Origin of the sequence: Nocardia sp. NPDC049707 (genome assembly GCF_040674855.1) — a bacterium.
Lineage (GTDB): Bacteria > Actinomycetota > Actinomycetes > Mycobacteriales > Mycobacteriaceae > Nocardia.
The window spans coordinates 56,959-100,594 of record NZ_JBFANN010000029.1; the positions used below are offsets into that span (position 1 = coordinate 56,959).

The window sequence follows — 43,636 nt, forward strand, 5'->3', positions numbered from 1 at the left end:
TCTGCGCGAGCGTCGTGCGGTAACCGGACTGACCCGGGCCGCGATGGCCGTGGCCACCGGATTCCCACAGACCGTGATCGAGGACTTCGAATAGGGTGTGGTCGCACCGACTTCGGCAACGCTGGGCCGCTTGTTCGACGCGCTGGGTGTACCCGAATACTTTCGCGACCACATCGTGAGCCTCACCCAGGCGGGCCAGTTTCCGGACGCCTTCGGCCCCGTCCCCAGCGTGCCGCTGCCCACCGATCTGCGCACCTTGCGCAGCATCGCCCAGCCCGCCTGGTTCCAGATCGTGCCCACCTTCGATCTGGTCGCCGCGAACTCCGCCTACCTGCGGCTATTTCCCGGGCTGGAGCCCGGCGGCAATATCCTCGAGTGGACAATGCTGAGTCCGCAGGCCAGGCAGTCCGTGCCCGAGTGGCACCGGGAAGCGCATCTGATGGTCTACGCGCTGCGCATGATGGCGCCGGGCCTGGTGCCGCAGGAGCGGCTGCACAAGATCATCTCCGTCTGCCGATCGGCGCCGGAGTGGGAGCAACTGTGGCTCACCGATGTGGCACCGGCCGATATCGCCCGGCCCTGGATCCACGTGCGTGATCCGGCACGCCGCGAACCACGCCGAATGGCATTGAACGTCTTCATGTTCGAGTTCCCGCGGCGGCCGTGGTGGATGTACACGATGATGCCCATCGACTGAACCGACCCGGCTAGGATCGGATTTATGACGGCCGACGAGTTGTTCCTCGAGCCCAATATCGGTAAGCCCGGCGAAAAGGTCGGCTATTTCGCGAATCGAGCCGGTTTCGACCGCTTCGCTGCGGCATACCGCGACGGTATGGCGCAGTTGCCGGAACCGGCCGAGCGGGTCGCGGTGTCGACTTCGTTCGGGCCGGTGCGCGGCTATCGCTTCGGCGACAAGCCCGGGACACCAGTGGTGCTGCTGTCCGGTAGGCAGGCGTCGACACCGATGTGGCGGGCCAATCTGCCGGGGCTGATGGCCCAACACACCGTGTGGTCGATCGATAGTATCGGCGAGCCCGGCGCGAGCACCCAGCGCAAACCGCTTGTCGATGCCGCGGACCAGGCGACGTGGGTCGCCGAGGCGTTGACCGGGCTCGGTCTGGAGCGGGTGCATCTGCTCGGTGTGAGCATCGGCGGCTGGCTCGCCACCCAGGTGGCCATTCATCGACCCGAATGCCTGGCCTCGGTGACGGCGCTCGATCCGGCGAATACCTTTGCGCCGCTGAGCTGGAAGGCGATCCCGGTATCGCTCGGCAGTGTCATTCCCGGCATGCCGATGAAGGTCCGCTACTGGCTGTTGAGCTGGATTTCCGGCGGCGCCCGTGCCGATGACTCGGTGCCGGAGGGTCGGCTGATCGCTTCGGGCATGCAGGATTTCACCGGAGCCCAGCCGACGCCCACGCGGCCGACCGAAGCGGAACTCACCAGCATCAAGGTGCCGGTGCTGGCAATCCTGGCCGGGCGCAGCATCATTCACGATGCCGAGCGCGCCGCCGCGACCGCGCGCACCATTCCCGGCGCTCAGGTGGAGGTGTGGCCGCTGGCCTCGCACGCCGTCAACGGCGAATTCCCGGATCGGATCGCGGCGCGCTTCGCCGAATTCACCGCAGGGCAGGCAAACGAGACCGACCCTCGCCGTTGAGGATCGGTCCCGTGGCCGTTCGGGCTGGTGACCCGAAGATCAGGCGTGCCCGGCCTGATCGGCGGCATCGGCTGCCTTGCGCATCGGAATGATCAGCGAGAGCACAATGGCGACCACGGCCGCGGCCGTCGCGATCAGGAAGGTGGTGTGGAAGCCGTCACGCGAGGGCAGCACATGCGGGCCGAACTGCATCGTCATATGGGCGAGCACCACGCTCATCACCGCCGCCGAGGTCGAGGTACCGACCGAGCGCATCAGCGAATTGAGGCCGTTGGCCGCGGCGGTCTCGGTGATCGGCACCGCGCCCATGATCAATGCGGGCATCGCGGCATAGGCCAGACCCACACCACCCGCGACGATCATCGCCGCGACCATGAGCTCCCAGACGCTGTTCATCAGCACCACGGCGCACAGATAACCGATCGCGATCACCGCCGAGCCGAGCGCCAGCGTGACCTTCGGGCCGCGCGCCGCCGACAGCCACGCCGAGACCGGGGATAGCAGGATCATCACGAATCCCGTTGGAGCCAGCGCCAATCCGGCATTGACCATGGACAGTCCGAAGCCGTATCCGGTCTGCTCCGGCGCCATCATCAGCTGCGGAAAGGTCAACGACATGCCATAGAGCGCGAACCCGACCGCGATGGACGCGAGGTTGGTGAACAGCACGCGTGGCCGCGCCGAGACCCGCAGATCGACCAGCGGTGAGCGCTGCTTCAGTTCGAAGTAGCCCCAGATGAGGAAGGCCACCACGGAGAACCCGAACAGGCCGAGGATGCTCGGGCTGCCCCAACCCCAGTCCGCACCCTTGGTGATCGGAATCAGCAAGGCCAGCAACGCAATCGACAGTCCGACCGCGCCACCGAAATCGAAACGCGCGGGCGTGCGCACGGGCGACTCCGGTACGAAGACGAAAACCAGTGCGGCACAGACGACACCGAGCCCGGCCGCGGTCCAGAACAGCATGTGCCAGTCCGCATTCTGCGCGATGGCCGCCGACAGCGGCAGGCCGAGTGCACCGCCGACACCGAGCGTGGCACTCATGATCGCCATCGCGGAACCCACCTTCTCGACGGGCAATTCGTCACGCATGATGCTGATGCCGAGCGGAATCGCGCCGACCGCCGCACCCTGCAGCGAGCGTCCGATGATTTCGGGACCCAGCGAGGAGAACACCGCGCACACCACCGAACCGGCGACCAACAACACCAGATTGGCGAACAGCACCCGACGCTTGCCGAACATATCGCCGAGTCGGCCACTGATCGGGGTTGCCACGGCACCGGCCAGCAGAGTCGCGGTGATGACCCAGGACGCATTGGCCGCCGAGGTGTCCAGCAGCGTCGGCAGCGTGGGAATGATCGGAATGACCAGCGTCTGCATCAGTGATACGACGACACCGACCATGCCGAGGGTCGCGATGAGGAGGCCGGATCCGGGACGGCGCCGGGCGTCGTTCTCGGTGACGGTCGAAGACACGTCGGGTGCAACAGTCATGAATATGTACGGTACATATCGTATGTATCGTGCACAATTTGCAATCGCAGTGATTCAGCCGACATAGTATGGGCCATGTCCGAATCAGGTCCCGAAGATGCCGATGCGCTCGCCCGCCTCGCCTTCGAGTTGACCCTGCTCTTCCGGCACCTTCCGGCCACACTGCTGCGGCGGCCGGGACTCCAGCTCGACCGGTCGGCGTATCTGATCCTGACCAGACTGGAGATCGATGCCCCGCTCAGCCTGCGCGAGCTTTCGGAGGCCTTCCAGCTCGATATCTCGACCATCAACCGACAGGTCGCCGCGATGCTGAAGCAGGGGCTGGTCGAGCGTGTTCCCGATCCAGACGGCGGCATTGCTCGCAAGATCCGGGCCAGCGCCAAGGGCCTGGAATTGGTGGCCGCCGATAGGGAGCAGTGTCACGAGGGCACCGGCGCGATCGTGGCCGACTGGGCGGTCGCCGATATCACGCAGTTGGGCGGGCTCATCTCCCGGTTCAATATGTCGATAGAGCATCTCGAGCAGAATCCGTGGCCGCGCCCGCCCGCCGCCCGGTAGGTCGCCGAGTGGCGCGGCACCCGCGACGTCGGGCAATATCGGAGCGGTGAGGCTCGGGTTCGGAGCGGTCGCGGCATCGCTGTTCGTGGCGTCGCCGCTCGCCGTCGGCTGCGGACTCGATACTGACGGCGACGAATGGGACGGCTGGACGGTAACGGTGTACTACACCGCGGTCGAGTCCTATCACTTCGGACCACTCGAAACCGTGCGCGGCTGTAGCGATCTCGAATGCGCCGATGCCGATGTCGAAATCGGCTCGCTACCAAAGGATTTCATCGAAGTGGTACGCGATGAGGGCACCGGCCGGATCACCAGCGGCGGGAACGCGGGGCAATATCTGAACTGGTCCTACGATGTCGGCTTCTGGCTGGACACCGAACCGCGTGACACCGGGGGCGAGGCGTTGCGTCCGTTCGAGAGTGCCGCGGCGTATGACATCGAACCGGGAACTCGATTGCGGCTCACCGGTTGTAGGAGTGCGGGGCGCGAATCCGACAGCGCATGTGACAGATTCAGTGCGGCAACCTGGACGATCGGCGACGATTTCACACCGGGACTCGGCGGCCCACGCCATCTGGACCTCTACATCGGCGAGGAAACCTCCGAAAGTTTCACCGAGGGACCGTATTTCGTGACATTCACCGATGCGACGCTCGAACCTGTCGACTGAACCGCTTCTGAATACACCCTTGGCGTAATGCCATAGCAGCGCTGGAACCAGCGGGTCAGATGGGCTTGATCGGCGAATCCGGCTTCGATCGCCGCCTCGCTGATCGATCGGCCGGCGGCGAACAATCTGCGAGCCGTGCGCAGTCGGAGCAGCCGTTGGTAATCGCTCGGCGCCAGACCGTAATTGGCGCGGAAGGCACGGTACAGCGCGAATCTGCTGCATTCGACGGCCTCGGCCGGATCGTCCATGGAGATGGGGTCGAGATGGCGATCGTGCAGTACCGCGCGGACCCGTCGGGCGATATCGGCAGCCGAACCGGCCTGTATCACCGCGGTTCTCGTCGGCGTTCGGACGCCGCGCTGCACCAGTGCCGCGACCGACGCGGCCAATGCCTCGTCAGCGGCGAGTTCGGTGGCCGGGCCGATCAGACTCGCGCAGAGCCGGCCCGGTGCGGCCGTGAGCACCGGATCCCGGAGCACCGGATCGGCGAACAATGGCAGACCGGTCCGGCGGCCCGCGCGGTCGGAGAGCAGATCGGTGATCAGCTCGGATCCGATATGCCCCGGCCACCGCGACTGCGGCGATGTTCCTCGTGCCCGCCTTCGGTCTCAGCTGCGCGTGGATAGTGCTCGGGGAGTCCATCTCGCTGACGCAGGCGCTCGGCGCCGCGCTGATGTTCGCCGGCGCGTGGCTGAATACCCGAAGCGAAGCCCGACAACCCACACGACAACCCGTTGACGTGAGTTCCTGACACCCGGTGAAGCTCAACGCCCCGAATCAGGCGCCCGATGACCCCCACCGCGGGGACTTTCGCCCCTGCTGGCGTCCGCGCCGCATGGTGTCCCATGGATGACATGGGTTCGCGCGAATCCCACATGACCCAGACGGATCTGTTCACGTGGAGCATGGAACAGGATCCCGCTCTCCGCTCGACGATCATCACGGTCCTGGTCTTGGACCGCGAGCTGGAGTGGAATCGCTTCTGGCATTCGATCGATCGAGGAACTCGGATGGTGCCGAGGTTCCGGCACCGACTGGCCGCCGTCCCCCTCGGTCTCGCGCCGCCGCGGTGGATACCAGATGGCGACTTCGACTTGCCCTGGCATGTGCGGCATGTCATTGCACCGTCACCGGCGGATCTGTCCACGGTCCTCGAGTTCGCACGCACCGAAGCGATGACCGCCTTTGATCCGGCACGACCGCTGTGGCGCATCACCGCGATGGGTGGGCTCGACGGTGACAAGTGCGCCTTGGTCCTCAAGGTGCACCACAGCCTGACCGACGGCATAGGCGGCATCCAGATCGCTGGTGAGATCCTCGATTTCACGCGGGCGGGCACACCGCGCGAACACGAACCCTCCGGCGATACCCGGCCGAACGTCCGGAGTGGGCTGGGCGATATCGCGGCATGGAATTGGTCCGTTGGCGCCGAACTCGTGCGCACCGGACTATCGACGGTTTTGCCCGCCGCCTGGCGAACCGTCACCAATCCCGTTCGCACCGTTCGCGAAGGCGTCGCTGTGGCGAACTCGGTGGTCCGGTTCGCTCGGCCGATCACCAGCACGCTGTCTCCGGTAATGACCGAACGCAGTCTCGGCCGCCAACTATCGGTGCTCGATGTGTCCGCGGAAGCACTACACCACGCCGCGCACGCCGCAGGCTGCACGATGAACGACGCCTTTCTGGCGGCGATGCTGATCGGATTCCGCGGCTATCACGACAAGCACGGCGCACCGGTGCAGCACTTGCGGGTGACCATGCCCATCAGCGTCCGCACCGACCGCGACGCGATCGGCGGCAACCGCATCACCCTGGCCCGGTTCACGTTACCGCTCGATATCGCCGGGACCGCCGACCTCATGCGTACGCTCGACGCACTGGTCGCGGATTGGCGGCGGGAGCCCGCGATACCACTGTCCAACGCCATCGCCGCCGCCTTCAACCGCCTACCCGTCGGTCTGCTCACCCCCATGTTCAAACACGTCGACTTCATCGCCTCCGACGTACCCGGCTCCCCGGTCGCGCTCTACGCCGCCGGTGCGAAAGTCGAACGGATATACGCCTTCGGCCCCACCACCGGAACCGCCCTCAACGCCACCCTGATATCCCATGTCGGCACCTGCTACCTCGGCATCAACGCAGACACCGCCGCCATCCCCGATCTCCCGTTGCTGACAGACTGCCTCCGATCAGGTTTCGATACCGTGCTGACCCTCCCAGACAATTAATTCCGGAAGTGATTCAGCACGCCCGGTGTGGCGAGCGCACCCTGGCATATACGGCACACCGGGTGCTGTCGACGCACCCGGTGGATTCGGTACTCCCGACGCAAGCAGTGCACCCGAAATCACTTGCACCCAATCCAAAATCAGGTGTATTAGCGGAATTCGGTGAGATCAAATGTTCGTACCAGGAATAACACACCGCCCATCGAGCCCAATAGTCCCGATCACCATGCCGTCCGACAATGTGCAAACACTCCCGATGGCAACACACTCTCCATGAGTGTTCACAACCATATTGTCCCCACAGGCCGTACCGGGATCACCCGGACCAGCCCACGAGCTCACTGGAGACACCACCGCACCGATCACAGCGGCAGCAGTGACAACAAAAGTCGAAAAACGAAACATTTATCGGCCCTCCGAACCCATCACGGACTCCGAGTAATTCTCTTTTCACACCATCCGATCGGCGCTGGCCCGCGCCGAGAAAAACTGTTCATGACCAGCACGATCTTACTCGCGAGCACCCCCGTTGCACACTCGCGAACACCCGCGTACAAATTCAACTTTCCAGAAATTCGCCAGTTCTGTCGCCCGCGATCACAAGGACCGCGCTCGCTCGCCGCGGCGCCGCGCAGCCGTGCTCATCAGCAGTGACGGCATCAACGAATCACCCCGTCAGTGGCTGATCGCCGCCGAGGTGCACGATCAGGACCCACAGGAAATCCTCGCGGTGTCAGTGCAGCGGCACTGCACGCGGGCCATGTCGGGCGCATCTATCTCGGCTGGCTGTCGGAGGGATCGACGAGATGGACATCGAGACGGTCGACCGGCTGAACACCGCGCTGCGTACCGCCACGGACCTGCCAGTCGAATGTGGCTGGCCACCAACGGGTGTCATGCGGCATGATCCTTGCGACTGCTCCAGAGAGGACAACGGGTGCGGATCTCCCTGCTCGCCGCTGCGCTCATCGCGCTGCCGGTACTCGCCGCCTGTGGCGACATCAAGGAAACGGCGGCGACGGTAACCCAGGCCGATATCGCCAAATCCCTTCAGGACAAGGGTCTGAAGGATCAAAGGCTGGCCGACTGTGCGGCGAAAGTGTTCGTGGAACAAGGTATTTCGCAGGACGGTCTGCGAACCATGATCGGCGACAACTCCGGCAAGCCGATCGACCCGGAGACTCTCGGACTGGACAAGGCCGACGGCGAGAAGGCCCGCGCCGCCCAGACCAAGATCGCCACGGAGTGCGTGCTGGCGCACTGATCGGTGTCGGTGCGCTGTCGCCTACCGAATGTCGTCGATGGCGTGGGGTTGTGTTGATCGACACCACCCCACGCCATCGCCGCGCCCACGACCCACTGCACGGGCGCGCTGCTGAGGTCACTTCGCTCTGCGGTTGCGCAGTGCTCCCGGACGGTTGGGCGGAATACCTGTCGATCCGGCCGGGTCGGGACGGCGCGGTTGCTGTCGTCAGGTGGCCGGACAGCTGACGAGTGCTGGAATCGTGCCGTCGATGAGGTAGCGGTCGGTCGCGTTGGTGGTGCACGGGGTGCGGTCGTAGATGCCGTGGCCCCAGCCCTCATAGGTCAGCAGGGTTGCTCGATGGGTCTGCGCGGCGACCTGGCGGGCCCATTCGTTCGGCGTCGCCGGGTCGTGCAGGGAGTTGAGGATCAGGATCGATGGTCCCGATTGGTTCGCCGGCGGATGCGGCGGGTTGGCCGGTTCCGACGGCCATCCTGAGCAGATACTGCCTGCACCCCAAGCGAAGTGGGCACGCAGCGTGGGCGCGTTGTCGTTCTGTTCGCGCCACAGGCGCAGCCAGTCACGCTGATCGTGGATGTCGAAGTTCCAATCGGAGCACACGATGAGCTCGGCCATGGGCGTCGGTTCGCCGCGCAATGTCGGCGGTGTCGGCTGGATCGGCGAACCGGTCGGCTGGTCCAGGAGAGCGCGCAGTTCGGTTGCCAACCTTGACCATTCGGGTCGATACAGTCGGTGCGTGACCTTCATGCTCAACTCCAGTGGCCCCAACGGCTTGTCCGGTGCGATCGGATCGCGCAGTTCGCCGCGCGCCGCCCTGTCGTAGAGCTCGGTGTAGGTTCCGCGCACGTCCGCGTCGTGCAGGACGCACTGTTCGTCGCGCGCACACCAGGAGGCGAATTCGGTGAAGGTGTCCTCACCCGCACGAGCTTCGCTCGCCATGAAGGCCGCGCCGTCGAGGCTGTGATCGTCGACGCTGTCCAAGACCGAGGCGCGCAGCCGCTGGGGAAACAACTCCGCATACGCCTGCGCCGCCAGCGTCCCATACGACCTGCTGTACACGCTGATCTGGTCGACGCCCAGCGCGGCGCGTATCGCTTCGATGTCCCGGGCAACGCTCGCACTGTCGAGATGATCGATCAGCGGTCCGGTGTACTGACGGCAGGTGTCGGCGAGCTTTCTTGTGTAGGAACGCACTTCATCGAGTTTCGCCCCGGTATCGGGCACCATGCCGGGCCGTGTCATGGCGAGTCCGGCATCGCACTGTAGCGGATGACTGCGCCGCACACCGCGCGGATCGAAGCCGACGATGTCGAATCGAGCCCGCAGCTCCGCCGAAAACTTGTCGCCACGCAGTATTTCGTCGATGCCCGAGGTGCCCGGTCCGCCCGCGAGTGAGATCAACGTCCCGACCTTGTGCGCCGGTTCGTCGGCCGGATCTCGCACAACGGCCACGTCGATCGACGCTTCCTCCGGCCGCGACCAGTCGATCGGCACACTCACGCTGGCACAGTCATATTCCGCGTTCTCCGAACATGGTTGCCAGTCAATCGATTTCACCGACTGGTCCGAGCATCCGGCGACCGCACCGGACAACAGCGCGGCAGCCAAGACCACCCGGACGATATTGCGACGTAGCAGCATGCACCGATCGTCGCCACCGTCACCACCCCACCGCATCACCCTACCGAGCGACCCTCCTCACCCCGCAGTACTACCGCTGCGCGCAGGCCGCTTACCACGCTAGTGTCTGCTCACATGACAGAGGCGTTTTCCGAAGACCAACTACAACAGTTCGCCCGGGCCACCCGCGACATCCGAGCCCTGAGCGAACACTACGACCCCGCCCGCCCCGAGGCCCCCGCCGAATTCGCCGACCAGTCCAGGGTGATCATCGAAAGCGTCGGCCTCGACCTCGAAACTTACGACGCCATCGGCGTCGAAACCCAACGCAGCGGCGCGCTGTGGGAGCGAGTGCAGAACATGATCGACCAGCCCGCCGGAGCGTAGTGGCATGTCGTCCAGGTGCTCTTTCGCGCCTGGGCATTCATGCGCGGGTTCGACGTAGTGCGCCTGGTCGTGACGCCAATGAACTGGCTGCTGAAATACTAAGATGCTTGCGAAGGTAAGCAGTCGACCACGTGAGGCGGTGAGAACGCATGGTGACACAGCGCGACGAACGCCGATCCCTGTACCTGTCTTATCTCGAGCGTTGTAATGAGCACGATTTCGAGCGAATGGCGTCATTTTATACATCGACCATCAAGGTCAATGACGTCCCTATGGATCCAGCCGCCGTTACGGCGCAATTCTCAGATCTCTTCACCGCATTTCCTGACTGGCATTGGAAGATGCGGAACCTCCTCGTAGACGGCGACTACATAGCGGTGCACTTCACCGTAACCGGCACCCACCGGGGGCCGTTCCGCGGAATTGAGGCAACCGGTCGTCGGATGACAATTTCGGAGTTCACTCTTTATCGCCTCGAAGACGGCAAGTTCGCCGACGTCTGGGACCATGCCGATATGGACGCGTTGATGAGGCAAATCGGCCAGGGCGACCCGTTGACAGCCTCCGCTGACGAAGCTGGTCCAACGGATATCTGATCTCGTTCGAGCGCGTCTGGTTCCGATCACACATGCGATGCGCCACGACGCATAGCCCCGGCGGCACGATCACTCACTATCACGAACCCATCGAACGGGTCGATCCGCTCGGCCCAGGCGCGAGTGTGCTCATGCACGGAAGGGCCGAGCATCGGCGACACCGGCTCGTCCAGATGCGGTAGCGGGTTATCGCGCAGGTCGATCAGCTCGAACTCGGCATCGGCGCGACGCGATGCCATGTCCAGAACCCACTGCGCGATCTGCGGACCATTGCGGTTGGGCCGGGTGCTACCGAGGATGATGCCGATTCTGATCATGGCCGGAAACTCTTGCTCTGCTGAATCTGTCATGACGTTCCGACGACGCAGCCGCCCGAAATGTCAGGCCGTCGCCGCCATCGTGTCGGTCTACGCCTCGATATCGCCGATACGGTGCGCGAGTGCGGCGGCTGCCATCGACCTTCACAGGAACGTGAGGTGACGCGACGACCTCACAATCCGAGCGGCTGTCTCGTCGTTCCGATGAGCGCGGATGCGATAAAGAAAGGTCGGCGAAATCATGACCATCGAACCCGAGCCGACGGACAGCCGACTCGATCCGAGTCTGAACGCGATCATGAGCGAACGCCGTCAGCTGATCAATCTCGCGTATCGGCTCCTCGGTTCCCTGGCCGATGCCGAGGACGTCGTGCAGGAGACCTACGCCCGCTGGTACGCCATGCCCCGCGCGCAGCAGGAGGCCATCGAATCCCCCGGCGGGTGGTTGACGAAGGTCGCCGGCCGCATCTGCCTCGACCTGCTCGGCTCGGCACGCGTCCGACGGGAACGCTATGTGGGCGAGTGGGTCCCCGAACCACTGCCCGACCGCGGCGAGTGGCGCGACGGACGGTCCGACGGTACCGCCGCCGATCCCGCCGACCGGATCACCCTCGACGAGTCGATCAATATGGCCTTTCTCGTCGTACTCGAATCGATGACCCCCGCCGAACGCGTGGCGTTCATCCTGCACGACATCTTCCGATACCCGTTCGCGGAAGTGGCCGAGATCGTCGGCCGTAGCCCGGCGGCATGCCGCCAGCTGGCCACCTCCGCCCGCCGCCGCATCGCCGCCGCGCAGCCTGCTGCGACTCCAACGGCCCAGCAGGCCGATATCGTCAAAGACTTCAAGCATGCCTGGGAGAGCAAGGACATCAATGCCCTCATCCGGCTCCTCGACCCCGGCGTGACGGGAATCGCCGACAGCGGGGGTCTGGCCAGGGCCGCGCTGCACCCGATCGAGGGCGCCGAGCGGATCGCTCGGTACCTCGTCGACTTCATCGACAGAACACCCGGCCTGACGATGCTGGAGCGCACGGTCAACGGCCAGCCCGGCCTGGTAATCCAGATGGACCAGACCATTACCTCGGTAGTGGCGTTCGACATCGCAAGCGACCGGATCAAACGCATCTGGGCCGTCCGCAACCCCGACAAACTTCGCTGGTGGACGACCGGTGGTAGCGACTGATCGAAACGGTATCTGAGCAGGATTCTTTGTTAGACAACAACTTCCGATGCTGAGTGCCGAGTTGCAACGACATCGATCCCAGATGCGAGCACGTCTGGGAAGCGTCCGACCTATCTCAGCCCTGCCGCTGCCCGAACAGCCGCACTACGGTGGATCGGCCACTCTGATCATGACCGCGCGAGTATCCCGAACAGCGGTATGCCGTGCATTCCGGCCGGGCAGGGCCCGGTACACCGGTGACAAGTAGGCGTCAGCGGATCGGCCCGACGGTGAAGACGGCGTTCATGAGGCGGGTGAAGCGCTCGGTGAGGTCATGGGCGGACTCTGCGGGGTGGTCGCGGGCGTAGGTCATGATCGAGTCCACCGCCGAGGTCCAGATCCCGATGAGCGCATCGATGTCACCGTGGTCGGTGTCACCGAGGTTCGCCAGGAAGCGAGTGACGCCGTCGGTGGCAAAGCGGTCGATCTGCGCGCGGTAGCGGTGCACGATCGGGCCGGCGGCTCCGGCGTCGGGCGCAGTGGGGTCGTGCAGGATGCGCCATGCCGTGCGGTCGGGGCCGAGGGTTTCGAAGATGCCGCGCAGTGCGTGGATCGGCATGCTGGAAGGGTTCGCGCCGCTGGTCATTTCGGCTTCCAGACGGGTGAGCAGCGGCTCGCCGACCTCGATCGCGCATGCGGCGTACAGCTGATCCTTCGACGAGAAGTGCTGGAACACCAGCGCTTTGGAGATCCCTGCCCGCGTCGCGACCGAGGCGACCGAGGCCGCGCTGAAGCCACGATCGGCGAACTCGCGCAGCGCGGCCATGAGGATTCTTTGCCGACGATCGTCCGACGGCATGCCCTTGGTTCCCAGACCCGCGGCCGTTGACATGAAACTCGAACTTACCTTACGGTCACTTCCATTCGATATGACCGCTCGGTCATATCACTAATTGGAGGCGATGACGCCGTGACCCTGTGGGATCAGATCAATCAACCGGTGACCTACGCAGTCCCGTTCTTTCTGCTCGCGATCGCGATCGAAGCCTGGTCGCTGCGCACCGATCGGCAGGAACGCGTAGGGTACGACCGCACCGACGCCCGCAACAGCCTGGTTATGGGCTCGGTGTCGGTGCTGATCAACGGCGCGGCGAAATTCGTGGCGATCCTCGGCTACGCCGTGCTGTACGTGCACGCGCCCTGGCACCTGAACCCACACAACCCCCTCTCGTGGGTCGCGGTCATGGTTGCGGTGGATCTCCTCTGGTACGTCTACCACCGCATGTCGCATCGAATCCGGCTGATCTGGGCCGCGCATCAGGTGCATCACAACAGCCGCTATTTCAACTACGCCACCGCTCTGCGGCAGAAATGGAACCCCTGGTTCGAACTGCTCATCTGGACACCGCTACCGGCGCTCGGCGTGCCGCCATGGATGCTGTTCACCGCTTGGTCGGCCAACCTGATCTACCAGTTCTGGGTGCACACCGAAACCATCGCCCGACTACCCGCTTGGTTCGAGTTCGTCTTCAACACGCCGTCCCACCACCGGGTCCACCACGCCAGCGATGCGGAGTACCTGGACAAGAACTACGGCGGCATCTTCATCCTCTGGGACCGCATATTCGGTACCTTTCGCGCCGAAACCTTCCGCCCCACCTACGGTCTGACCAAGGACATCGACAGCACGAACGTCTTCACACTGCAGTACTACGAATTCGGCGCACTCTGGCGAGATCTGCGCTCCACCAAGCGAATCCGCGACTGGCTCGGCTACACTTTCGGCCCACCCGGATGGGAACCCGAATCCTTCCGCGAACCGACCGAAGCGCGATAATCGAAGACTCTGCGCCGGCCGGACAGCAAAGCGTCCGACCGGGCAACAGATACGGGTTGATCGGAACGTCGAGAATCTCGATCGCACCCCGTGATGGTCACAAAGGTGTCGAGTTCGTGGGGGTATATGCCTCCAGTTGATCTGCGAGCTGCCGGGGACGGGCGAGGGCGATCATGTGGCCGCCGTCGATCTCGTCGGGAACCACACCGAGGCGTTCGGCGACGATACGGCGCATGAACGCGGCGGGTAGGAGGCGGTCATGACGGCAGAGCAGGAAGGTCGTCGGTGTCGCTGGCCACGCGGGCAAGGGCCAGGGTTCGGTGAACGGGGTAGTGGATTGCCGGCGGCTGTGTTCCCGGGCCTGGGCAGCCAACTCGGGCGGGACATCGTGGAAGAACAGAGCGTCCTCGTCGTCGGGGTGTCGGCCGTCGCGTTCGTCCTGCTGACGGCGGGCGTGCTCGTAACCGGGGTTGGCCCACCAGTCGGCGGGGGCTTCACCTGGCAGCGGGATCATCGCGGACAGGAGCACCAGCCGCTGGACCGCGACACGCTGGCAGACCAGCGGCGCGGTGAACCCGCCGAAAGAGTGGGCGACCAGCACGGTACGGGTGGGATCGCTGATGGCCGCGGCCACGATGTCGGCGTATTCGGGCAGCCCGGCCGCGTCGTCGTCACAGGGTAGGTCGGGGGTGGCCACATGGTGCCCTCGGGCGCGTAGTTGTCCCGCAAGCGGCTGCAAGTACCAGGAATCGGACCCGGCCCCGGGGATGAATACGTACTCGGTCATCACGCCCGCCCCCGCCGCTCGAACTCCGCTGCCGTGGAGCCACCAGGAAATCGGGTCTGAAAGTCCAGGACCCCCACCCAAGCCGGGCGCACCGCGATCCGAGCCATCCGAATCCCGGGGCCGTTGACGGCCGCGACGATGGCTGTGCCCTGCTCCTCACCGGCGTAGCGGCGCATGGTCAGCGCGTACTCCGGCACGATCCCGTCGACCTCGGTGACCTCGGCACGACCGCGCAGCAGCAGCGCCCGAGGTGGGGTTTCGGCGGCATCGATCGTGATCGCCACTTCGGGTCTGGTTCGCAGTGCCTCGATCTTGCGGGCGGGGACGAATGTGGACAGGACCACCTCGTGCCCGGTCCAGTGGAACAGCATCGGGAATACGCGCGGTGTGCCGTCCGCAGCCACATACGCCATGCGCGCCAGTTCGGTCGAGGTCAGCAGGCCCTGCGCGAGATCGCTGTTCAGCAGGCGGACATCGCCCTGCGGCAGCGCCGCCACTTCTTCACGTGTCAGTGTGTGCACACACAGCTCCTTGGGGTCATCGACCGCGTCGGTCGCGGTCGTTCCCCTGTGAGACCGGCGGAGTACGGCAAAGGAATCGGAGAGCCGATCAGGACAGGGTCGCAGGCAGACCGAACGCGTCGAACACGTCGGGCCCGAACGCGGTGATCTCGGTGATCCGACCGTGCTCGAAACGCACCACGTTGAGCACCTGCGCCTGATAGGAAGGCTCCCCCGGTCGCCGGATGTAGCCGGCCATGGCCGGCTGCCGATTCGCCGCGACCGGCACGCCCCGCCACTGCCTCCGGTGCAGCGCCGACCCCGGCCCCAGTGCCTTCTCGGCGAATGCGGCGACCTCCGCCCGGCCGACGAAGGAGTACGGCAACGGCGGCATGGACAGCCGCACATCCGCGCTCAACAGCTCCGCGAACGCCGCGATATCGGCGCGCTCGTGGGCGGTCATGAAACGCCGCAGCAGCTCCTGCTCTTGCGTGGTCGGGACCATAGCCTGCCCGGAACCGCGTTGCGGCAGATGCGCCCGCAGCACAGGCCGTGCCCGCTGCAACGCGCTCTTCACCGCGGCCACGCTCATCCCCAACAACTCACCGGTCTCCGCCGCTGACCAGCCGAGCACGTCGCGCAGGATCAACACCGCGCGCTGCCGAGCCGGCAAGTGCTGGATCGCCACCAGGAACGCCAGCTCGATGGTCTCCCGGGCGACCACCACGGTCTCCGGCTCCGTCTCCCGGTCGGCCATCGGCTCCAGCAACCGATCCGGAAACGGCTGCAACCATCCCACCTCCGCCGGTCCGCCGGACGCATCCGCCGCCGGCTGCCGTGGGTGCCGGTCGAGGAAGTCCAGACACACGTTCGTCGCGATCCGATACAGCCACGCCCGGAACGTGGAACGGCCCTGGAAACTCCCTCGATAGCGCCACGCCCGCAGCAACGTCTCCTGCACCAAGTCCTCGGCCTCGTCGAACGAACCCAACATCCGATAGCAGTGCACCCGCAACTCCCAGCGGTACCGCTCAGCCAACCCCGCGAACGCCGCCTCGTCCCCGTGCGCAGCCGCGACGCTCTCACTCTCCACAATCCCGACCGTACCCATAGAGAGCTCGACAACCGCCCCCAACCACATGCTCATGCCACTGACCGCGCTGTCCGGAACGCCAAGGCGAGCTTGATGTGCGGAGGAAACGACTGAGCCCCACCCGGATTCGGATGGGGCTCGCTCGCGTGCCACGGTCGCGTCGGTCAGGTCGACTGAGAAGTTTCCGCGTTCTGCAGGTGAGCGACGAGCTCGTCGTTGAACTTCTGCCCGATACGCTGCACTGCGTGCGGACTGCCCTCGAACAGAACGCGTTTCGCCGACAATCCCTCTGCCAAAGCGTCGGCGACATCTTCGAATCCCGGAGTGCCACCACCGGTGACCACTAGCTTGGGGAATGCGGTTCGCGCCAGTGCCTCCAGCGGAACGCCTGTCTCCCAGGGCTTTTCGGTAGTCAGATTGCGGATGGCCTCCGCGAATGGGGCCGGCAGCGGTGACGGTAGTCGCATGTCGATGCTGAGGACCTCGAGGAAGCCGGTCGCGAAGGACTCGAGATCGGTGGGGTCGGTCGCTGCCCAGTAGTCGCGCAACGCCGCCGCGAGCCGGTCCGCGGCCGGCCGGCCGGCGCCGTTGGGCAGCGCGGGCGGCTCGATCACCGTGAGTGACCAGACCTTCTCGGGGGCCAGCGCCGCGGCACGCATCGCGATGACGCCACCCATCGACGTTCCGACGAGATGGGCACCATCGCCGAGCAGTTCGGCGATCTCGGCCGCATCCCGATCCGGATCGATGCGCGGTGTGCTCGGACTCGGGCTGTAGCCGCGCCGGTACGGCGCAGTGATCTGGTAGCGGTCTGCCAGTATCCGCTGCTCACCGAAGGCTGCTGCGGCCGAGCTCAAGCTGCCGTGCACCATGACCACGCGAGGACCCGTAGTTCCCCATCTTTCTGCGGCAATTTCGGTCATCGGACCCGCCCTCACTGCTGTGGAGCCGCGGCAGCCGCGGCCTCGGCCCGCGCGAACACGCCGGGATCGATGTCCAACTGGCGCGACTGGAACTTCCAGCCGTCCTCGGTACGCACCAGCGCATCGGTGTAGATACCCGTGGCGATGATGAAAGGCGGCTCCACAACCTGGAGTTTGGTGACCGTGCACGTCGCCGTCGCCGTATCGCCGTCGCCGTCGACGATGTAGTTCGTCATCAGATGACGCGCACCGTCCTCCTTGCCGGCCGCGATGTGGCCGTTGATGAACTCCCTGATGGCGTCGTGTCCGACGAACGTGCCGTAAGTCGCGACGAACCTTCCGTCGGGAACCCATGCCCCGAGCCAGGAATCGACATCGTGGTTGTCGAGTGACCGCATCTGCAGGTTCGACAGCTCGATGATCGCCAATTTGTCTGAAGCGGACAAAGACATCCGCGTGCTCCTTTGCCAACCGGGGGGCTATGACCCAGCACACACTACGATACTAGTATTCGGTATACAAGTGTGTAGTGCACTGAATCTCGCATACAGCTCTGGTAATCTGGCGGCATGGCGAAGCTGAGTGGCATCACGGCGGTTGAACGGCCCCCGACGCTGGGTCAGCGCGCTTATCTGCAGATTCAGCAGGCGATCAGAGATGGCTCGCTCACCCACGGTGAGCAGTACTCGGAGAACGAACTGGCCGAGTCTCTCGGCATGTCCCGAACGCCTGTCCGTGAAGCCCTTCTCACGCTCAGCCGCGAGGGAATCATCGTCGTCGAATCCCAACGCGGGTTCCGTCTGCGCGAGCTGTCGACAGCGGAGCGGCAGGAGATCTTCGATCTGCGTTCGCTGCTCGAAGGCTTTGTGGCAAGCCGTCTGGCGCTCAATGCCACGGCCGAGGACATCTCACGGCTACGTGCGATTGTTGACGCGCAGGAAAGCCTCAGCAGCGGCCAAGAGTCGGAATTCCTGGCGCTGGACGAGCAGTTCCACCTGCTTCAGTCCGAAATCCTCGGCCTCGAGCGTACCCACGCAACCATGGTCAGCTTGCGTGGGGCGATGTGGCTCATCGGTTTCGAGGCACTCAAACTCCCGCACCGCCTCGAAGCGGTCGTCGCCGAGCACCGCGCCATCATCGACGCCATCGAACAGGGCAACCCCGAGGTCGCAGCCAGCGCAGCACGCAAACACCTCGCGAACACCGACGCCGTCGCACTCTGAGTAGCCCGCTGCGGATTCACCCCTACGTCTCGCCGCTGAAACGCCTGAGCCCCACCTGGATTCGGATGGGGCTCAGCGGAGTCTTCAGCGGCCGACTGCGATGACCGAACCGCAGAATCGAAGGGCTATACGTTGAAACGGAATTCGACCACGGCGCCGTCGAATATCTGCACGTCAAACGCCCTGTTCGAACCCCGGCTCACGTTTCGAAGCCGAATAACCTCTCCTCCCCGCGCACGGATCAACGAGGGTCTGCAGCCTGTGGATGGCGGATCAGTTGGACTCGGGGATCATGATGCTCCTGCGCCCCGTGCACCACCGCGGGCGTTCTCACCGCGTGGAACCCCGCCCGGTCAGCGGATCTGCCAGAACCGGACCGGGCGGGGGCGGGCAATCTCCACAAACGGTCACCAGGACGTTGGCCCGACCTGATAACTGCTGATCATCGTAGGTACACCCACGTGCACTGCTGGGACAACACGCACCACCGCGATCGCCCCAGGGGTGCATTCGTCCAAGCCTGCCCTCAGGTCCCGGCGTGCCGAAACGGTCCCACACCGCAGCGCCCGCCGTCTCATCGCTAAAGATTCGCTAGATTGTGGTTCCTACCCTTCGTCGGGTTCCCTGGTCCCGGCAGTTTGGCGTGAAACGAACTGATGTCCAGTTAATTCCGTGCCCGAGGCGTGTCCGCCATTACCCTGACAAGGAGTTCGCTGAATATGAGCTCGGGCTTGTTTTGCTTGGCTGTGAATCCAACCAGGAGGATGCGGTGGTCAGAAGTTCGAAGTCCCGGCCGGTCCGGGCGGTAGTGGCGGTGGGGATGGTGGCCGCACTCGCGGTCGCCGCGGTGGCGTGTTCTTCGAACTCTTCGGATTCGTCCTCGACGACCAGCTCACCGGCTGCGTCGACGGCCGATGACTTGGCGGCACAGGCGTACGCCTACGCCTATCCGCTGGTGTCGGTGGAGGTGACCCGGCGGCAGCAGACCAACGTGTCGGCGCCGGACCCGTCTCTCGGCGTCGCCCCGATGAATCAGCTTGCCCCGCTGAATTTCCTGCCCGACGCGAAGTTCACCAAGGTCGTGCGCCCGAACGTCGACACGCTCTACACGCAGATGTTCTTCGATGTGTCCAAGGAACCGCTGATCGTCAGCGTGCCCGATATGGGCGGGCGCTATCACCTGTTCCCGATCCTGGACATGTGGACCAATGTCGACGCCGCCCCGGGCTCACGCACCCTCGGTGCTGACGTCCGCGCCTATCAGTTCGCCATCGTCGGCCCGAACTTCCACGGCAGCCTGCCCGAGGGCGTGCACGAATACCGGCTACCCACCGACTCCGGCTGGATGATCGGCCGCATCCAGGTCAACGGGCCCGACGACGTCCCCAACGTCATCGCCATCCAGGACAAGCTGACGGCGGTCCCGCTCAGCGCGGTCGGCGCCGCCTACACAAAGCCGCAGAACACCGATCTGCACCCGGACTGGCCCAAGGATCAAGAAGTCGCCAAATACATTCACGACCTGACACCTCAGCAGTACTGGGACCTGTACTACGCGAGCCTCTCTCACAGCCAGACCCGCCCCGACGACAAGGCCTTCCTCGACCGCCTGTCCTCGATCGGCTGGACTCCGGACAAGAAGCTCGACCTGAACACGCTGCCGGAATCCGAGCGCACCCGCTGGGAACAGGCCTGGCCCAAGGCGCTTTCGAAGATCGAGGTCGTCCAGGGTAAGCAGGAGGTCAACGGCTGGCAGATCACGCGCAGTGGCATCGGCGACTACGGCACCGATTACGCGACCCGCGCGATCATCGCCTACGCCGGCCTGGGTGCGAACCTGCCCCAGGACGCGATCTATCCCGCCACCGCCGTCGACGACAAGAACACCCAGCTCACCTCCGACCGCCCCTACGTCCTGCACTTCCCGGCCGACGGCATCCCGCCGGTGAAGGGCTTCTGGTCGCTGACCATGTACAACGACCGCGGCTTCTTCGTCGACAACCCGATCAACCGCTACGCCGTACGCGGTGAAACACTGACCAAGAACCCCGACGGCTCGGTCGACATCCATATCCAGCGCGAAAACCCCGGCCCGGCAAAGGAAGCCAACTGGCTCCCCGCCCCCGCCTCCGGTCCCTTCAACGTCCTTCTCCGCACCTACTGGCCCGGCCAGTCGGTCATCGACGGCACCTGGAACCCCCCGGCCGTTACCCCCGCCGGCTGACCCGCCGCACAAGTCGTTCGGGCAGAACCTAGCAGATCCCCGCGCGGTGGCTCTCGTAGCGATCTGGACCTACCGCTTCAAATAGGACTGAGCCCCGCCCGGCACACCGGACGGGGCTCAGCAGTGTCTACGAGATGTCCGGCCAGGAGTCGCTGACCAGCAGAGGAAAGGTCAGGAGTTCTGCTTCCCGCCAGAGGTTATTCCGAAGCGGAATTCGACCACATTGACGTCCAATATCTGCACGTCAAACGCCCCGCTCACCCCTCGACTCGCGTTCCGGAGCCGAATAACCTCTGCACCACCACGCTACCGCCGCAACGCGCTGCTACTCGGACAACGACCTTCATGCACCCATGACACTGCTCCCCGGAAATCGGAGGTGAAGCCTTCAGCCCACCTTCCGGGGAGCAGTTCAACGAAGGGACCCTTCGGCTGCCCGGGTTGGGGATCGGTCAGTGCATCCCGACGGCGCCCTCGGTGGGCAGGTCGCCCTTCTTGGCGCGGACCAGGACCATCACGAGCGGGCTGATAGCCAGGATGAGAGCACCCGCCCAGCCGAACGCGTGCGCGTAGCCCGATACCTCGGTGCCGAAGACCCAGTCCATGACCTTGTTGGCGAAGTCCTGTGCGGGCGCTGGCATGGCCGCGATCTGCTCGTGCGTCAGCGGCGTGGCGTTCGACAGGTCCGATGGGATGGCGTTGGCCGGGAAGCCGGGCGGCGGCGTGGGCGCCGGGTTGTCGGCCTGGAACGAGTCCTTGGCCGACGCGTACACCGTGGTGAACAGCGCGGTGCCGAGCGCACCGCCGACCTGCAGCGCCGCGTTCGCCAGGGCGCTGGCGGCGCCGGCGTCGTGGTTGGGGACGCGCAGCAATGCGAGGTTCTGCATCGGCACCATCAGCAGACCCAGGCCGAAGCCGAATGTCGCCAGGCCCGGGAACACGTGCGTCCAGTAGGAGGTGTGTACCCCGATCTGAGTGAGCAGGAACAGACCTGTGGCCGCGAGAATCGGGCCGACGACCATCAACGGTTTCGGTCCGATGCGGGTGGTGAGCTGCGCCGCGATGCCCGACGCCAACACGACGAAGGTTGCCATCGGCAAGATGCCGACACCTGACATCACCGGGCTCAGACCCATCACGATCTGCAGGTAGAACGTGAGATACAGGGAGCCGCCGAGCAGCGCCGCCCCGACCAGTGCCGATCCGATGAACGCGGCACCGCGGTCGCGGTGCCACGGGACACTGAGCGGCAGTAGCGGATTGGCGGTGCGCTTCTCCACGAGGACGAACGCAGCCAGGGCGAGCAGGCCGATGCCGATGAACAGCAGCGTCTGGGTTTCGAGCCAACCGTGCTCGGCCTTGGTGAAGCCGTACACCAGCGACCCGAGGCCGATCGCGACCAGGACCGTGCCGGGCAGGTCGTAGCTGGTGTCGCCGTGTGCCTTGGTCTCCTTGACGATCGGCAGCGTCACCGCGATCGCGAAGAGCGCGATGGGGACGTTGACGAGCAGGCACCAGCGCCAGTCGAGGTACTGGGTCAGCCCGCCGCCGAGGAGCAGGCCGATCGCGGCACCGCCGCCGGAGATCGCGCCGTACACCGCGAATGCCTTGGCGCGCTCCTTCTCTCCTACGAACGTGGTCGTCAGGATCGCGAGCGCGGCCGGCGCGAGCAGGGCCGCGAACACGCCCTGTCCGGCACGCGCGACGAACAGTTGAATCCCGGTCTGCGCGAATCCGCCGACGGCTGACGCCACTGCAAAGCCCGCCATGCCGACCATGAACGAGCGCTTGCGGCCCCAGAAGTCGGCGATACGGCCGCCGAGTAGCAGCAGTGAACCGAAGGCGAGGGCGTAGGCGGTCACCACCCATTGGCGGTCCAGGTTGCTGATGCCCAAGTCCTTCTGGGCATCAGGTAGCGCGATGCTGACGATCGTGCTGTCGAGCACGACGGTGAGCTGTGCCAACGCGACGATGCACAGCACGAGCCAGCGCCGCTCGTGGTTGGGATTGTCGGTGTAGTTGTCGTGGGACCGGGCGCTGAGACTCGCGGTCGCCTGGACATCTGAGGACATGTAGTTCCTAAGGGATAAGGAAACGGACAACTGTCACGACCGAATGCGCAGAAGATATTGACGAATTTGTCCCTGCAGCAATCGATTTCGGGTCTATCGACGTACTCGTCACCCCGTCGGGGGTGGGTCTTGAAGCAAGCCGCGAAGTGTGAGCAATGGCGGTCACTCGTCGGGGATGACGCGCTGGCCGATCGGTCGCGTCACTCGGACAGACGCATCTGTAGTGCTTCGAGGAGCTGAGGGGAAGCGGTGCCGTGGGGCCGTCGTCGGCCACGTCCGGCCGCGCCATGATCTTCGCGCACTCGTCGTGGAGCCGCTCCATCTTCACGTCCAGCAGGCGCGGACTCCGCTCTTCGCGGAGACTTCTCGGCGAAGATGCCCTTTCCGCAGCTCCAATCGTGTGGCGGGCGATAGTGCCTTGCCGCCCGAGGCACGCCTGAACACTGCTCACAGTGGAGGCTTGACAGTCTCACGCGCTGCGCGAAGAGTCACTTACGATCTCTGGCCCGTTGACGCCAGGTCGCGGAAGTAGTCGGAGAGATGGTGAGTGCCGGTTTGCTCGCCAACCGACTCGCGTTGAAGCCCTTCGAGGAAGAATCGAGCCAGCGACGACGGACGCGGCCCCAGGCGATCCGCGGTCCAGATGATAGGCCGGACGAATCGAACAGGGACAGAGACCATTCTGGGCCGCTTGCCTACTGCGTCGAACGCCAAGTCGACGATGTCGCGATAGCTGTAGACGTCCGGGCCACCCACATTCCACTCACCGGACTCGTCCCCGAGACGGTCGACGCAGAAGGCCGCGAGGTCGGCGCCGTGGATCGGGTTCAATCGCGCCGTTCCGGCACCGAGACCGAACGCGACGCCGCGACGCGCCATGTCAACAAATTCAGAGGCGTCTGAGAAGTACCCCGACGGATTGACGATCTGCGAAGCCACCTCGCTCCGCCGCAGTGCTTCCACGAATGCCGCCTTCGACCGCATCACCATCGAGGTGCCCTCGTGGACATGCATGACGTTGACAAACAGGAATGACGACACGGAGTCCTTCTCCGCCAACTGCAGCAGACGGAGGTTTGCTCGAAAATCGATGTCCCAAGGGTCAGCGTGTTGCCGCGTTACACCCAACGCTGAAACCACCTGGTGCACACCGTGATACAGACCTGGAATCGTACTCCGATCGCCGATGTCTCCGATCACCCACTCGTGAACCAGGCCGCGTAGAGATGGAGCTCCGAACGCCCCCGGGCTCTCCGCCCGTTCGCGTGAACGCACCAGGGCCCTCACCCGATAGCCGCGTCGATGGAGCTCACGCACGAGGTACCTACCCATATACCCCGTCGCTCCGGCAACCAGTACGGTCTGCGCTTCCATGCACACCCCTTCCATTCGTGTACTGCCTGGTCCAAGAATACCGTACCGCGATGACGTCGACACATCGGGGAAGTCCTGCCGGCCCACCTGGACAATGGGAACGTCGGGTCGCCTCTGATAGCCCGACGACAATGAGATGGAGGAAACGTGATGGCGCGTACCGCACGACCGTTGGACCCCGTGCGAACTCGTGCGCTACTCGATGCCGCCGGCGTCGCATTCGCAACACACGGTTTCGAGCGAGCCTCGCTCAACTCGATCCTGGCCGAGGCGCAATTCCCGAAGAGCTCCTTCTACCACTACTTCGGGGACAAGACGACACTGTTCGAACGCGTCGTGGAATCCGGAATGGAGGTGCTTCGCGCATCAGTGACACCACCGAACATCGACTCGCTCGACCAGGACAGCTTTTGGCCGCACATACGTGAACTCGGCGACCAACTCCAGATCGCCGCCATCTCGGACCCACGCACCCAGATTGTCGGACGGCTGCTTCACGCCGCGGACGTCCCGACCTCCTCCACGCTCGCCGCTCTTCGCCACTCGACAACGAACTGGCTCACACATGCACTCGAACGGGGACGCGACCTAGGCCAGATAGACCGCGACACCCCACTGGAGCTTCAACTGCACCTGCTAATCGTTGTCCTCACGGAAGTCGACCGATGGGTACTCGCCCACAACGCCGACACAGACTCCACATCCGCGGCACTCCGAGCACTCGAACGCTTGCTCGTCCCGTGATCGATCTTGGGCCCAGGGATCGTCGCAACACTGATCGCACTGTGCGTGCTGGATGGCCGGGTGCAGGATGTGGCGTCGTTGATGCGGTGGTATCTGCAGCGAGACCAGTTCCACTGGTGGGACTGCCCTCGAGGATGCGTCCACGTTCGACGCCGCGATGCGGGAACGGTTCCCCGCGTTCGCCGCCGAGAGATCCAATCAGCCATTGCCGATGGGAACCATTGCTGTACAAAACATCCGCTATTGCCTGTGGTCTCAATAGGTCAGCGCAACACTGAGTTTGTCCTGCTGAGTGGGGATGTGGTGCGCGATGGCCTCGACACGACCGTTGTCGGAGAAGAGAGTGCGGCTGACCGAAGCCGAGGTGGAGGAGGTGTGGCGGCGATGGCGGTCCGGGCAGGCCATCAAGGTGCTCGCCCGGGAGATGCGTCGACACCCCTCGACGGTGCGGGAACTGCTCAAACGCTGCGGTGGTGTCCGTCCGGCCCCGCGTCACCGCAGCGAGTTGCGGTTGAGTTTGACTGAGCGCGAAGAGATTTCGCGTGGTCTGGCCGCCGGCTCCGAATACGTATCCCTGGGCGACTCTTTCATCTCGGTCGGCTCCTACCTGACCACCTCCATGAACTCCGACTGCGCCCAAGCCAGCGACGACGTCGGCCACTTGGTCGCCGCACAACTGCCCGGGATCGGATTCACCGACCTGGCGTGCGGCGGCACCCCGGCGAACCTCGTCGAGAAAAGCGCGGACGGCCTCTCCCCAGCCACCCGCTACGTGTCGCTGTCCACCGGCGGCAACAAAGACGACTTCTACATGGGACTGCTGCAGAACTGCTTCACCAGCGGCATCAACTGCACACCGGAGTTCCGGCAGGAATCCGAAGCCAAACTCGACCGCCTGGGCGCCAGCCTCGACAGCGCCTACGCCGCCGTTCGCGCCAAAGCACCCAACGCGAAAGTCGTTGTCCTGGGCTACCTCCGACTACTGCCCGACCGCTCCGCCGGCTGCGTCATCGACCTGACCATGGGACAGGACATCGTCGACTTCGGCAACCGCATCCAATACCGGCTCAACGACGAAGTCGGCAAAGCCGCCGAACGCGCCGGATTCACCATGGTCAACAAATGGCAGGACGGACACAACTCGGTCTGCGCACCCTACGGACAACGCCACGTCTCGATCACCGGCATCGGCCCCGGCGACGAAGCTCTCGCCTACCACCCCACCATCACCGGACGCCGCCACACCGCCGCACTGATCGTCGACGCCTTCCTCCACGGCTGACCAGACGCACTGACTTGCCGCATACGGCGCTGATCGAGGCGGCCGCGGGGCCGTTGGCGGGACAAACCCCGTTCCAGCCAGCACCACCAACCAACCACTTCAAATACGACTGAGCCTCGCCCGGCACACCGGACGTGGCTCAGTAATGTCTACGAAGTACCCGGCCAGGCGTCGCTGACCAGCGCAGACAAGGTCAGGAGTTCTGCTTCCCGCCAGAGGTTATTCCGAAGCGGAATTCGACTACGTCGCCATCTGCCATGACGTAGTCCTTGCCTTCCATCCGGACCTTGCCCGCGGCTTTGGCGGCGGCCATCGAGCCTGCTGCAACGAGGTCGTTGTAGGCGACTACTTCGGCCTTGATGAAGCCGCGTTCGAAGTCGGTGTGGATTACGCCGGCTGCCTTGGGGGCGGTGTCGCCCTGGTGGATTGTCCAGGCGCGGGCCTCTTTCGGACCGGCGGTGAGGTAGGTCTGCAGGCCAAGGGTGTGGAAGCCGGTGCGGGCCAAGGCATGCAGGCCGGGCTCGGATTGGCCGATGGATTCGAGCAGCTCCAGAGCGGATTCGTCGTCGAGTTCGAGGAGTTCGGCTTCGACCTTGGCGTCGAGGAAGACCGAATCGGCCGGTGCGACAGCGGCTTTCAGTTCGGCGATCTTGGCCTCGTCGGTGAGCACCGACTCGTCGGCATTGAAGACGTAGAGGAACGGCTTGGTGGTGAGCAGCGAAAGTTCCTTCAGCAGTTCGCCATCCAATTGGCCGCGCGCGGAGAAGAGGGTCTTGCCGCTGTCGAGAACTTCCTGGGCGGCCTTGGCCGCGTCGAGCAGCGGCTTGCGGTCCTTTTTGACCTTGGCTTCCTTCTCCAGCCGCGGGATCGCCTTTTCCAGCGTCTGCATATCGGCGATGATCAGCTCGGTTTCGATCACCTCGATATCGGCGAGCGGGTCGACGCGCCCGTCGACGTGCACCACATCATCGTCGGCGAAGACTCGCACCACCTGGCAGATGGCATCGGCTTCGCGGATATTGGCGAGGAATTTATTGCCGAGTCCGGCCCCCTCGGACGCGCCCTTCACAATGCCCGCGATGTCGACGAACGATACGACGGCGGGCAGGATGCGCTGGGAGCCGAAGATCTCGGCCAGCTTGACCAGTCGCGGGTCGGGCAGCGGAACCACCCCGACGTTCGGCTCGATGGTCGCGAACGGATAGTTCGCGGCCAGCACGTCGTTCTTGGTCAGCGCATTGAACAGCGTCGACTTTCCGACATTGGGCAGGCCGACAATTCCGAGGGTGAGACTCACGAGGTAGAGAGTCTAGCGCCGCACCATGCCGTCCTGCCCACAGGCCACCGCCGATCGGCGCGGTATCCGGCCGAACCCGCTGGCCGCGCGGTCGTCAGGGAATCAGGATGACCTTGCCGAGGTTCGACCGGGCTTCGATGACGGCGTGGGCCGCGGCGGCATCTTCCAACGGGAATTCCGCGTGGACGACTGGGCGGAGCAGGCCGGAGGCGAAGTACTGCCAGAGTTCTCGGCGCCAGTGTTCGTACAGGTCCGGAGCGTGGCGGGCGATGCGGGCCATCTGGAAGCCGATGACCGATTTCGCGCCGACGAGCAGGTCATAGGCCTGGATGGTGCCGCCGCCGGAGCTGTAGGCGACGAGTCGGCCGCCGGGGGCCAAGGCCGCGATGGCCGGGGTGAGGAGGTCGCCGCCGACGGCGTCGAGAAGGTAGTCGACGGGCTCGCCCCAGGATTCCTGGTCGTACGCGACGACCTCGTCGGCGCCGAGATCGCGGAGGAAGTCGGCCTTGGCGCTGTCCGAGACGGCCGCCACCACGCGCGCAGCGCCGCGCACCCGCGCCAATTGCAACGCGAGGTGGCCGACACCGCTGGCAGCGGCCGTGATCAGAACGGACTCGTCCGGCTTGGGATTCGCGGCATCGAGGGCACCGAGTGCGACCAAACCGCTGCGGACCAGCGCGACCGCATCAACCGCCGAAGCGCCGTCGGGAATCGGCGAGGCCATCGCGGCGGAGAGCACCGCGTAGTCGGCATAGCCGTGACCGAACACCAGACCGGTGACGCGGTAGCCGGGCATACAGCTGGTGACGCCTTCCCCGACCGCGACCACCTCACCCGCGATCTCGCCACCCAGTGCGATCGGCTCCCTCGGCTCACGCACCTTCCGAACCACCGGCAGGGTCACACCAATCGCCTCGACCCGGACCAACAGTTCCCCGGGGCCCGGCGCCGGCACCTCGGCCGACACCACCTCGAGTACCTCCGGACCACCGCTGCGCTGGTATTGCACCCGCCGCATGACACCTCCAAAATCCTTAGGAGCGGTAACGGTAGCCGACGCCGCGACGACACCCACCCAATTACGGCGCCGAGTGCGAAATCTCACCGCCGCGGCCGTCGGGATCAGATGCGCTCGATCCAAGGCCACGCATGAGCGTCTCGGCCAGGCTGTCGGCGAGTTCGTCCGGGGCGGCAGTCGCCTCCGGACCCCCCTCGTAGTAACGCAGGAATGCCTGGTGGAAGCAGGTGCCGTCGAGCAGTGCGGCTGCGGTGTCCACATCGGCTTCCTGATCGACTCGGCCGAGTTGCCGCTCGGCACGCAGGTAAGCGGCGATTCCAGCGATGGCATGGCCGGGTCCCGCACCGTACCGTCGCATCGAATCGCGGTGTGCCGCCATGCGTTTGGGTTGCGCGAGTAGTCCGCCGAGCAGGGGCAGGGACTGCTGGTAGAAGGTCAGCGCGGCACGAGCGAGGGCGGCCAGATTGGCTTCGACCGTGGCTGAACCCGGGTCGGGTCGAGTCGCGGCGGGGCCGGGCATGCGGTGCTGGAGGACGTTCAGAATCAGCTCCTCTTTATCGCTGAAGTGCTTGTAGAGCGCGGCTTCGGAGTAGCCCGCCGCCTTGGCGATCTCCTTGGTCGTCGCTTCGACCACACCGCGATTGCGCATGATCTCCGCCGCGGCGTCGAGGATCTGGTCGCGCGTGCCCATGCGGCCTCCCGGTTGACAGGTTAGTAAGTATTCACCCATCCTAGGTTAGTAAATACTCACCAACCTGACGGAGCTTCGACATGCGACTCACGATCTTCGGCGCGACCGGCCGTACCGGCGGACACCTGGTGCGCCAGGCACTGACGGCCGGACACGAGGTGACCGCGGTGGTGCGCGGTCAGCACGCCATCGCGGATCATCCGCAACTGCGCGTGATCACGGCCGACGTCATGAACCCCAATGACATCGCGACGGCCATCCGGGACGCCGACGCGGTACTCGACACCATCGGAGCACGGGACAAGGGCCCGACGACGGTCGCCACCGATGCCGTACTCGCCATCACCAAGGCCATGGCATCGGTGGGTGTACGACGACTGATCCTGATCAGCAATAGCGCGAGAATCGCCGGGCCCGGCGACGATTGGTGCACCCGCTTCGTGGTGAAGCCGCTCATTCTGCATCCGCTGCTGCGGCACAGCCTCGACGATATGGCCGGGGCCGAGCAAGCGACGCGGGATACCGAACTGGATTGGACCATCGTGCGAGCACCACAGCTCACCGACCGTCCGGCGAAGGGCTCCTACCGAACCGCGGTCGATCGCAACGTGACCTTCGGCATCCGGATCAGCCGTGCGGACCTGGCCACCTGCCTGCTCGACCTGGCGAAGGATCCGCGGTCGATCCACCACCACATCAATGTCGCCAGCTGATTCACCGTGCGATCGCCGACCGGCGGCGTAGCGTTGGCGGCTATGGAGCCGACCACCGAAGTGGTGACGGCACGTCCGGCACCCGCGCTCGCGGCGTTCATCGATGGGTACGTGGGGTATCGGATGTGTGGGTTCGCCCCCGGGTTGCATCGGGGGCTGCCGTCGCGACATATGACGTTCATCGTGTCGATCGGGCCGAGTATCGACGTTGTGGCGCAGACCGATTCGCGACAGTCACCGGAGGACTACCGGTGTGTGCTGAGTGGGTTGCAGGCCAGCTCGGCGGTTATTTCGCACAGTGGGTATCAGGAGGGGGTCGGGATCGAGTTGTCGCCGCTCGGCAGCCGAGCCCTGTTCGGGATGCCCGCGACGCCAGCCGCGCGGCCGTCACCGACCACCGAGCCCCGATGCCGCGATACCACGGACGAACGCCCGCTGCGCGAGCGCGTAGACCACCACCAGCGGCAGCAGAATGACCATCGCCGCGGCCATGAGAATCGGCCATTGCGTGTAGTACTGGCCCTGCAACCGCACCAAACCCAAGGTGGCGGTGGCAATATCGTTGCGCTGGATGATGATCAGCGGCCACAGGAAGTCGTTCCAGACGGTGATCCAGGTGAGCACCCCGAGCACCATGAGCGCGGGACGGGTGTGCGGCAACAATACTCGCCAGAACACCTGCCAGGTGGTACATCCGTCGACGATCGCCGCCTCCTCGAGTTCGGTGGGCAACGTCCGGAAGAACTGGCGCATCAGATAGGTGCCGAAGGCGCTGCCGAACAGGCCAGGGACGATCATCGCCCACGGTGTGTCCACCCAACCGAAGGCCCGCATGATCAGGAATTGCGGGATCACGGTAACCGTCAAGGGCACCATCAGCGTGCCGAGGTAGCCGAGGAAGAGTACGTCGCGTCCGCGAAATCGCAAGCGCGCGAAGGCATATCCGGCCAATGAGCAGAAGAAGACCTGACCGGCGGTGACGCATAACGCGTAGCAGGCGGTATTGACCAGCATCCGCCCCAGCGGGATCAGGTCGAAGACCTTCCCGTAGTTGGACCACTGCGGATGCGCAGGAACCAGCGTCGGCTCGGTGATCTCGCCATTGCGCTTCAACGAACCCGACAATGCCCACAGAATCGGGAACAGCGCGCACCAGGCGATACCGACGAGTGCCACATAGATCAGCACGCCACGCACCGTCCGGCGCAGAATGGCCCGCTCCACCCGGCCGATACCGCCTGCCCACACACCGATCCGCACCGGCAGCGACCGCCGAACCATCTCGTAGGTATTCACAACTCCACCTCTGCCCGGCGCGCGAACCGCAGTTGCAAGAGCGTCAACACCAGCAGCATCGCGAAGATGACCCAGGCCAGCGCCGCAGCATAGCCGACCTCGTAGAACCCGAAGGCATTCTGGAACAACATGATTCCGAGCAGATAGGTCCCTGTCTCCGGCCCGCCGTTGCCACCGGTCAACGCATAGGCCTGATCGAAGGCCTGCACCGAGTTGATGATGGTGATGACGAAAACAAAAGACAGCGGCCCACGGATCAACGGCAGCGTCACCGACCAAAACCGCCTTACCGCCCCTGCCCCATCGATGCGCGCCGCCTCGTACAGCGTCTCGGGTACTCCTTGCATCGCGGCCAGCAGGATGACCGTCGCGAAAGGCACGTTCTTCCATACGGTCACGATGCTCAGCGAGACCAGCGCCCAATCCGGGTCGGTCAGCCACGGAACCGGATCGATGCCGACCCAGCCGAGCATGATGTTGAGCAGCCCGTCATCGGTGGTGAAGATGAAGCGCCACACCACGGCCATGGCCACGGTCGAGGCGACCAGCGGCAGGAACGCGATGGTCCGAAAGATGCCGATACCGGCCAGCTTCCGATTGAGCACGGCGGCGACGGCCAGTCCGATCACCACCGTCGGCACCAGCGTCGACACCGTGAACACCGCGGTATTGCGTAAGGCGATGAGAAATAACGGATCCGACGCGAACAGCCGCCGATAGTTCGCCATCCCCACGAACCGCGGCGGGCTGAACAAGTCCCACGAGTGCAGACTCAGATACAACGAAAGGCCCAGTGGAAACAGTAAGAACACCAGTACCGCCGCCAGATTCGGCGTCACGAAAACCCAGCCCGCACGCGCACGCCGCCGCGCCAGCCGCCCCTGCATGCGCGGCGCACCACTCGCGGTGTGCCGGTACCAGATCGTCATGACGATTCCAGGACTGTATTGATATCGGCAGTCAGGGACGCGCTTATCGACTCAGCGGTCGCGGCACCGCGTAGTACCCGGTTGCCACCCCGCTCCAGCAGCGCGGAAACCTTGCCCCACACCGGAGTAACCGGCAGCGCTCGCGAATTCTGCGGCCCCTCCGTGAACACATGGAGGTTGTTTATCTCGCGATGCGCGTCCGCGAAGCCCGGCGAGCCCATCGCCGATTTCAGCACGGGCACGAACAATCCGGAGGATGCGATAATGGCTTGCCCCACCGGTCCGGTCGCGAATTTGACGAATTCCCAAGCTTGTTCGACGCGCGGACTATCCGCGGCAATCGATAACCCGGTGCTGCCGACATCGGTAATCGCCCCCGGGCCACCGTGCGGCCCGACCGGCAACACAGTGACATCGATGGGCAGATCATCCTGTCCGGCGAACTCGGAATACAACCAATGCCCACCCATCGCCATCGCCGCTCGCCCGCTACGGAACAGATCGGGTGCCGAAACTGATTGCTGTTCGCCGACTTTCGGCGCAACCCGATGTCGAACCGCGAGATCGGCGTAGAACTGGAACCCCTCGGCGAACCTAGGATCACCGAGATTGGTCCTGGTCGGATTCACCGGCGGCGAGAACCACTCTGCCCCATTGTTCATACCGAAACACGCGGCCGAGAGATACGGCACCCAGGCGTCGGCGAACCCCCACTGCCGGGTCCGCCCGGATGACTCGCGCCGCGTGAGTGCCTGTGCGGCATCAAGGAATTCAGCGAAGGACCAGGCAGCACGCCACCGGGTCGGCGCGGTCACTCCGGCTTCGGCGAACAGTTTCCGGTTGTAGTAGATAAACACCCCCGACCACTGTTCCGGCAGCGCGTACTGCCCACCGCGGTAGGTGAAGGTGTCATACAGCGCCGGATAGCTGTCGGCACGCAGTGCGGCAGCGTATTCGGGCTCCCGATCGAGCAGCGTGCGCAGATCCAGCAGCACGCCACGCTCGGCGAGTCCGGCATAAAGCAACTCCCACGCCATCATGACGTCGGGACATTTGCCACCCGCGCAGTAGGTGAGCATCTGCTGCAGCGGATCCGGGCCGGACATGATCGTGCGAATTCGGATCTCCGGACGCCGCCGCTGGAACTCGTCGATGATCTTCAGCCGGACCCGCGCCTCCTCCGGCCTGGCCTGAAAGAAGAAAGTCAGCGCGTCGTCAGCGGACCCGCAGCCGGTGCCGGCGAGCAGCGGCGCGGCCAGCACCGAGCCGAGCAGCGTGCGCCTGCGCAACGAGGCCCTCCTCCAGGCGGGTGTGGAGCTTGGCGGAATCGCATGGCAGCATACGTTCGGCAACACCGAGGTGATGGCCGACACACGAACAAAACTTAACGTTGTCCAAAGCCGATGGGAAAAGAGCCCGATCGACATCACAATCGGATACGTTGTAACGTGTTTCAGCCTGCGTATTTTACAGGAGAGTTATCGGATGGCGACAATCGAATATTTGCGGACGGATCCCGATCTGCCGCCCGTCGGGGTGGTTGATCACTCCCCGATCACGCCACGGAAGAAGGCGATATTCGGGGCCATCGCGGTCGTCGGGGCCATCGCCTGGGCCATCCTAGCCATCTCGCGCGGTGAGAACGTCAACGCCGTCTGGATCGTGATCGCGGCGATCTGTACCTATGTGACCGCGTACCAGTTCTACGCGAGGCTGATCGAATACCGGATCACCAAGCCGCGCGACGATGTGGCCACGCCCGCCGAGGAATTGGAGAACGGCAAGGACTACATGCCGATGGACCGGCGGGTGCTCTTCGGACACCACTTCGCCGCCATCGCGGGTGCCGGTCCGCTGGTCGGACCGGTGCTGGCCGCGCAGATGGGTTATCTGCCCGGCACCATCTGGATCATTGTCGGCGTTGTCTTCGCGGGCGCGGTGCAGGACTACCTGGTGCTGTGGGCCTCGTCGAAGCGCCGTGGGCGCAGCCTCGGGCAGATGGCCCGCGACGAGCTCGGGCCGATCGGCGGCGTGGCCGCGATCGTCGCGGTGCTGGTGATCATGATGATCCTGCTCGCGGTGCTCGGCATCGTGGTGGTGCAGGCATTGGCCGCAGTCAAGGGCCCGGATGGCGCGCTGCACGGCGGCAGTCCGTGGGGTGTGTTCTCCATCGGCATGACCATTCCGATCGCCCTGTTCATGGGCCTGTACCTGCGTTATGTCCGGCCGGGCCGGGTCGGCGAGGTATCGGTTATCGGCTTCGCGCTGCTGCTGTTCGTCATCATCTCCGGCCGGTGGGTTTCCGAATCCGGTTGGGGCCGTGACCTGTTCACCCTGTCCGGCACCACCATCGCCTGGCTGCTGATCATCTACGGTTTCATCGCCTCGGTACTGCCGGTGTGGCTGCTGCTCGCACCGCGCGATTACCTGTCGACATTCATGAAGATCGGCACCATCGGCCTGCTCGCGCTCGGCATCGTGATCACCATGCCGGTGCTGAAGGCGCCCGCGGTGTCGCAGTTCGCGCACAACAGCAACGGCCCCTCCTTCGCTGGCAGCCTGTTCCCGTTCCTGTTCATCACCATCGCATGTGGTGCGCTGTCGGGATTCCACGCCCTGGTGTCCTCCGGTACCACGCCCAAACTGCTGGAGAAGCAGTCGCACGCGCGGATGATCGGCTACGGCGGCATGCTGATGGAGTCGTTCGTCGCGATCATGGCGATGATCACCGCCAGCATTATCGACCAGCATCTGTACTTCGCCATGAATGCGGGCGCCGGACTCACCGGCGGCACTGCCGAGAAGGCCGCCGCCTACACCAATTCCCTTGGTCTGAGCGGTGACCCGATCACCGCGGGTGAGTTGACCCAGACCGCAAAGGATGTCGGCGAGACCAGCATCATCTCGCGCACCGGTGGTGCGCCGACGCTGGCGGTCGGCATGTCCGAGGTGATGTCCGGATTCCTCGGCGGCTCCGGGCTCAAGGCGTTCTGGTACCACTTCGCGATCATGTTCGAGGCGCTGTTCATCCTCACCACCATCGACGCCGGTACCCGTGTCGCGCGCTTCATGCTTTCGGATTCGCTCGGCAATCTGGGTGGTCCGGCGAAGAAGTTCAAGGATCCGTCGTGGCGGCCCGGCGCGTGGCTGTGCTCAGCCATTGTGGTCGCGGCCTGGGGTTCGGTGCTGCTGATGGGTGTCACCGATCCACTCGGCGGCATCTACACGCTCTACCCGCTGTTCGGCATCTCCAATCAGTTGCTTGCCGCGATCGCGCTCACCGTGGTGCTGACCATTCTGATCAAGAAGGGCCTGGTGAAGTGGGCGTGGATTCCTGCGCTGCCGCTGATCTGGGATCTGACGGTGACCATGACCGCGTCCTGGCAGAAGATCTTCTCCGCCGATCCGAAGCTCGGTTACTGGAAGCAGCACAGTAACTACAGTGCCGCCCGCGATGCCGGAAAGTTGTTGGCACCGGCCAAGAATGTCGACGACATGGACAAGATCGTGCGTAACACGTTCATCCAGGGCACCTTGTCGATCATCTTCGCGGTGCTGGTGCTGGTCGTCGCGGTGGTCGGCGTCGTGGTCTGCTACCGCACCTGGCGCGCGGGCGGTGGACCGAGCAGCGAAACGCCGGACGTACCGTCGAAGATCTTCGCGCCGCGCGGCTTCATCCCCACCGCGGAAGAGAAGGCGGTGCGGAAGGAGTGGGATGCCTTGATCTCATCCGGACAGGTCCGAGCACCCGGTGCAGCACAGGCCAAGGACGTGACGGTGGAAACAACAGGATGACCACGGCAGCACAGCCGAATGACGACCGATCGCCTCGACCGGCCGTCATTCGGCGTCTGCAAGTGGCTGGAAGTGTCTGTGCCGCAAGGGTTCGCGCAGTGAGTTCATGGTTCAATGCGGTGCTGGGCGGGCAGGATTACCAGCGCTATGTGGACCATCTGCACCGCAATCATCCCGGTTGCGAGATTCCGTCGGAGCGCGAGTATTGGCGGCGGCGCCATGCGGACGCGGATACCAATCCACAGAATCGCTGCTGCTGAACGGTCCCGTTCCGGCGCATGACTATTCGATGGTCAACTGCGCTTCGCCACGCTCGTGATCCAACAGCCAACGCTTCACCGGCAACCCCCACCGGAACCCGCCGAGCCCGCCCCCGATGCGCAGGACCCGGTGGCACGGCACGAAAAGCGCCGCGGCATTGCGGGCGCAGGCATTCGCGGCGGCGCGGGTGGCATCGGGACGCCCCGAAATGGCGGCGTATTCGGTGTAGGTGACCGGATCGCCCGCGGGAATCTTGCGCAGCACTTCCCATGCGTGCATGAGGAATTCGCCGGATTGCTGACGCACCTCGATCGCATCGATCGCGGTCAGCTCGCCGCGATGGTAGGCGGTGATCGCGCGGGTCACCGCCCCGAGGTCATCGCGTTTGCCCAGCTCGCTCGGCCGCAGACTCGGGTGGATCAACTGCCGCAAGTTCTCGGCGTCAGCAGTCCAGCCGGAGGCCAGTACGGCGCCATCGGCATCGACAAGTGCGGTGAACGGGCCGATCGGAGTGTCGGAGGTCGCGAAATCGGTGGTCACAATCGGGTCTTCGCTTTCGGTACGGCGACAGACTTCGTCGCGGATGCTTTCGGTGGTGCGGCCATGCGTCCGGCGAGCGCGGCCTTCCATAGATGCATGGACAGATACGAACGCCACGGCGCCCAGCGCGCGGTATCGGCGAGATCGACGCCGAGCAGGGCGGTGCCTTGGCGGACAACAAGATCGGTGTCGAGCAGGACATCCGGATCGGCCAGCAGCCGCATGGTCACATAATCGGCGGTCCACGGTCCGACACCGTCCAGAGCCAGCAGGTCGCGGCGCAGATCGGTGGCGGTGCGTCCCTGGTGCAGCACCAGCTCGCCGGAGGCAAGCGCCGAGGCAGCACCGATAATCGAGCGGATCCGCCGCGCCGGGCCGGTCAATACCTCGGCTCCGCGTTCTGCGATCGCGGCCGGTGTCGGGAACAGACGCGCGACCGGCCCGTCGATCGACTCGCCGAGCGCCTCGACCAGCCGCGCGGTGTGGGTAGCGGCGGCGGATACCGAAATCTGCTGACCGATCATGGTGCGCAACAACAACTCCGGGCCATCGAGGGAGCCGGGCACCCGGATACCGGGAGTGAACGGCGGGCGAGCTGGGGCACGGCGCCCGATGGCCGCACCGACGTCGGCGGGGTGCTCGGCCGGAGCCGCACCGACATCGGGAAGATCGCGTCCGGACGTCTCGATCACATCGGTATCGGCGGGCACCACGCCGAGCGCCTCATCGATACCGACCGGGTCCGCGTCCAGGTCCAGCAGATGCCGCAGCCGTGCGACGGTCGGCGCGAGATCGCGCATATCGTGCAGCGACAGTTCGGCGCGCACGTGGTCGCGCTGGAAACTCAGCCGCGTCATCGCATGCCCGTGCGGGGTGCGCAGGCCGCGGGCGTAGGCGCGGTCCTCCCACAGCTCCATGCCAGGCACGACATGCGAGGAGAGGAACCACTCGAGCCAGCCCCGGTCCAGCGGCGCCCGAAACGGCAACCGCAGCGTCAACGAGCCGTTGGTGGCGGGCACGAGACGGCTTCCCGAGCGGGTCATTCGCTGCGCCTCGGTGCGCATGGTGGTCGGACTGACCACGAATACCTCGCGGACCGTATCGTTGAACTGGCGGATGCTGGCGAATCCGGCCGCGAAGGCGATATCCGACATCGGCATATTCGTGGTCTGGATCAGCAGCCGCGCGGTGTGCGCACGATGCGCTCTGGCCAGCGCCAGCGGACCGGCCCCCAGTTCGGTGGTGAGCACCCGGGTCAGCTGGCGCTGCGAATAGCCAAGTGTGGCAGCCAGCGCGGGCACGCCGCCGCGCTCGATGACGCCGTCGCCGATCAGTCGCATGGCCCGCGCGGCCAGATCGGCGCGGGTATTCCACAGCGGTGAGCCGGGTGCGGCATCGGGCAGACAGCGGCGGCAGGCCCGGTATCCGGCCTGCTGCGCCGCGGCGGCCGTCGGCAGGAAGGTCACATTGGACGGCTTCGGCGTGATCGCCGGGCAGGAAGGGCGGCAATAGATTCCGGTAGTTCGCACCGCGGTGAAGAACTGGCCGTCGAATCGGGAGTCCCGGGTCGACACCGCTCGATAGCAGCGTTCGAAATCCAAAGCCGTGATCGTCACCCAATCCACAATGGCAGCAACCCACACCGGATGCTAGCGGAAATCAGCCACAAACCCTCATAACAGGTGTGGGAACCGAAAAAAGTGGGCAGACGTGACGATCCGAATTATCGAGCAGCGCAACGGAATGTGACCACGGGCACAATGCTGCGTTCGCGAGGTTTGGGCCGGAATGTCGGGATGATGGGGCGAATAACGAGGGCGGGCGGATGGTTGGCGTCGGAGATCGCGTCGCGGACCGATATCCACATCGGAGCGGTTCACGCTGAGCGGCGAGGGTATGGCCTGGCGAGCGACTGATATGAATCTCGGTCGCGATGTCGACTTCGGCAGCTCACTCGACCTGCACAATGCGGGCACCGGCGACACCCCGGATATCGACGCCGCGGTAAATGGCGGTATCTGGAGTCGCGGCGGGCGGTCCCGCGACTTCTAAGAGTTCGGCCGCCAGGCAACCGAACCACAGCGGTGAGCTGGACCTCCGCCGATCCGACCAGCGCAGTTGCCACGCTTGCCGCGCAATGATCGGCGCGTGCTCAGTCGGCTCAGGCGACGGTGGTGCGGAGTTGGGAGCCCGCTCGCCCTCGGATGACGTGCAGACGGCTCGGAATACGCTGGCGCATCTCGTCGACGTGGCTGACCACGCCGACCACGCGCCCGCCCGCACGGAGTTCGTCGAGCACCCCCATGACCGCGTCGAGGGTATCGGCATCGAGTCCGCCGAAACCCTCGTCGATGAATATGGTGTCGAGTACAAAGCCGCCGGATTCGGCCGCCACGGTGTCGGCGAGGCCGAGAGCCAATGACAGTGCGGCCATGAAGGATTCGCCGCCGGAGAGGGTTTTGGCGGGGCGGACGGTGCCGGTGTAGTCGTCGCGGATATCGAGGCCGAGGCCGCCGCGACGACCGTACGGGCCCGCCTTGTCCGAGTGCACGAATTCATAGCGGCCGCCCGACATTCGGCGCAGGCGGACCGAACCCGCCAATGCCACCTCTTCCAACCGCGCGGCAAGGACATAGGAGCGCAGCGACATTCGACGATTGTTCTTGCCTCGCCCCGCGACCACCTCCGCGAGCGCCGCCAACTCCTCGTGGGCGCACTGGACCGGTGCGATCCGATCGACCGCGGCCCACAGCTGACCACCCAAATCCTCCAGGAGCTGCACCCGCCGGGTGGCCTCCGCGTGGGCGGCGACGGCTACGTTCAGTTGGGTCTGCGCGGCGGTCACAGCGGACTCCAACGCCGCGAGATCGCCAGGTTCGGTCGATGCGGCCGCCTGGATCTCCGGCTCGGCCAAGACGGCCTCGGCAGCTGCGCGCGCTCGATCGGCCGCAACCAATTCCGCCTCGATCTCGTTGTGCCGCTGCGGGGTTCGTGAAGCCGCGGTGACCACACCCGCGTACACCTTCAGCAAGGCCACATCATCGCGTGGTTGCGCACCGGCTTCGGCGGACGTCGAACCGACGGTCTCGGTCGACCGGGACACCGCACCAGCGCCAGCAGGGAAGCCGGCATCGGAGCCCGGATCACGATTGGTTGCGCCATCAGGATCGGTGACCCGCGAAGCATTCGAACCCGGCGTTGTCTCCGGACCGATCGCGACGGCGTTGTCGGCTCGCGCGATGACGAAACCCGCTGCCAGCGCGAGGCTTTCGACTCGATCGGCGATCACGGCGACCTGCTCGACCGCGGCCGACTCGTCGTTGCGGGCATCACGGAGGGCGGTGGCGTCGCCGATCAGGGTGTCGAGGCGGGCGCGGCGGCGGTCGATGGTTTCGTCGGCGCCCGCGGCGGTACGCAGGCGGTCGGTGAGTTCGGTGAGGCGCGTGGTGGCGACGGCGATTCGGGTGGTGACGGTGCTGCGGCGGGTATCGGATTCGCGCAGTTCGTCGTGCAGGCGCGATTCGTCGGTGCGCAGACGGGACAGTTCGGCGGTGAGGCTGTCGGCGAGGGTGGCGAGTTCGGTGGCGTCTTCGTAGCGGCCGGTGGCGGCGCGCAGGGCGGCGGCCAGTTCCACGCGATCGGCATCGCCGCCGCGGGCAATGAGCGCATCGATTTCGCGTTCCAGATCCGTGATTCGGGCCTGCACGCGGTCGCGGGAGTCCTCGGCCGCACGCTCGGCGGTGACCGCCGCATCCTCGGCGTCCTTCGATACCGCGCTGGCTCCGGCGCGCGCGGGTGCGGGGTGGTCGGCGGAACCGCATACCGTACAGGGCTCGCCGTCGATCAGCTGACCGGCGAGTTCGGCGGCCATGCCGGCCAGCCTGCGCTCGCGCAGCTCGAGTACGCGTTCCTTGGCATCGAGATGTGCCGTGCGAGCCGACTCCAACTCGATCCGCGCGTGATCGAGAGTTGTACTGCGACCTGCGAGTTCGACCGCCGCCGTCGCCGCGGCCTGCAGGCGTTCGCATTCGGGGGTCAGGGCGGGCAGTTCGGCTGCGGCCTCGGTGGCTTCGCGCAGGCGGGTCTCGATGGTCGCGATCGATGCGGGCAGCTGCTGACGCATTCGAGTCAGTTTGTCCACCCGACCGGTGAGCGCGGCGTCTTCCTCGCGCAGCGTGGCGAGTTCGGAGGTGAGCCGGGTCGCGGTGGTCGCGTCGGCACGCACCTCGTCGAGCGCGCCGATCTGGGCGCTCCATCGTCGAATGGCCGCATCGACGTCCGTATCGGCGACGACAATCGGCGTCCCGTCCGAGTCGGGCTCGACCGTGATCAGCGCATTGCCCGTGATATCCGCGCCAGCGGGTTCGGCGAGCAGTGCGGCCAATCGCGCTGCGATGCGGTGGGTTTCGTCCGACGTGCGCCTGGCGTGCATTACCGCGGTGCGTGCCGCATCGATGGCCTCGGCGACCGGCGCGGCCCGCCGGGCCGAATCGAGTTCGGCCTGCAGGTCGGCGCGATGGTCGGCGGTAGCCGCGTATGCGTCGAGCCGGTCGCGGGCCGCGGTCATCCGGCGGCGCAGCTCGTGCAGGCGACGCTGCTCCTCGGCATGGGACCTGATGTGCGCCGACTCCTGTTGGCACCGTTCGGCCTGCGCCGCGGTCGTGGTGAGTTCGGTACGCGCGGCTGCGAGCAGATCTTGCGACCAGCCGACCGCCTCGAGCGGCCCGACGGATTCGGCCGCCGTCTCCCCCGCCGCCACCGCGACCTGCGCGATCAACCGATCGATGCCCTGCTTGCGCGAGTCCACATCCGCGGCCGAGGCCCTGCGCCTATCCGCCAACCACTGCTCGGCACTACCGAAACGCTCGGTGTCGAAGAGCTTTTCCAGCAGCTTCTCGCGTTCCTCGTTCTCCGCGCGCAGAAATCGCGCGAAATCACCCTGGGGCAGCAGCACGACTTGGCAGAACTGGTCCGCACTCATACCGAGCAGCCGGATGATCTCGTTTCCGATATCGGTCAGGCGAGCGAGGTTCGCGCCGCGTCCGTCCAACCATTCCAGCGTCGCGGCGGCATTCTCCTTGACCCAACCGCTTTTGGCCCGCTTGCTCGGCCGCTGGAATTCCGGCGAGCGCGTCAACCGCACTCGTCGGCCACCCAGCGTCGCCTCCAACACGACCCTCGGCGGTGTCTGCTCGTCGGCATGGTCGGAATGCAGCCGCTTACTCTCGCCACGTGCGCCCGGCACACTGCCGTACAGCGCGAATGCGATCGCATCCAGCACCGTCGTCTTTCCGGCCCCGGTCTGCCCGTGTAGCAGGAACAGCCCATCCGCGCCGAGCGCATCGAAGTCGACGACCGCGGTTTCGGCGAACGGGCCGAAGGCGGTCATCTCCAGCCGGTGCAGTCTCATACAACGCTCCCGGCAACCACCCGCGGCCGCGTCGTCCGGCCGGTCACGAATTGCGCCGTCGCTGTGCCGACCCGCGTGGACCCGCCATGATGGCCGATGCCGCTGTTCGGCTCCGCAGGCCCGGCGAGGCTATCAACTCGAGAGCGTGCGAGCCGCGCCGTCGCGCCGGCAATGTCCGGCCCGGATCGTCCGAAGCAAGGCGCTGGCTCGAGTGCGTTGTCTGTCGACCGATCGCCGCTCATGCGGACAGTTCCCCGGCAAGTGTGACCGCAGCGGGCACCACCCGGTCGGGTTCGGCGACAGCGGCGGCGAGTGCCCGCTCCAGCCAGGCCATTTCACCCGGGGTCGGTTCGCCCCGGACATCACTGAGGAAGCTCTGTGCGACTTCGGTATCGCGGCGGCCGTGCACGCGCTCACGGTAGCGCAGTTCCGGGTTGCCTTCCGGGCGTGACCATTCCACGTGCACCGCGTGCGGGAAGCGTTCGCGCAGTTTGCGCATGGCGTCGACGGGGCGGGCGTAGTCGGTCAGCGTTGCCGAGACGTAGTGTTGCTCGGCTTCGGAATAGGCAGCGTCAGTGAGTAATTCGTCCAGAGTGCCGGTTAGACGGCTCAGGCCGCGCACGAGCGGCAGATCCCGGCGTTGCACCGAGCGCAGGCCGGTGGCATCCAGATCGACCAGCCATACCGCCTTGCGGTGCGAGGTCTCGGCGAATGAATACGGCAGCGGGGAACCGGAATAGCGCACCGATGCCGAGAGCGTCTGTGGTGAATGCAGATGTCCGAGCGCCACATAGTCGATGCCGTCGAATGCCGACAGCGGCACGGTCTCCACGCCGCCGACCGAGATCGAACGCTCGGAACCGGTCGCCTCACCACCGACCACGAAGGCGTGGGCAAGCACTACCGTACGAGTGCCGGGGCGCTCGGCGATATCGGCTCGAATCCGGCTCATCGCCGCATCCAGGATATCCGCATGCGAACGTGCTTGCGGCACACCGAGTTCGGCACGAGTGATCTCCGGCTCCAGATACGGGATGCCGTAGCACGCGATCGCACCGTACTCGTCGGACAACAGCACCGGACAATCGGCGGCGGCGACCGTCGTGCGCAGATGCAGCCCGCCCGCCGCCGCGAAACTCGCGCCGGCGCCGAGCCGTGTCGGTGAATCGTGGTTGCCGGACGTCGCGATGATCTGCGCCCCGGCCGCGCGGACGGCCTCGAATCCCTCGATACACACCGCGATCGCGTCGGCGCTCGGGATGGATCGGTCGTACACATCGCCCGGCAGTACGACGACGTCAACGGACTCCGCTGCCACCAATTCGGCAATGGCCGCGAGCGCGGCGGCCTGATCGGTGAGCAGATCGACGCCATGGAATGTACGCCCGATGTGCCAGTCCGAGGTGTGCAGCATCCGCATGCCGCGAAACCGTAGGCTATCGCACCGACACACTCAACAGTGTTTGATTGCCGCGCCTGCGGCGCGGCGGGTTCGCGGCCCCCTTCAGTCTCGCGTCCGAGCCGTCGAGACTCGCGACTACGGCGCATGCTGTATTTGTGGCCGCGCGGGCGCGGCGTGTTCGCGGCCCCCTTCAGTCTCGCGTCCGAGCCGTCGAGACTCGCGACTACGGCGCATGCGCTTCGACGACTCGGACGCGAGAC

General features: G+C 65.3%; 42 protein-coding genes and 1 pseudogene (1 of these 43 cut by a window edge). 21 read left to right on the top strand and 22 right to left on the bottom strand.

Annotated elements, in window-relative coordinates:
* The 3 genes in view from AB0J29_RS24135 to AB0J29_RS24145 are tightly spaced (at most 24 nt apart) and all read left to right on the top strand, a layout consistent with a single transcriptional unit that may run on beyond the window.
* Positions 1–94, top strand: partial view of a hypothetical protein gene (locus AB0J29_RS24135; protein WP_364790293.1) — the 3' portion only. 32 nt of this gene lie to the left of the window's left edge; 94 of the gene's 126 nt are visible here — the last part of the coding sequence; its start codon lies off the left edge, out of view; its stop codon occupies positions 92–94.
* A 3-nt stretch (positions 95–97) separates the two neighbouring features.
* Positions 98–697: an XRE family transcriptional regulator gene (locus AB0J29_RS24140; RefSeq protein ID WP_364790296.1), complete on the top strand. Its 600-nt coding sequence runs from the start codon at positions 98–100 to the stop codon at positions 695–697.
* A gap of 24 nt (positions 698–721) precedes the next feature.
* On the top strand, positions 722–1,663 hold the full coding sequence (locus tag AB0J29_RS24145) for an alpha/beta hydrolase (RefSeq protein ID WP_364790299.1): 942 nt from the start codon (positions 722–724) through the stop codon (positions 1,661–1,663).
* 39 nt (positions 1,664–1,702) lie between these two features.
* On the opposite strand, the gene AB0J29_RS24150 is transcribed toward AB0J29_RS24145, so the two are convergent.
* Entirely contained in the window at positions 1,703–3,160 is a 1,458-nt protein-coding gene (locus AB0J29_RS24150) for an MFS transporter (protein WP_364790302.1), read from the bottom strand.
* Between the two features lie 75 nt (positions 3,161–3,235).
* On the opposite strand from AB0J29_RS24150, the gene AB0J29_RS24155 reads away from it, so the two are divergent.
* Positions 3,236–3,718, top strand: coding sequence for a MarR family transcriptional regulator (locus AB0J29_RS24155; protein WP_364790306.1), 483 nt, complete (start codon positions 3,236–3,238; stop codon positions 3,716–3,718).
* Positions 3,719–3,764: 46 nt separating this feature from the next.
* Positions 3,765–4,388 (top strand): hypothetical protein, encoded by a 624-nt coding sequence (locus AB0J29_RS24160; RefSeq protein ID WP_364790309.1) that lies wholly within the window; start codon positions 3,765–3,767, stop codon positions 4,386–4,388.
* Here the strand turns inward: AB0J29_RS24160 and AB0J29_RS24165 are convergent.
* Positions 4,301–4,882 carry an AraC family transcriptional regulator gene (locus AB0J29_RS24165; protein WP_364790312.1) on the bottom strand — a complete coding sequence of 194 codons (582 nt, stop codon included), beginning with the start codon at positions 4,880–4,882 and terminating at the stop codon, positions 4,301–4,303. The genes AB0J29_RS24160 and AB0J29_RS24165 overlap by 88 nt on opposite strands.
* Positions 4,883–4,938: 56 nt before the next feature.
* Between AB0J29_RS24165 and AB0J29_RS24170 the strand changes: the two genes are divergently transcribed.
* The 3 genes from AB0J29_RS24170 to AB0J29_RS24180 all read left to right on the top strand — a co-directional run bounded on the left by AB0J29_RS24170 (position 4,939) and on the right by AB0J29_RS24180 (position 7,880).
* Entirely contained in the window at positions 4,939–5,139 is a 201-nt protein-coding gene (locus AB0J29_RS24170; protein ID WP_364790430.1) for an EamA family transporter, read from the top strand.
* Between the two features lie 94 nt (positions 5,140–5,233).
* A complete protein-coding gene (locus AB0J29_RS24175) occupies positions 5,234–6,616 on the top strand; it encodes a wax ester/triacylglycerol synthase domain-containing protein (protein ID WP_364790316.1) in 1,383 nt (460 codons plus the stop codon).
* 937 nt (positions 6,617–7,553) lie between these two features.
* Positions 7,554–7,880: a hypothetical protein gene (locus AB0J29_RS24180; protein WP_364790319.1), complete on the top strand. Its 327-nt coding sequence runs from the start codon at positions 7,554–7,556 to the stop codon at positions 7,878–7,880.
* Positions 7,881–8,087: 207 nt separating this feature from the next.
* On the opposite strand, the gene AB0J29_RS24185 is transcribed toward AB0J29_RS24180, so the two are convergent.
* Positions 8,088–9,380, bottom strand: a complete 1,293-nt coding sequence (locus AB0J29_RS24185) for an alpha/beta hydrolase (RefSeq protein ID WP_364790322.1) — start codon at positions 9,378–9,380, stop codon at positions 8,088–8,090.
* Between the two features lie 255 nt (positions 9,381–9,635).
* Here AB0J29_RS24185 and AB0J29_RS24190 point away from each other — a divergent pair, with 255 nt between their 5' ends.
* A complete protein-coding gene (locus tag AB0J29_RS24190) occupies positions 9,636–9,887 on the top strand; it encodes a DUF4168 domain-containing protein (RefSeq protein ID WP_364790325.1) in 252 nt (83 codons plus the stop codon).
* A gap of 149 nt (positions 9,888–10,036) precedes the next feature.
* On the top strand, positions 10,037–10,483 hold the full coding sequence (locus AB0J29_RS24195; RefSeq protein ID WP_364790328.1) for an ester cyclase: 447 nt from the start codon (positions 10,037–10,039) through the stop codon (positions 10,481–10,483).
* A gap of 26 nt (positions 10,484–10,509) precedes the next feature.
* On the opposite strand, the gene AB0J29_RS24200 is transcribed toward AB0J29_RS24195, so the two are convergent.
* Positions 10,510–10,833 carry an NAD(P)H-dependent oxidoreductase gene (locus AB0J29_RS24200; protein ID WP_364790331.1) on the bottom strand — a complete coding sequence of 108 codons (324 nt, stop codon included), beginning with the start codon at positions 10,831–10,833 and terminating at the stop codon, positions 10,510–10,512.
* A 208-nt stretch (positions 10,834–11,041) separates the two neighbouring features.
* Between AB0J29_RS24200 and sigJ the strand changes: the two genes are divergently transcribed.
* Positions 11,042–11,986, top strand: coding sequence for an RNA polymerase sigma factor SigJ (gene sigJ, locus AB0J29_RS24205; RefSeq protein WP_364790334.1), 945 nt, complete (start codon positions 11,042–11,044; stop codon positions 11,984–11,986).
* A gap of 250 nt (positions 11,987–12,236) precedes the next feature.
* Here the strand turns inward: sigJ and AB0J29_RS24210 are convergent, their stop codons facing one another.
* Positions 12,237–12,857, bottom strand: a complete 621-nt coding sequence (locus tag AB0J29_RS24210) for a TetR/AcrR family transcriptional regulator (RefSeq protein ID WP_364790337.1) — start codon at positions 12,855–12,857, stop codon at positions 12,237–12,239.
* 78 nt (positions 12,858–12,935) lie between these two features.
* On the opposite strand from AB0J29_RS24210, the gene AB0J29_RS24215 reads away from it, so the two are divergent.
* Positions 12,936–13,802, top strand: a complete 867-nt coding sequence (locus AB0J29_RS24215) for a sterol desaturase family protein (RefSeq protein WP_364790340.1) — start codon at positions 12,936–12,938, stop codon at positions 13,800–13,802.
* 97 nt (positions 13,803–13,899) lie between these two features.
* Here the strand turns inward: AB0J29_RS24215 and AB0J29_RS24220 are convergent, their stop codons facing one another.
* The 5 genes from AB0J29_RS24220 to AB0J29_RS24240 all read right to left on the bottom strand — a co-directional run bounded on the left by AB0J29_RS24220 (position 13,900) and on the right by AB0J29_RS24240 (position 17,557).
* Complete coding sequence (locus AB0J29_RS24220) at positions 13,900–14,589, bottom strand: alpha/beta hydrolase (RefSeq protein ID WP_364790343.1); 690 nt, start codon at positions 14,587–14,589, stop codon at positions 13,900–13,902.
* Positions 14,589–15,110: a pyridoxamine 5'-phosphate oxidase family protein gene (locus AB0J29_RS24225; RefSeq protein WP_364790346.1), complete on the bottom strand. Its 522-nt coding sequence runs from the start codon at positions 15,108–15,110 to the stop codon at positions 14,589–14,591. The genes AB0J29_RS24220 and AB0J29_RS24225 overlap by 1 nt, the downstream gene beginning before the upstream one ends.
* Positions 15,111–15,198: 88 nt before the next feature.
* Complete coding sequence (locus AB0J29_RS24230) at positions 15,199–16,182, bottom strand: RNA polymerase subunit sigma-70 (RefSeq protein ID WP_364790349.1); 984 nt, start codon at positions 16,180–16,182, stop codon at positions 15,199–15,201.
* 164 nt (positions 16,183–16,346) lie between these two features.
* A complete protein-coding gene (locus tag AB0J29_RS24235; RefSeq protein WP_364790352.1) occupies positions 16,347–17,105 on the bottom strand; it encodes an alpha/beta hydrolase in 759 nt (252 codons plus the stop codon).
* Between the two features lie 11 nt (positions 17,106–17,116).
* Positions 17,117–17,557 (bottom strand): nuclear transport factor 2 family protein, encoded by a 441-nt coding sequence (locus tag AB0J29_RS24240; RefSeq protein ID WP_364790355.1) that lies wholly within the window; start codon positions 17,555–17,557, stop codon positions 17,117–17,119.
* A 117-nt stretch (positions 17,558–17,674) separates the two neighbouring features.
* On the opposite strand from AB0J29_RS24240, the gene AB0J29_RS24245 reads away from it, so the two are divergent.
* Together AB0J29_RS24245 and AB0J29_RS24250 are read left to right on the top strand one after the other, a co-directional pair.
* Positions 17,675–18,328, top strand: coding sequence for a GntR family transcriptional regulator (locus tag AB0J29_RS24245; RefSeq protein WP_364790358.1), 654 nt, complete (start codon positions 17,675–17,677; stop codon positions 18,326–18,328).
* Between the two features lie 769 nt (positions 18,329–19,097).
* Positions 19,098–20,552: a DUF1254 domain-containing protein gene (locus AB0J29_RS24250; RefSeq protein ID WP_364790361.1), complete on the top strand. Its 1,455-nt coding sequence runs from the start codon at positions 19,098–19,100 to the stop codon at positions 20,550–20,552.
* A gap of 452 nt (positions 20,553–21,004) precedes the next feature.
* Here AB0J29_RS24250 and AB0J29_RS24255 read toward each other — a convergent pair whose 3' ends face one another.
* Positions 21,005–22,654 (bottom strand): MFS transporter, encoded by a 1,650-nt coding sequence (locus tag AB0J29_RS24255; protein ID WP_364790364.1) that lies wholly within the window; start codon positions 22,652–22,654, stop codon positions 21,005–21,007.
* Positions 22,655–23,116: 462 nt separating this feature from the next.
* On the bottom strand, positions 23,117–23,998 hold the full coding sequence (locus tag AB0J29_RS24260) for an NAD(P)H-binding protein (protein ID WP_364790367.1): 882 nt from the start codon (positions 23,996–23,998) through the stop codon (positions 23,117–23,119).
* A 180-nt stretch (positions 23,999–24,178) separates the two neighbouring features.
* Between AB0J29_RS24260 and AB0J29_RS24265 the strand changes: the two genes are divergently transcribed.
* Complete coding sequence (locus AB0J29_RS24265) at positions 24,179–24,742, top strand: TetR/AcrR family transcriptional regulator (RefSeq protein WP_364790370.1); 564 nt, start codon at positions 24,179–24,181, stop codon at positions 24,740–24,742.
* Between the two features lie 310 nt (positions 24,743–25,052).
* The gene (locus AB0J29_RS24270; protein WP_364790373.1) at positions 25,053–26,024 is read left to right on the top strand and encodes a GDSL-type esterase/lipase family protein; all 972 of its coding nucleotides are present in this window, start codon (positions 25,053–25,055) and stop codon (positions 26,022–26,024) included.
* Between the two features lie 193 nt (positions 26,025–26,217).
* On the opposite strand, the gene ychF is transcribed toward AB0J29_RS24270, so the two are convergent.
* The 3 genes from ychF to AB0J29_RS24285 all read right to left on the bottom strand — a co-directional run bounded on the left by ychF (position 26,218) and on the right by AB0J29_RS24285 (position 29,030).
* A complete protein-coding gene (gene ychF, locus AB0J29_RS24275) occupies positions 26,218–27,321 on the bottom strand; it encodes a redox-regulated ATPase YchF (RefSeq protein ID WP_364790376.1) in 1,104 nt (367 codons plus the stop codon).
* Positions 27,322–27,415: 94 nt separating this feature from the next.
* Positions 27,416–28,339 carry a zinc-binding dehydrogenase gene (locus AB0J29_RS24280; RefSeq protein ID WP_364790379.1) on the bottom strand — a complete coding sequence of 308 codons (924 nt, stop codon included), beginning with the start codon at positions 28,337–28,339 and terminating at the stop codon, positions 27,416–27,418.
* 61 nt (positions 28,340–28,400) lie between these two features.
* Complete coding sequence (locus AB0J29_RS24285) at positions 28,401–29,030, bottom strand: TetR/AcrR family transcriptional regulator (RefSeq protein WP_364790382.1); 630 nt, start codon at positions 29,028–29,030, stop codon at positions 28,401–28,403.
* Between the two features lie 80 nt (positions 29,031–29,110).
* On the opposite strand from AB0J29_RS24285, the gene AB0J29_RS24290 reads away from it, so the two are divergent.
* Complete coding sequence (locus tag AB0J29_RS24290; protein ID WP_364790385.1) at positions 29,111–29,743, top strand: NAD(P)H-binding protein; 633 nt, start codon at positions 29,111–29,113, stop codon at positions 29,741–29,743.
* Between the two features lie 42 nt (positions 29,744–29,785).
* Positions 29,786–30,100 (top strand): annotated as a pseudogene (locus AB0J29_RS24295) (AraC family transcriptional regulator); the annotation flags it as partial.
* Between the two features lie 30 nt (positions 30,101–30,130).
* Here the strand turns inward: AB0J29_RS24295 and AB0J29_RS24300 are convergent.
* From AB0J29_RS24300 to AB0J29_RS24310, 3 genes are read right to left on the bottom strand one after another with little or no spacing between them, the layout of a single operon-like run.
* Positions 30,131–30,976: a carbohydrate ABC transporter permease gene (locus tag AB0J29_RS24300; RefSeq protein WP_364790433.1), complete on the bottom strand. Its 846-nt coding sequence runs from the start codon at positions 30,974–30,976 to the stop codon at positions 30,131–30,133.
* 59 nt (positions 30,977–31,035) lie between these two features.
* A complete protein-coding gene (locus AB0J29_RS24305) occupies positions 31,036–31,926 on the bottom strand; it encodes a sugar ABC transporter permease (RefSeq protein WP_364790436.1) in 891 nt (296 codons plus the stop codon).
* Positions 31,927–31,964: 38 nt separating this feature from the next.
* Complete coding sequence (locus AB0J29_RS24310; protein WP_364790388.1) at positions 31,965–33,257, bottom strand: sugar ABC transporter substrate-binding protein; 1,293 nt, start codon at positions 33,255–33,257, stop codon at positions 31,965–31,967.
* 196 nt (positions 33,258–33,453) lie between these two features.
* On the opposite strand from AB0J29_RS24310, the gene AB0J29_RS24315 reads away from it, so the two are divergent.
* Together AB0J29_RS24315 and AB0J29_RS24320 are read left to right on the top strand one after the other, a co-directional pair.
* Positions 33,454–35,763: a carbon starvation CstA family protein gene (locus AB0J29_RS24315; protein ID WP_364790391.1), complete on the top strand. Its 2,310-nt coding sequence runs from the start codon at positions 33,454–33,456 to the stop codon at positions 35,761–35,763.
* 62 nt (positions 35,764–35,825) lie between these two features.
* Positions 35,826–36,023, top strand: coding sequence for a YbdD/YjiX family protein (locus tag AB0J29_RS24320; RefSeq protein ID WP_364790394.1), 198 nt, complete (start codon positions 35,826–35,828; stop codon positions 36,021–36,023).
* Positions 36,024–36,045: 22 nt separating this feature from the next.
* Here the strand turns inward: AB0J29_RS24320 and AB0J29_RS24325 are convergent, their stop codons facing one another.
* Together AB0J29_RS24325 and AB0J29_RS24330 are read right to left on the bottom strand one after the other, a co-directional pair.
* Positions 36,046–36,564: a methylated-DNA--[protein]-cysteine S-methyltransferase gene (locus AB0J29_RS24325; protein ID WP_364790397.1), complete on the bottom strand. Its 519-nt coding sequence runs from the start codon at positions 36,562–36,564 to the stop codon at positions 36,046–36,048.
* Positions 36,561–38,189 (bottom strand): Ada metal-binding domain-containing protein, encoded by a 1,629-nt coding sequence (locus AB0J29_RS24330; RefSeq protein ID WP_364790400.1) that lies wholly within the window; start codon positions 38,187–38,189, stop codon positions 36,561–36,563. The genes AB0J29_RS24325 and AB0J29_RS24330 overlap by 4 nt, the downstream gene beginning before the upstream one ends.
* A 292-nt stretch (positions 38,190–38,481) precedes the next feature.
* Here AB0J29_RS24330 and AB0J29_RS24335 point away from each other — a divergent pair, with 292 nt between their 5' ends.
* Positions 38,482–38,616 (top strand): hypothetical protein, encoded by a 135-nt coding sequence (locus AB0J29_RS24335; protein ID WP_364790403.1) that lies wholly within the window; start codon positions 38,482–38,484, stop codon positions 38,614–38,616.
* Positions 38,617–38,725: 109 nt separating this feature from the next.
* On the opposite strand, the gene AB0J29_RS24340 is transcribed toward AB0J29_RS24335, so the two are convergent.
* The gene (locus AB0J29_RS24340; RefSeq protein WP_364790406.1) at positions 38,726–41,974 is read right to left on the bottom strand and encodes an AAA family ATPase; all 3,249 of its coding nucleotides are present in this window, start codon (positions 41,972–41,974) and stop codon (positions 38,726–38,728) included.
* Positions 41,975–42,212: 238 nt separating this feature from the next.
* Positions 42,213–43,394 (bottom strand): exonuclease SbcCD subunit D, encoded by a 1,182-nt coding sequence (locus AB0J29_RS24345; RefSeq protein ID WP_364790409.1) that lies wholly within the window; start codon positions 43,392–43,394, stop codon positions 42,213–42,215.
* Positions 43,395–43,636: the final 242 nt, after the last annotated feature.

What these genes read in the sequence shown, in the direction of transcription:
- AB0J29_RS24335 (WP_364790403.1), top strand. Translation starts at nt 38,482, where the DNA reads ATGAATCTCGGTCGCGATGTCGACTTCGGCAGCTCACTCGACCTGCAC.
- AB0J29_RS24190 (WP_364790325.1), top strand. Translation starts at nt 9,636, where the DNA reads ATGACAGAGGCGTTTTCCGAAGACCAACTACAACAGTTCGCCCGGGCC.
- AB0J29_RS24260 (WP_364790367.1), bottom strand. Translation starts at nt 23,998, where the DNA reads ATGGAAGCGCAGACCGTACTGGTTGCCGGAGCGACGGGGTATATGGGT.
- AB0J29_RS24280 (WP_364790379.1), bottom strand. Translation starts at nt 28,339, where the DNA reads ATGCGGCGGGTGCAATACCAGCGCAGCGGTGGTCCGGAGGTACTCGAG.
- AB0J29_RS24155 (WP_364790306.1), top strand. Translation starts at nt 3,236, where the DNA reads ATGTCCGAATCAGGTCCCGAAGATGCCGATGCGCTCGCCCGCCTCGCC.
- AB0J29_RS24240 (WP_364790355.1), bottom strand. Translation starts at nt 17,557, where the DNA reads ATGTCTTTGTCCGCTTCAGACAAATTGGCGATCATCGAGCTGTCGAAC.
- AB0J29_RS24220 (WP_364790343.1), bottom strand. Translation starts at nt 14,589, where the DNA reads ATGACCGAGTACGTATTCATCCCCGGGGCCGGGTCCGATTCCTGGTAC.
- AB0J29_RS24340 (WP_364790406.1), bottom strand. Translation starts at nt 41,974, where the DNA reads ATGAGACTGCACCGGCTGGAGATGACCGCCTTCGGCCCGTTCGCCGAA.
- AB0J29_RS24235 (WP_364790352.1), bottom strand. Translation starts at nt 17,105, where the DNA reads ATGACCGAAATTGCCGCAGAAAGATGGGGAACTACGGGTCCTCGCGTG.
- AB0J29_RS24200 (WP_364790331.1), bottom strand. Translation starts at nt 10,833, where the DNA reads ATGACAGATTCAGCAGAGCAAGAGTTTCCGGCCATGATCAGAATCGGC.
- AB0J29_RS24345 (WP_364790409.1), bottom strand. Translation starts at nt 43,394, where the DNA reads ATGCGGATGCTGCACACCTCGGACTGGCACATCGGGCGTACATTCCAT.
- AB0J29_RS24145 (WP_364790299.1), top strand. Translation starts at nt 722, where the DNA reads ATGACGGCCGACGAGTTGTTCCTCGAGCCCAATATCGGTAAGCCCGGC.
- AB0J29_RS24315 (WP_364790391.1), top strand. Translation starts at nt 33,454, where the DNA reads ATGGCGACAATCGAATATTTGCGGACGGATCCCGATCTGCCGCCCGTC.
- AB0J29_RS24270 (WP_364790373.1), top strand. Translation starts at nt 25,053, where the DNA reads ATGGCCTCGACACGACCGTTGTCGGAGAAGAGAGTGCGGCTGACCGAA.
- AB0J29_RS24150 (WP_364790302.1), bottom strand. Translation starts at nt 3,160, where the DNA reads ATGACTGTTGCACCCGACGTGTCTTCGACCGTCACCGAGAACGACGCC.
- AB0J29_RS24210 (WP_364790337.1), bottom strand. Translation starts at nt 12,857, where the DNA reads ATGTCAACGGCCGCGGGTCTGGGAACCAAGGGCATGCCGTCGGACGAT.
- AB0J29_RS24175 (WP_364790316.1), top strand. Translation starts at nt 5,234, where the DNA reads ATGGATGACATGGGTTCGCGCGAATCCCACATGACCCAGACGGATCTG.
- AB0J29_RS24285 (WP_364790382.1), bottom strand. Translation starts at nt 29,030, where the DNA reads ATGGGCACGCGCGACCAGATCCTCGACGCCGCGGCGGAGATCATGCGC.
- AB0J29_RS24290 (WP_364790385.1), top strand. Translation starts at nt 29,111, where the DNA reads ATGCGACTCACGATCTTCGGCGCGACCGGCCGTACCGGCGGACACCTG.
- AB0J29_RS24195 (WP_364790328.1), top strand. Translation starts at nt 10,037, where the DNA reads ATGGTGACACAGCGCGACGAACGCCGATCCCTGTACCTGTCTTATCTC.
- AB0J29_RS24245 (WP_364790358.1), top strand. Translation starts at nt 17,675, where the DNA reads ATGGCGAAGCTGAGTGGCATCACGGCGGTTGAACGGCCCCCGACGCTG.
- sigJ (WP_364790334.1), top strand. Translation starts at nt 11,042, where the DNA reads ATGACCATCGAACCCGAGCCGACGGACAGCCGACTCGATCCGAGTCTG.
- AB0J29_RS24305 (WP_364790436.1), bottom strand. Translation starts at nt 31,926, where the DNA reads ATGCAGGGGCGGCTGGCGCGGCGGCGTGCGCGTGCGGGCTGGGTTTTC.